The organism is Flagellimonas algarum (assembly GCF_040513375.1).
GTDB classification, from domain to species: Bacteria; Bacteroidota; Bacteroidia; order Flavobacteriales; family Flavobacteriaceae; genus Flagellimonas_B; species Flagellimonas_B algarum.
On record NZ_JBEVTG010000003.1, the window covers coordinates 1 to 56,916 of the forward strand.

The window sequence follows — 56,916 nt, forward strand, 5'->3', positions numbered from 1 at the left end:
GTTAGCTTCGTAATGAGACCTCCCAATCAATGAAAATAACGACCAATGCCGCTTTGGAAGAACGGCTCAATACCTACTCCCATGGCTTGGGTATCCCTCTTGCCCTGATCGGTACCTACATTTTGATTGCGTCCACATCAAATACCGCCTGGACGGTACCCCTTTTGGTGTACGGGCTGACCATCATCATTCTGTTTACCGCTTCGACCCTGTACCATGCCTATAGCGATCCGGTCTTAAAGAGGAAGTTGCGGATTTTCGATCACATCAGTATTTATTATTTGATCGCCGGCACCTATACCCCGGTTTGCCTATTCGTACTCCAAGGATCAAAAGGGACCCTGCTGCTATATGCCGTTTGGGGCATCGCGCTTTTCGGAACACTGTTGAAACTCTTTTTTATTGGGCGTTTCGAAGTCTTTTCATTGGTCTTATACGGTCTCATGGGTTGGTTGGTAGTCATTGATTTGCCCTATCTAAGTACCGTTATGGGCGAACCTGAACTTTTTTACTTGGGGCTAGGTGGTTTTTTCTACACCGTGGGCATTGCATTTTATGCCATCAAGAAGATACCGTACAATCATTTTATCTGGCACTTGTTCGTCTTGGGAGGCGCCTGTGCACATTGGTATATGATGGTGCTGATTAGCATTTCGGCTTAATTGAACAACCAGGCATAAATGGGTATGGCTTCAGTTGAAGTTGCCGGATTTCTTTTGTAAACACTTTCTATTTTCGAACTTGACAAATGGGGCGGTACCGTCGTTCGGATAACATTTTGTAAAAAAGACTCGTAATCAGGGATTCCATCATAACGTTTGATATCGACTTGGTTGACATAAAACGGTTTGTTCAAAAAATCTTCATGGAAATCCCACGCTTTTATTGCCTCGGGAAGTTCCGGTACTTTAAAAGAATCGTTCTCTTGACTATTGATGATCGTATTCCATATATAAGGAACGTAGTTTTCGTCTAGGTTTCCTTGACCCAATTCGATTTCTGCCAAAATATCCCCTTGGCTGGATTTGGTCAACTGGATTTCGCGATCATTTTCCGTCCAATCTACACTCCAATTCAAGGGTTCGAAGCTTTCAATGGGAGCGCCATAGGCGTTCAGTTTATAATTTGGCATTTCTATTTGCGTCCTGAAGTATTGGAATTCTGTATTCAAACTATAGGCCATTCCAACCCCTGCTTCGATTTCCCAAGGCCGATAACTTCGATTATCTATGAGATGGTAAAAGAATCCATTAAATTCTTGGTTAGACAAAAAACCTGATACTTCCATAGCGATACTGTATACGCCATCAGGCAAGTTTAGGGCTTGAACATAGCGTTTTTCAATGCCGTTTTCGGAAAATGTGTTTCTATCAAGTGTAAAATCAGCCGGAACCGGTGAGGCATCGATCCATGCGAATTCATAGGCCTCGGTGTCCGTCTCACGTAGGCTTACATAATATCTATCCGGAGTATAGGACGGGCAAGAAAAGCATCCTAATTCGGTCAAATAAAACTCCTCGACATCCTGAAAATTCAAAAACCCGAAATAGCGTGCACCGTTACTTCGCAATCGATCAAAGTCGGTATCCGAAAAACCGGAGGCCCTATAGGCCAACTGTGGATTTCCTGTAGGCACCGGGCGAAAGTCCAGATTTATTTCAGAAAGGGTAGTAACATCAATGTCCGAAATGGTTTTGAACCTTGCAAAATCACGATTGCCATTTGGTCTGTTCACTGCGAAGGTCAACATCAATTTTCCCAAATCGTTCGGTTCCAACCCTGTGCGCAAGACAAGCTGTTGTTCACTTTGATCGATAACGGCTTCATCGAGCAATAAACCGGATTTAGTCGAAATAAACACTAAGGCTTCCTCATCGTTATCAAAGAACAAACCGGGTACATTGATTTGTAACAAGCGTCTTAAGATAGTAACCGGAATTTCAAGGCTGGTGGTATTCAACAGCGCATCACGGGCAACGATCTCAAACCTACCTGCACCGGTATCGAATTGGGCCGGTTTGAATTCATAGGTTTCGTTATCCGGGTTTTCTACTGCGAAAAGGGCTTGTTCCCTAAAACTGATCGAAAGGGAGAACAAATCCGAGTAGGTGTCTTGGATTTTGGGAGCGATCAAAACGTTTCCATCAATGATTTGGTCGTTGATCAGTCCTTCCAAATCGATTTCGGGCCCGGTATTGTCGGCAACGAACCCTACTTCATAAATCGCTATGTTCTCGGCCAGGTCGGTTGCGGTGATTTTAAAAATGTGTGGTCCATCGGCCAAGTCAGCGGTCATTAGGTTGAACTCCGTTACATCGGATGCAACGGTGCCTACCGCTTGGTTATCGACGAAAAGGGCGATTTCCTGCAAGCCTTGGTTTTCATCGATGCTAAAAGTAATGGGGTTGGTATCCCCGCCCAAAACCGTACCTTCTTCGAGACTGACTGCTCCGATAGACGGTATTTCATTGTCAACGTTGATCTTTTGTGTGGCCGAAACCGTATTTCCGACACTATCGGTCGCATCGATACGCAAGGTGTAGTCTTTGAAATTACCGTTAATCTTTGACTCTAAATCGCTCAAGTCGATGATCAGGGTAAAGGGTGCACTGAGGTCCTCGGCAACTTTAGTGTCGTTGATGAAGCCCTCCACTTTTTCGATTCCACTGGCGTCTTCCGCTGCTACGTTGATTTGGATCTGATTCCCGACAACGATGGCAATAGTACTGTTCAATTCAGGAAAACCGGGAATGGAGATCGAGACCGTTGGTGGTGTCGTATCTATGGCATCGGAACCATCATCATTCGAATCCGAAGAACATCCATAACATAGCACCAGCATGCACAATAGCAAAGACCATTTATCCATAGGAAGATTTTTATTAAAAATACAGAAAATGGAATGCTCGCTTAAAATTTGTGGATACGTAGCACGAAATTTCGATTATCGTTAGGGGCCAATAGGTTACATAAAAAAGGCCAATCCGATACCTAATACGATTACGATCAATTTTCGAAGGTTAAAACCGTGCCCTTGTGAACTTTCGAACAGAATGACGGTGGATACATGCAAAAACACCCCTACCGCCAAAGCTGATAAATAGGGTTTGTAAGTTTCGAAAACGGTCAGTTCGTTCGCTAAATAACTTCCCAATGGCGTCATCAGGGCGAACACCACCATGAACAAGAAAACATAGGCTTTCTTTAAATCCGAACGGATCAGAAAAGTCGAAAGAATGATCGCAATGGGTAATTTATGCACCAAAATCGCATAAAGCATGCCGTTGCCCTCGGCAATGGGAATGCCCTCGACCAGGGCATGGAGACAAATACTGAAAAAGAGCACCTTTGGAAAATCACCCCCATTTATGCTATGATGCACATGCCCGTGCTCGGCACCCATCGAAAAAGATTCCAAAAAGACCTGCAAAAGCACCCCGATCAGAATGAACAGGGCCGCCAACTTGGGTTGTGCGTCTACATAGACCTCGGGCAGGAGTTCGAAAAAAGTCAAAGCCAATAGAAAGGACCCACTGAAGGCCAATAACAATTTGGTGTTTCCCTGTCCTTTGGGGCGCAGCCAACGAACCATCAGATAGCTGATGACCACGACGAGGAACGGCAATAAGTAAATCATGTATCGGTAATGGATTGCCGGGTAAAATTACCCTATTTTTGGGGAATCTAAGACTTTTTTGATGGCAGGAAACTTTCGGATGTTGGCAAAGACCCTCTATGGATTCGAACCCCTTTTGGCGCGTGAATTGCGAAATTTAGGGGCAGGAAACGTCACCGAAGGCGTTCGAAATGTCAGTTTTGACGGTGACTTGGGATTTTTATACAAAGCCAACCTCTGCTTACGCACTGCCTTAAAAGTATATCGACCCATTGCCAAATTCAAGGTCTTCAACGACCGGCAGTTATACCAACAGATTTATGAACTGCCCTGGACCTTGCTTTTCGATGAATCGATGACGTTCGCCTTTGATACGACCATGAATTCGACGGCATTCAAAAATTCGATGTTCGTATCCTTAAAAGCCAAGGATGCTGTGGTCGATAAGTTCCGGGCAGCGCAAAAGAAACGTCCAAATGTGGATTCGGCCAATGCCGCGGTACGTATCAACATCCACCTACAACAGAACGAATGCACGGTGTCGTTGGATAGCTCGGGGAGTTCATTGAACCAAAGGGGGTATCGCTGGGCTACCAATATCGCACCCATCAATGAGGTGTTGGCGGCCGGCCTGCTGTTACACAGTGGATGGGACGGGCGAACTGATTTTATGGACCCGATGTGTGGCAGCGGGACCTTACTCATCGAAGCCGCCATGATCGCTTGCAACATTCCGGCCAATATCAATCGTACCGCCTACGCTTTTCAAAATTGGAAAGACTTCGATGAGGGCTTGTTCGAAAAGATCAAGGAAGCTTCCTTAAACAAGGTACGCGAGTTCCATCACAAGATCATCGGTTACGACAAGGCCCCCTCTGCGGTTCGGAAGGCAGGTGAGAATTGCGAAACGGCAAATTTGGATGGCTATATAACCATCGAACGAAAGGATTTTTTCAGAACCGAAAAAACCACTGAAGGGCCGTTGCATATGGTATTCAATCCGCCCTATGGCGAACGGTTGAACATTGATCCCGAAGTGTTCTATTCGAAAATCGGTACCACTTTAAAACACGGCTACCCGGGAACCAATGCCTGGATGATCAGCTCGAATTTGGAGGCGCTGAAGCATGTGGGACTCAAACCTTCACGGAAGATCAAGGTTTTCAATGCCAAACTAGAATCGCGCTTGGTGCACTATGAGATGTATGAAGGAAGTAAAAAAACGGCGCGGAAAGTTCAAGACGCTTAGCGCTTCCTAAGCCAGGTTTTACTGGTTTTGTGCCTTTTCTTTGGGTTGCTTCTTTTTCTTGTAAAGTGGGAGGAAATAGGAAATCGAATAATTGAATCCCACCCCGAAATTACTGCCGTCGGTAACCCTGTTAAAGCCGGGTATCCATAAATTCCTGAAATTGTCGGGTTCCTTGTTCGTGATCAAAAAGCCCAAACGCGCGCTCATCCCGATATAGATGTTGTGCATCACCTCGGCCTTGATGCCTAAAACGAATTCCAGCCAACTGGCATTGAGACTAGAGAATTCGACCGGGGTATCACTGCCCAAGACAAAATCGTCAGGACTGAAAAGTCGATTACTGTCAAAAAACCGGAAGTTATTCAGGGTTTGGCTAAAACTACTGAAGGCGTAGCGCCCACCAAAACTGATTTGGTTGCGCATGCCGAACCAATTCTGGTAGGTGTTGATATCGACCCCAGCCTTGAGATAACTCCCAGAGGTTTCATATTCATATAAAACCGAGTTGGCCACATTCTCATCTTGGGTGCGTTCTTCGGTACCCAATTCAGCAGCCAAATACAGGTTTTCCGTCAACCGGTAATCCCCTACGATTTCAAAACCGGTATAATCTTCAATGAAAAAGGAAAGCGCCGGTCTGCTTAAATCCACCCCGATCCGAATTCCATAGGCTTCACGGCTATCAGTCGAGTCATTGACTTGTTCGGTAGGGGTACGCTCTTGGGCCTGAAGTACAAAGGTGAGCAATATGAAGAAACAACTAATGGAAAATCTTGACATGAATGGCATTTGAGATTTCAATATCGGTTTCTTGTATGCTGATCCCTTTGATCCAATCGGTGCTATAGACGGTGCGCGTGGTATCGAGCCCATTAAAATTGGCGACGAACCCACAGGCACGGGAAATAAAATTTTCGTTGACCGTATAATCAAAGGTCAGGGTATCAATGGTGCCGGTTTCATTGTTTTCATCATCATCGGCCGAATCGGTGATGAACATGAATTCAGTGGCGTCGGCAGTAATACGCAAGGGAATGGAAATACTGTCAAGCGAGCTGCTTCGGTCAGTAAAGGTATTGACAACGATATTTTCGGAAGTTTCAACGATGCGCAAACTGGGTACGGTTTTGGCCAATGTGGTATCATTGACGTCGAAAAACCCAATGATCAATAAGGGAGTATCCCCTTCGACACAAATGTCATCCTTTTCACAAGAGGAAAAGTAGCAAAGTACCACTATGATCAAAAAAACCGGAACGATTCGCCTCATTCGTTTATCTCCTATCGCTTTTGTAAAAGTACTACATTTTCTACGTGATGGGTCTGCGGAAACATATCGACCGCTTGCGTTTTGACAACTTGGTACGCATGGTCCATAAGCGCGAGATCACGGGCTTGTGTAGCACTGTTGCAACTTACGTAAACAATTTTTTCCGGGGCCACGTTTAACAATTGTTCAACAACTTTTTTGTGCATTCCATCCCTGGGGGGATCGGTGACGATGACGTCGGGCCGCCCATGGGTCTCGATGAACGCGGCATCGAACACCGTTTTCATATCCCCGACATAAAAATCCACATTCCCGATTTCGTTTTCCAAGGCGTTGGCCTTGGCATCGGCGATCGCCTCGGGCACGGCTTCGATCCCGATTACCTTTTTCGCTGATTTGGCGATGAACTGGGCTATGGTACCTGTTCCGGTATAGAGGTCGTAAACCAGTTCTTGACCGGTCAAACCCGCAAAATCGCGAGCGATTTTATACAATGCATAGGCTTGCGCCGAATTGGTCTGATAAAACGACTTGGCATTGATCTTAAAGCGAAGCCCTTCCATTTCTTCCGTTATGAAAGGCTTCCCGTGATAGCAGATAACTTCTTGGTCGTAAATGGTATCGTTCGCCTTGGCATTGACGACGTATTGCAAGGAGGTGATCTCAGGGAACTTTTCCTTTAAATGATCGAGTAGCGCACTCCTGGCTTCCGGGTCGTCCTCAAAAAACTGTACGACGACCATCAACTCCCCGGTCGAGGTGGTTCGCAGCATGACGTTACGCAATAAGCCGGTCTGTTTTTTTGGATTGAAAAACCGGAATCCTTGATCTGTGGCAAAGGTTTTGATGGCAAGGCGGATGGCATTCGAAGGGTCTGCTTGAAGGTGGCATTTTTTGATATCCAAGATTTTGTCCCACATCCCCGGAATATGAAAACCAAGGGCATTTCGATCGGTGATGGTAAGATCGGAGTTGATTTCATCTTCCGAAAGCCAACGTGAATCCGAAAAGGAAAATTCCATTTTGTTCCGATAAAAGTAGACTTGGTCTGCCCCCAGAATGGGTAGGGCATCCGGTAGTTCCAACCCTCCGATGCGTCTTAGGTTGTTATATACCTCCCTTTGTTTGTAATACAATTGGTGCTCGTAGGCCATATGTTGCCATTTGCATCCGCCGCATACGCCGAAGTGTTCACAAACCGCTTCGGTGCGCTTATCGGAATAGCGATGAAAACGGGTCGCCATGCCTTCGTAATAGCCCTTTCTTTTTTTATGTGTCCTGATATCGACCACATCGCCCGGTACGGCATTGTTCAAAAAGACCACCCTGCCATCGGGGGCTTTGGCAACTGCTTTGCCTTTGGCTCCGGCATCGATGACTTCGATTTGTTCGAATACTTGACGACGATTTTTTCGCATTTGGCAAAAATAATGCTTTGCAGCCTGTAAATTGGGAAGATTTTCGATCGATTTGGGAACCTTTCGCGGACATGACCGTCTATTAGGAGCACACATGGTGAAACCAAGTAAAATAGTAGATGCCTTGTTGGTGATTTCATACCAAGCGGGGGATAAAAAATCCTTCGAGTTATTGGTACGCCGTTGGAACAAAAAGCTCTGCCTCCATGCGTACGGATATGTGCGTGACTGGGCTTTGGCCAAAGACATTACCCAAGACACCTGGAGCACGGTTTTGGCCAAAATCCACATGCTTCGTGACAGCAACAGTTTCGGAAGTTGGGCCATGACCATCACCACACGTAAATCGTTGGATGCCGTAGCCAAGCGGAAAAAATGGCAGCACCGTACCGTGGAGTCACTGCCCATTTCGGCGGATGACGAAAACCGGGGCGACATTAAGGAACGACGGATAGCAAGAATGCAACGCGCGATGCAAAACTTGCCTTTCGATCAGCGCATGGTGCTCAAGTTATTTTACCTGGAATCGTATTCCATCAAGGAAATCAGCCGTATTACCAAGGTATCCGCAAGTACTGTAAAGACGCGCTTGTTCCGTGCAAGGGAAAAATTAAAGGAAGTTTTAAAAAATGAATAGTATGAAAACAAAAGAAACCGAACAGTTGGACGCATTGATCAAAGAAACCCTTTCTAAGGAGGAAGCCGCGTTCTATGAGGAATTGGAAGAGAAAAACCTCTTCGGAAAGATATCCGAGGTATACAAAAGCAAAATGGGCTGGTTGGCCATCATCATGAACATCATGCACTTGGTCTTGACCGGGGTCTTGGTGTATTGTATCATTCGATTTTTCGACACCGAATCATTGAAGGCGATGTTGACCTGGTCGTCTGCAGGGTTTTGCTGTCTTGTATTCATGTCGATGATGAAGTTGTACGTCTGGATGCAAATGGATAAAAACGATGTGTTGCGTGAATTGAAACGCGTCGAACTGCAAGTTTCGGTCTTGGCCCATAAAATGGCTGAGAAAGAGACCGACTAGCGTCATAATCGAAATATTTTTAACTTTGTGTCTCTACAAGGATGATTTCTCTCCTACGCTGAATTTTCGATGCCCGTCGAAAGGATAAAGGTGCAGAAGGAATAACTTAAGTCGTATTCTAAATTTTTTAATTATGGCAGCAGTTGATACACTGACTTCGCAAGAAGCCATTGCATTGGAAGATCAGTATGGGGCACACAATTATCATCCTTTACCCGTTGTATTGAGCAGGGGGGGAGGTGTTTACGTTTGGGATGTCGAAGGCAAGAAGTACTTTGATTTCCTATCCGCTTATTCAGCGGTCAATCAGGGGCATTGCCACCCGAAGATCATCAACGCTTTGAAAGACCAGGCCGAGCGATTGACCTTGACCTCAAGGGCGTTCTACAATGACCTATTGGGGCGCTATGAACAATTTGCCACCTCCTTTTTCGGATTTGACAAATTATTGCCCATGAACACCGGGGCAGAAGCCGTTGAGACCGCATTGAAACTGGCCCGTAAATGGGGCTATGAGAAGAAAGGTATTCCAGCGAACCAAGCCAAGATCATTGTTTGTCACAACAATTTCCATGGACGGACTATTTCGATTATTTCAGCGTCGAACGACCCTGTGGCTACCGAAAATTTCGGCCCGTTTACCCCAGGTATCGTTTCGATACCTTACGATGATATTGATGCCTTGAAAGCGGCATTGGAAGAGGACAATGTCGCCGCATTTTTGGTAGAGCCTATTCAAGGGGAAGCTGGGGTTTACGTACCTGGCGAGAATTATATCAGTGAGGCACATGCCTTGTGCAAAGCTAAAAACGTATTGTTCATCGCCGACGAAGTACAGACCGGTATCGCAAGGACCGGTCGTTTACTGGCCAGTTGCGGAAACTGCAGCTGTTCGGATAAGAACTGTTCGGATACCCCGATGGTCAAACCCGATATACTGATTTTAGGCAAGGCGATCTCTGGAGGTGTTTTCCCGGTTTCAGCTGTTTTGGCAAACGATTCGATTATGGAGGTCATCAAGCCTGGCAACCACGGTTCCACCTTTGGGGGCAACCCTTTGGCCTGTGCCGTGGCGATCGCTGCCCTCGAAGTGGTCCGGGATGAGCGTTTGGCTGAAAACGCCGATCGACTGGGTAGGCTTTTCCGCGCTGAAATGGAGAAACTGATCCAAGAAACCGAATTGGTCCGCCTGGTTAGGGGAAAGGGGTTGCTCAATGCAATCGTTATCAACGATACTGAAGAAAGTTCAACCGCTTGGGATATCTGTATGGCCTTGAAGGAAAATGGATTGTTGGCCAAACCCACCCATGGGAACATCATCCGATTCGCGCCGCCTTTGGTCATGACCGAAGAAGAATTGCACGAATGTGTGGCGATCATCAGGAAGACCATTTTGGAATTCAAATAATGAAAAATCCCCGAAAGGGGATTTTTTATTTGGGTAAAGCAGGATACATTACCCCAGATTGTAAGCTTCGTTCGTTCGGAATGGTATTTTTGAAGGTCACCGGAAAAGAGGTGTAAGGCCAATTCGCTCCATAGGTAAATACCACGTGTAGGTGGGGATATCCTGCAAGGCCCGTATTGCCGCTGTACCCGATCAAGCCACCCCGGGGTACCGTTTCCCCGACATTGACCACCGCCCCATTGTTGGTCAAGTGCATGTACCAGGCGTAGGTATCGTCTTGATGTTGCAACAACACGAAGTTGTTCGGAAAACCCCCGTCGATCCCACGTTCTTCAATAGCGATGACCACACCGCTGCGCGAAGCCACGATCCGTTGCCCGATGGGCATATTGACATCGATCGCGAACATATCGGGGAGGCCCGCGCTATGGTAAGATCCATCGCAATGGCCCAGACCGATTACATACGATTCACCGATAGGATAGGGAAGGTAATAGGCCGAACTTTGCCAATCTGGATACTCGGCATCGGCACAATTTTGAATGTTCGGATTCAACCCGATATCCCCGGTTCCGTTCAATTCTTGCTTCCAGCCTTCATCATCTTGCCAACAAGATGATAGGACGACCATGATGGTGAGCATGAAAATTTTTGACTTCATCGTTTTTGTCCAAAGCTAACGCCAGACCCTGCAAAAGGCGTCTCTTTGTATAGGGAAAACAAGAAAAGTATTAGGGCGACGTCCTTCCTGAACCACCTTTTTTGCGGCGGAGCTGCCTTTGGATTTTCCGGATGGCCGATTCGATGGACTTTTCCGGTTCGATGATGTTGTATTCGCCCCAAAAATCAGGGTCCGAAAACCCGACAGCCTCATCACTTAGAATGATCGATTTCCGAATCCGTTCCTTTGATTTCGGATAGTCACCCTTGATATTTTTCTTCCAATCGGTAACGGCCATTTCAGCGGACATGCTATAGACCGAGTTGAATAATTTGTCTTTCCAATCGACCTTGAATTCGAGCAATACATTGCTGTAACCATAGTACCATCTATCGTCTTTATTGCGATAATCGACCCGATACGCCACCTCGGTTGGCCAGACATCGACATTCGAGGGTTTTTTACGGACAAACAAGCGTGCAGCCAGGTTTCGATTCGTGATATTCAGTTTATACACGGCACTGCGCAGCGATTTCTGTTCGACATCGATATACAATTTTCCATAGTACAAGGGTTCGATGATACTTTCATGTTGTTTGAAATCAATGATGTAGATCAAGCGGTCATTGATAAAGGTGCTGCGGTCAAAACTAAATACATATTCGTCGATGGTACCACCGGCGAAAATGTACTCGGGGTATTTCATGATATCGACATATAGGGCATTGAAGGGCCCGCCCTGCAATTTTAATGCAACGGTGTCCAACTTGCTGTAGTCGGTGCTTTTCCTAGCCTTGAACAATTGTACCACATCGCGTTTTGATGAGGCATACGGGGTTTTATAGATGTTGACCACAGCTTCCGATAAGGATACGTTTCGGCGACGTCTTTTGATCGTCTCTCGGTAAAACGCCGTCATTAGGGTAGGGTCTTTGAAATAGTTCTCACCCCGTCTGTTGAGCACCTCGCGAACCAACGAACCTGCATTCTTGGGGGCTTTGATATCGAATTCATCCAATTGCGTCACGGCTATTGAAAGTTCGATCTTGTTCTTGTCTTTTTTTAAAGAACGCAGGGCCAAGGTTTTGCTTGAATGTCCTAAAAATGAAAAAGTAACTTGGCCTTCGGTAATCGAAACAGGTACTTTCAACAGAAATTCACCTTCGGTATTCGATATGGTACTGATGTTGGTTCCTTCAATGGTAATTGTAGCAAATACAAGGGGTTTGCCACTTTGGGCCTCGGTCACTTTCCCTTTGTAAGACGTGAATTCCTGATCCTCTACTTGAATTCCGAAGACCGGTGCCACCAAGAAGGCCAATAAAACTAAAAGAAATCCGTCCTTTCGCATCATCAATACTGGTTTCATAGCGCGCATTTGGTTCGATTTTTTCGTTAACCCTTTCAAGATCACAGGGTTTCCACTAAAATAATCCATATTGGAGTATTGGTTGCCAACTTTTGTAACGCATTACAAGATTTAACACTTCTTTGTCAAGATGCTTTGCGCTGTTTGAGGTATTCGGAAGGATTTTGATTTTCGAACTTTTTGAAGGCTTTATAGAAGGAAGCACGATTGTTGAACCCAACGTCATAGGCAATTTGCGTAATGTTGCTGTCATTGTCGCGCATAGCGACCAAGAGGACCTTGGCGGCATTGATGCGATGTCGGTTTACATAATCGAAAAAGGAAAGGTTGAAATGTTGGTTGATGACCTGCGAGGTATGGTTTCTGGAAAGCTTTAAGAGGTCGGCTACATCGTTCAATCGAAGCGTACTTTGTAGAAAAAGTTGCCGTTCGTCCATCAAGGTTTCCAGTTTCTTTTTCTTTTCCAGTGAAACGGCTTGTGAAAGTCCTGCTTTCCTGTATTTGACAAAAGGGACGATCTCTTTGAGGGGCTTACCCTCGAATACTTCAGGTTGTATAAAACCGAAAAAGGCCAAAGCGCCTATAAAAAGGACGATGACGGTATCGACTAAGTAATCGTAGCCTGGGTCCATCCACCCGAATCGTGTGAAAACGATATAGCTTGAAAACGCCAAGACAAATCCCAAATACGAGCCTAGAAACCATTTGAGCCAGTTGTTTTCACGAAACCCGGAAACACGTGACGGTCCGAATCGCACAAAAGTCAAGACGGCATAGAAAAACATCAAAAATTGGACGACCCAAATACTTCCTTTCGGGATCCAGGTGTGTTCGGCAAAGGTTCCTTGTTGCAGCACATCAAGCTTTTCCATAGTACCCAAGGTGTAGAACGGAAGGTTGAGCACCACAATGGCCACGATAGGTATGAGAAAGAATCCATCGGTTTTGCGAAATCGACCATGTCCATGGATGTGGCGTACATACCAAAATACCAATGGCCCATAAGTAATCCAAATGGGAAAATCGCTAAACGTGAAATGGACGAACTCATGGGTGGTCAAATACCCCGACCAGTACAGACATTTGTAGAGTAGTTCATAGGCAAACAGCAAAGTATACACCCCTAAAAGCCTATTCGCGAAGCGCTGCCCCTTCTTTTTGAAAAAGAACAATACCCCCAAACCAATGCCGGCAAACGCGAAAAATAAAAATACGATGATATGCCAAGCCATATCCGGTGCTTTATACTGTCAAAGATAATAGCACCTAGGCACCGATTGTCTCTTAGTGTAGGGATTTACCTTTGGTCTTGTTTTTAAGGGCTTAGCTTTCATATAATTCAAGGGGTAAATCGTCGGGATCGGCGAAAAACGTAAACCGCTTTTCCGTGATTTCATCGGTACGGATCGGTTCACAAGACACCCCCAGGGCACGTAACCTTTCTACCTCCGCCTCAAGATCATCAACTTGAAAGGCGAGGTGCCGAAGCCCGCAAGCCTCAGGTCTTGAAGTCCTTTTCGGTGGATGGGGAAACGAAAACAATTCGATGGCATATGTGCCGTTGACCGATAGATCCAGTTTATACGAATTTCGTTCGGCACGGAAAGTTTCCTCAATGATGTCGAACCCTAGGATTTCGGTATAGAACTTTTTTGAAACCTGGTAATCGGAACAAATGATGGCAATATGATGTACCCCACGAATCATCTTGTCAATTGAGCATGAACAATGCATTCGCGAAGAACAGCTTGCCATTCTCCCAAAAACCCCGGAACAAGGGGTTGTCGACCATGTAGACCACTTGCCCACCACCATACGACTCTACTGCGTAGACCACGGTCTTCTCGATTTTTTTCTGGGCATTGCTGCCTGCAAAACCGGAAACGGGTGTGGTTCCCTCTTCCAAATAAGCCACATTGCCTTGCGAAAGATAGGAATAGGAGTCGCTACCGAGCTTTAGGGTGAAATAGCTATTGCCATACCCATAGGCCAACGGATGCGTATTGTCGACCTTGGTCTTGAAAATCGCCCCGGTAATCGCATTCTTCATTCGTTCGCGACGGGTTTTGCTGAACGCCATCGGAGTATTATCCTCACTTTGGGCTTCCGACGATTTGGTTTGGATGCCAAAACCATCGTCACCGTCGATTCCACGTATGGCACCGCCCATAGCGATGAGGTTTCCGCCATTGGAGACCCATTCCTTGAGTTCACCAAGCGCATCCGCATCGAAATACCCACCATACCGACCTCCAGGAAGGATCAAGGCGTCATATGAAGAAAGATCGACCCGTTCAAAATACTCGGCATCGATTACGGTTACGGGAAAGCCCAATTGCTGTTCGAAAAAGTGCCAAACCTCCCCAAAACGTAAGGTTGATGTAGGCCCTCCTGATAGGATGGCGACTTTCGGCTTATCGATCATTTGTACAAAAGGAGAACCGAAGTCCTTGCCACTATCTACAAATCCCGTAGTAACGGCGTGCAATTCCTTTTGATGTTCTTTGGCAATACGGTTTAAGGAGGTTAAATAGGATTTGGCCCCCATATTATCCGATTTCGTAATGATCAAACTGCCGCGCTGGTATTGTTTCCCTTCGAGGCTGAAGGGGGCATGTGCCGTTCTCACACGAATTCCTTCCTTCAATAGGGCAGCTAAAAATCGGGCATCGTCCATGCTATTCCAATCACCGACATGGGCAAAGGCCGGCTGTACCCCAAATGACCCTTGCGACCCGTTAGATGCAACCGTGGGCAGCTGTGTGGTCGAGGCAATGGCTTGTAAGCCATAGGCATAGGGTAACGACCAGGCCGTAATATCATAAGTGAGCGAGTCTTGCAACTTGGCATTCGGTTCAAAAAGGACCTTCACCAGAGTCCCTTTCTTTTGGTCGGTTGAAATGATCAAATCGTTGGCATCGGTTCGCATGGTACCGTTACTTCCGGTAGCATAATTGAACCCTTTTGCGGTGCCATTGGCCGCGCGATCGAACTCGATTTCGTGCTTGGCCAATAAAGCCTCCAACATCTTGATCTTATCGGCATTCCCTTTCAATACATAGCTCTTGTATTTAAAAGATCGATCGCTATAGAATTTTTTGAATTCCGAATTCAAGGTGGCCACATTCTGTGAAGCCACTTCAACGGTAGAAAGTCCGGTGGTATGGTGATGGGCAATGCGATCCTTTAAGGTCAGGGTGTCCCCGATTTGGGTCAATATCCCTAGTCCCGCGCGTCCACTACCGCCTTGCTCATAGGTCATCCCAATGGAGCCATTGTACATCGGGTAGGTATCCCCATAACTGGGATAAAAGAGATCAAAGAACTCTTTGGTAAAGTAAAACCATCCCTTGGCGTCGAAATACCGTGCATGGTTTTTTCCTATCGTCACCTGAAAATCGCGCTGGAAATCGGTGATCACTTCGTGATAAGGTTCGGCCGCTGGGGCAAAATAATAGGGGTTGTTGACACCTTGCTCATGAAAATCGACATGGATATGGGGCAACCAGTTGTTAAAATGTTTGATGCGTTGTTGGCTTTCGATCTGCGTCAACCACGCCCAATCCCTATTTAAATCGAACATATAATGGTTACTTCGACCGCTCAGCCACCCTTCATGGTGCTCAATGCTGTTCGGATCGATTTGGTATGGCATATTCTGCTTCTGGTTATACCAATTGACATAGCGGTCCCTTCCGTCAGGATTGATACAGGGATCCATGATCACCACGGTATGCTCCAAATAAGCGCTCTTTTCGGTGAGCAGCTCATAAATGGTCTGCATTGATGCTTCCGAGCTTACACTTTCATTTCCATGAACGTTGTAGCTCAACCATACGATCGCTTTATCCGAATTGCCTTCGGATTCGGTCGATTTTAAATGCGCCTCGCGAATCGCTTCTAGATTGGAGAGATTGCTTGCGGTCGAAACATAGGCGAGTAGGAGGCGACGCCCTTCATTGGTGCGCCCGTATTCTACCAGCTGAACCCGATCCGAGGCCTGTGCTGCCAAGTATTCATAATAATCGACCACTTGGTGGTGTCTTGAAAACAGGGTGCCCAATTCATAGCCCAGAAAGTCCGATGGGGATTTCAGGTCTTGGGCGGTCAATACGAGGGTAAATAAGGATAGGACGAACGGTAAAAATCGCTTCATAGGTGGTGGATTGTGTAAGAATCCAAATCTAAAGAAAATTCGTGGGTATGCAATTAACGAATTTTTAGGAATGGTCAAAAGGAAGAGACTTATCTTTAGGCACCTATTTAAGAGTTGATGCAAGCAGATTACATTGCCTTTCGCGATACCGGATATTTCTCCTCACTTATTTGCGATTATTTGGACGAAGCGGAAGCTTTAGGGCCTTTTTATGGGCATTTTCCTACATTGGATGCCTTCAAAGACCAAATAGCGGCCAAGTCGAAATCATTCCCCAAAGCGAACCGGACGGTATTGAAATCGGCCTTGGAAGCCCAATATGCCCATACCGTCGCATCAAAACGGACCAAGCAGCATATTGCGAGTTTGGAAAAGGATACCACCTTTACCATAGTCACCGGTCATCAATTGAATTTGTTTACCGGTCCGTTGTATTTCCTTTACAAGATCATCTCGACCATACGCTTGACACAAGCCCTTAAAAAGCAGTATCCCAAAAATGATTTCGTCCCGATTTATTGGATGGCCACCGAAGATCATGACTTCGATGAGATCAACTATTTCAATTTCGGAGGACGCAAAGTACAATGGAATAGGGAAGCAGGTGGAGCGGTAGGACGCTTCGATACCGCAGGATTGGACGCCGTGTTGCAAGTCATGAAAACCCAGTTCGGTCAATCGACACATGCCAAGCAGCTGCTTACGCTGTTTGAAGACAGTTACCTGAAGCATAAAACCCTGGCAGCAGCTACCCGATATTTGGCCAACGCTTTGTTCGGGGCCCATGGTTTGGTCATTGTCGATGGTGACGACAAGGTGTTGAAAGAGCTATTGGCACCCCATGCAGCCAAGGATATTTTCGAGCAATTACCCTATCAGGTCGTGGGGGCAACCAATGCGGAATTGACACAACTCGATGACCGGTATTCCATTCAGGTCAATCCCCGAGAAATCAATTATTTCTATCTCAAGGATTCGATCCGAGAACGCATCGTTGCCGTTGAAAACCATTTCGAAGTAATGAATACCGGCCTGCGTTTTACTGAAAAAGAGTTGCGTCGGGAGTTGGACGAGCATCCCGAACGATTCTCACCAAACGTCATCGCAAGACCGCTGTACCAGGAAGTGATATTACCGAATTTGTGTTACATCGGCGGGGGTGGTGAGTTGGCATATTGGCTACAACTAAAAGACTATTTTGAGGCCATGGATGTGGTCTTTCCGATGCTTCTATTGCGGAATTCGGCCTTGATCATATCGGAAAAACAACAGGGAAAACTGGAGAAAATGGGCTTGGAAATCAAAGATCTCTTTCTCGATGCGAACAGCCTGATCAACAAGAAAATCAGGCAAATTTCGAACATCGATATCGATTTCAGCCCGCAGAAGCAACAGTTGCAAACACAATTCAAAGGGCTGTACGACTTGGCCAAGGAAACGGATGCCTCTTTCTTAGGGGCTGTCAAAGCCCAAGAAAGGAAACAAGTGAAAGGTCTTGAAGCGCTTGAAAAGCGGTTGTTAAAAGCCCAAAAACGAAAGTTGAAAGATCAGGTGGCCCGTATCACCTCCTTACAAAACGAACTCTTTCCCAACCGTTCCCTGCAGGAACGCCAGTTGAACTTTTCTGAAGTGTATTTGCAGTACGGAGCGGCTTTGATCGATGATCTTTTTGAAAACCTCGATCCCCTTCGCCCCGAATTCACCCTTTTACGGCACTAATCGGGTCGTTACCCATTCCTTACTGTGTTTCGTAAAGCGCCAACGCTTGTGCTGTATGCGGTCCAATTGAACGATATCGATTACCGTAGGCACCAATTCGACCATGGCGAAATAATGACGGTGCTCCAATTGTTCGATGGGTAGTTCCGAATCGATTTCGGTACCCGGAGCTAAAGCCGTGGTATAATCCCGTGGGTTTTTCATTCCCATCGTTTGCCAATACCGCTCGCATTGTTCGGTATCCGATGAGGCCTTGGCCAGTCCGGTCATTCGGATTTGCAGGCGTTGGTCGGGATCATAGAACAGGGCAGAAGCCTTGGCGTTCGCTTCCAATTCAGTGACCTTTTGTGACCTAAGATCCGTAAAAAAGACCAGGTTGCCCGTGGCATCCACATGGCGCAAGACCACAGTTCGTGAAGCCGGGGCACCGTCGCCCGCAATAGTTGAAAAAACGAAGAAGCGAAAAGGGTCCTTAGCAATTTCGACTCCTTTTTTTATTCTAATAAACACCTCATTTAAAAGCATTTATGATTTTTTTTCGGGTTGTAACAAAAATATTTAAAAAAAATGGTAGGGTTTTATGCCTTAGCGTTGTTTTACTATCAAATTGCTATGAAAAAGGTTTTTACCTTTTAAAATATGAATTAGTTAATTCATGTGTTTAGGTTGGTTTTGATTTTTACCAAAAAGCCCCGGAGTGGTTCCTGGGGCTTTTGTATTTTTTGGGGTCTTACCTCCAATCGAATTTCGCTCCTTATAGCACGTTCCGATTAAAAAAGGGTTTTGAAAAAAGACTTGACTTCGAAAAGAGTGGCCTCCTTCATACTGTCGAAACGAACATCGGCATGACCCACCCGTTCTTCAGGTCCGATACCTACGCTATGGAAGGCCCCGGCTTTTGCAGCGTCGATCCCGGCTTCCGCATCTTCGAATACCACGCACTCTTCAGGTTTCAACTGCAACAACTTGGCTGCCAATAAAAAGATATCCGGCGCGGGTTTGCTGTTGGTAGCCGTATTACCGTCGGATACGGCATCGAAAAAGTCCGTTGCCTTGAGTTGTTGTAATACCATTTGGGCGTTTTTACTCGAGCTTCCCAAGGCGACGCTAAACCCTTCGCGTTTCAAATGGATCAATAATTCCTTCGCCCCCGGCAAATAATCCTCGGGACTCACCGCTTCAAGCGCGGCCACGTAATAGTCGTTTTTTTGGGTCGCCAGTTTGGTCAAGGTGGCATCATCCATCGAAAGCCCGTTGTGTTCGGCGATGATCTTGATCGATGCCAATCGAGAGACACCGCGAAGCTTCTCGTTGACCTCACGATCGAATTTCCATCCTTGCTCTTCGGCGAGTTTTTTCCAAGCTTGGTAGTGTTGTTCGGCGCTGTCGGTGATGACACCGTCCAAATCAAAAATGAACCCTTTGATCATATCATTGCAATTGGAGCCCAAAGAAACGGGTAAAAATCAAGATATGAAACTATTCGACGTGGTATTCCAACCGCATGGTGATCGAAGCGGTCTTGTTCTTTGATGAAGTATTATAGGCACCGCCCCAGCTGTAGTCTTCCCCTGAATTTTGTCCGGTTATTTGAAACACCCCCATGCGGGCCGAAATCAAATCGCCGAGACGACCGCCTGCATTTTCAGCGATTTTTTCAGCGCGGATTCGGGCATCTTCGGTCGCTTTTGAGATCATTTCGATCTTCAAGTCCGCCAATTTCGTGTAGTAATAGCGTGGCGGTGAAGAGTTCAGCTGCACCCCTTTGTTCAGCAACTCGGTGATTTCGCGTGAAACCGCTTCGATACTGGCCACTTGGGTCGATTCTATTTGAACTGTTTGGGAGAGTTCGTAGCCCCGAAACAAACTGCCCACATAGTTGCCGTTTTCATACTTGTTATCGCGTTGTTCAATGGTCTGTACCGAATTGAAGATGATGTTTTCGCTAGCAATACCCTTGGACACCAAATAATCGCGGACGACTTCCTTGTCACGGTTCAAACGTTCAAAAGCCGTTGTCAGGATCGGACTGTAGGCAGAAAAACGGCCTTCCCAAACAATAAGGTCTGAGGTGAAATTTTCGTTGCCAAGACCGGTGACTGAGATCACTTGTGGCGGATTGGCCCTTTTTACATAGGCGTTTCCAAGAAAAAAAGCAGCCAAAATGATGGCCAGGGAAAAAATTACGGCAGTTAAATTCTTCATGGTACAACTTTTCGATAAGCTGTTATAAATATACCCAAAAGATCCTTTTTCAACCCGGTCATTTTGCTATTTTTGCCCATGCATAACCAAGTACTGATCCTCGATTTCGGTTCCCAATATACCCAGTTGATCGCACGTCGCGTCAGGGAGCTGAACATTTATTCCGAAATAAAACCATTCAACAAGATACCGGGCAACCTGGATGATTACCAAGCGGTGATTTTATCGGGTTCACCTTACTCGGTCAGGGCCGAAGACGCCCCGGTGCCCGATTTGACGGGCATCAAGGGGGTAAAACCGCTGTTGGGGATTTGTTATGGGGCCCAGTTCTTGGCCCATGCGCATGGAGGTAATGTAGCCCCATCGACCATTCGCGAATACGGTCGGGCAAATTTGGAAACCGTGCATGCCGAAAGCGTCTTTTTGAAAGGCATCACCCGCGGTGCGCAAGTGTGGATGAGCCATAGCGATACCATCAAGAAATTACCCGAACAGGCACAATTATTGGCAAGTACCGATGATGTCGAAAATGCCGCTTTTCGTTGGAAGGATGAAGATACCTACGGCATCCAATTCCATCCCGAAGTATACCACACCACTGATGGCACCCAATTGCTCAAAAACTTTTTGGTCGATATTGCCGGTTTGCAACAAGATTGGACCCCGGATGCCTTCGTAGAGACTACGGTCAACGAATTGCGCCAAAAAATCAAGGAAGATAAGGTCATCCTCGGGTTGTCAGGAGGTGTCGATTCAAGCGTGGCCGCCATGCTCTTACACCGTGCCATCGGCCCGCAACTGCATTGTATTTTCGTCAATAACGGGCTTTTGCGAAAAAACGAATTCACCAATGTGTTGGACCAATACAAGGGTATGGGTCTGAATGTCAAGGGTGTAGATGCTTCGGCACGTTTTTTGGATGCCCTCAAAGGCGAGTCCGATCCCGAAACCAAACGCAAGATCATCGGAAGGGTCTTCATCGAGGTCTTCGATGATGAGGCCAATAAGGTCGAAAATGCGAAATGGTTGGCCCAAGGCACCATTTATCCTGATCGAATCGAGTCGGTTTCCGCCAGTGGCGGGCCGTCGGCGGTGATAAAAAGCCATCATAATGTCGGCGGATTGCCTGACTATATGAAGTTGAAGATCGTAGAACCTTTGCAGCTCTTGTTCAAAGACGAGGTCAGAAGGGTAGGTCGGAGTATCGGAATGGACGCGTCCATATTGGGAAGGCACCCGTTTCCCGGCCCTGGACTCGGTATCCGGATTTTAGGTGACATTACCGCCGAAAAGGTGTCTATATTACAGGAAGTCGATGCGATTTTTATCGATAGTTTGAAAAAAAATGGGCTTTATGATAAGGTTTGGCAGGCCGGAGCCATGCTTTTGCCCGTAAATAGTGTAGGTGTTATGGGAGATGAACGTACGTATGAGAAGTGTGTCGCCCTCAGGGCGGTCGAAAGTACGGACGGAATGACGGCCGATTGGGTGAATTTGCCCTATCCGTTCTTGCAGAAAGTCTCCAATGACATCATCAATAAAGTCAAAGGTGTAAATCGCGTGGTGTATGATATCAGCTCGAAACCACCCGCAACAATAGAATGGGAATAATGAAATCTTACAGCTCCATATTGCTCGTCGGCTTCGCATGGTTCGTCTTCGGCCTTCAATCCGTTTTCGCCCAAGAAGCCGTTACACATACGGTTCAAGAAGGAGAGACCCTATACGGTATCGCCAAACAATACCGGGTGACACCCTATTCGATACTGCAATTGAACCCCGAAATCAAAAACTCGTCGGAGGTACAGCCGAATACCGTGCTGATCATCAAGAAAGGAGCAGATGAGGCACTTTCGGTCATTGTCCGTGATACTTCCGAAACCACTGATCCCGAACCGCTTCGTTTCGAACGGCACCGGGTCAAAAAAAGGGAAACGCTTTTTGGATTGACACAGCAGTATGGGATTTCCGAAGATCAACTGAAAAAATACAATACCGAATTATATGCCGAACCGTTGCGGAAAGGCATGGTATTGCGCATTCCGGTATATCCGGAGGTCGTCGCGGACGAAGAACGTGACATCGATTTCGAGACCTATGTGGTACTACCCAAGGAAACCCGTTGGAGTATCGCGCATAAGTATGGGATCAGTATGGATAGCCTGCTTTTGTTAAACCCGGAGTTACCCAAGAATTCCTCCATACTTTCCGTAGGGCAGGAGTTGCGTTTGCCCAGACCGAAAGGCGACAGTTTGGAAGGTCAGGAAGTCGCCCTTTTCGAATCGTTCACCGTTCCCAAGTCGATGGGCATTTTCAGGGTGGGCCAATTGTACGGCATACCAACGGATTCGGTCATCAAATTGAATCCTGAGATCGTCGACTTAGGCGGATTGAAGGAAGGTATGGTGCTGCGTTTGCCCAAACGCCTCCCAGAGAACCAACGGGTCAATACCGACAACTTCGTGTTTTATGAAGTAAAACCAAAGCAGAACCTATTTCGATTAACGCGGAACCTCAAGATTTCAAGGGATTCCCTTTTTGCGTTGAACCCGGAATTGGAAAATGGATTAAAGGCCGGTATGGTCCTGAAATTACCCAAGGCGAAAGGTGAACAATTGGAGGTCAAGAATTCCTTGGTTTTAGACCAGATCAACCTCGCCGATAGCATCAATACGGTCAATCGACCCGAGGTATTGTTTTTATTGCCCTTCCGCTTGGATCGGATCGATTTGGGCAATATGGAGCGTACCAAAAAGCAAGTCGAGTCTAGACGCGATATCAAGTATGCCCTAGGATTGTATTCGGGCGCTTTGGTCGCCTTGGATTCCATGAAACGCATGGGCGTGTCGATCAATGCAAGGATCATCGATTCCGAACGTAAGCTTGAACGTGTAAAGGCAGCATTGGCTGCACAACCACTATATGAGATCGATGCCATTGTGGGACCTGTCGACCCTAACCTGCTGGGCGAAGTGGCCGTTCAGGCCGCCACCTATGAAATTCCGGTAATCGCACCTTTTGCGGCCGAGAGTGGGTTGAGCCATAGCAATGTGTTCTACACCGAACCATCGGATGCCATTTTGCGCCAACGGATGCTCGATCATATCGCCAAGATAAGGACCACGGAAAACCTCATCGTCATCGCCGATGAAAACCACCAGGTGGCCAAAGATTCCATCTTGTCCAAATTTCCTATGGCCCGAGTGGCAAAAATGAGTGAAGACGGTTCGCTGCATCTTGAGGATTTTTTGGTGATGTTATCCGAACAAGAAGTCAACTGGGTCTTCGTGGAGACCGACAAACCCAACTTGGCCGCGAGTATCAGTTCGATTTTGAATGCGGCCAACGCCGAGACCGAGACGGGTGAGGTCGTGGTAAAAATGTTCACCACGAATTATAATACGGCCTTTCAAGGTAGTTCGATTTCCAGACCACATTTGTCCCGACTGGAATTCATGTTTCCCTCGTCCTACCGTGAGGTGGGGAGTGATGCATTCGTTAAGGCGTATAGTACAAAATTCGGTCATGCTCCGGATCGCTATGCAGTTCGCGGCTTTGACCTTACCTTTGATATGCTCTTGAAATTGGCCTACAAGAAAAATCTCTTCGAGGTGTCGAAGATGGTCGGTCAGACCGAATATAGCGGGAATCGATTTGATTTTCACGATGATTGGAGTTCTGGGTTTTACAACCACGCCACTTTTTTGATGCAATACGACGACCTACGAATCAAACAATTGGATACCAATGACATCGAAAGTAACCTATACCGGTGAATTGCGCACGACCTGTGTGCACCTGCGCTCAGGTAATGAGTTCATTACCGATGCCCCGGTCGACAATCGCGGGTTGGGAGAGGCCTTTTCACCCACGGATACCGTGGCCACGGGTTTGGCGAGTTGTATGTTGACCGTAATGGGTATCAAGGCCCGTGATATCGGGGTGGCCCTTGAAGGGGCTACTGCCGAAGTGACCAAGCACATGGCATCCGATCCAAGGCGGATTTCCAAAATCGAAGTGACCTTTACCATGCCCAATGGAGTGGGGCTAAAAGAGCGGACGATACTTGAACGTGTCGCCAATAGTTGTCCGATCCATTACAGCCTGCACCCAGACATCGAAAAGATAATTTCCTTCAATTGGTCCGAAGCCTGATCATACTCCTTTTTTTTACCGTCGCTACGATGGCAGTCGCCCAAGACTTGGAATCAGTGAAATGGCGGCCCGATCTGCGGTTACAATGGTCTGATTTCCGTGCCAAGGTACCCCCCAATGTGATGCCGGCGGCCACAACCGCGAGCGGGATCAGTTATCGCTATTCGGCCAATATGCTCCATCACGAAGTCGATTTGGATTTCGAGGTCAACGCCTTCTTTTATCCGACCGAAAGCTGGTATAAACCCGAAGTTTGCAATGATTTGATCCTTAGTCACGAACAATTGCATTTTGATATTTCCGAGTTGTTCGCTCGCAAAATGCGGTTAAAGCTAAAACGTACTTCTTTTTCAAAGGATGTGAAAAAGGAGGTGCGACAGATTTACAAGGAAATCCTGAAAGAGCTTGCTGATTTTCAAGAACGCTATGATTTCGAGACCGATTTCTCCCGAAATCGGGAAAAACAACTGGAATGGAACCAACGTATTAAGGAAGCCCTAGAAACCGTTCCCAGTGGCGAACAGGAGTAATTCAAGCCAATTTTTCCAAAATTCCGTCCAAGGCGGTCACGACCGTATCCACGTTCGCTTTTGAAAAACAAAGCGGCGGCTTGCTCTTCAATACATTGTTATAAGGACCATCCGTACTGATCAGGATGTGTTGTTGCCGTAAGGCGTTCTTGACCTGTTGTGCCAATGCGGTATGGGGTTGTTTCGTGTGGGGAAAAACCAATTCGACCCCTAAGAACAAGCCCTCCCCCCTGACGTCCCCGATAACCGGATGACGGCCTTTAAGTTCGTTCAGGGCCTCTTGATAGTAGGAGCCCACTTTTTTCGCGTTTAATTGCAACCCTTCTTCCTCAATGACATCAAGCACGGCGAGGCCAATTGCACAAGAGACCGGATTGCCCCCAAAAGAGCTGAAGAACTCCACTCCCTTTTCGAAGGAGGCCGCGATGGCCTTGGTGGTGACCACGGCGCCGATGGGGTGGCCGTTGCCCATGGGTTTGCCAAGAATCACGATGTCAGGGACCACGCCATGGGCCTCGAAACCCCAGAACCATGTACCCAATCGCCCAAATCCGGTTTGCACTTCATCACTGATACACAGTCCACCCTGCTCGCGTATTGCCGGGTACATCGTCTGCAAATATCCAGGGGCCAGGGGTACTTGCCCTCCGCAGCCTACGATAGGTTCACTAATAAAAGCGGCGACCTGATCGATGTTCGCTAGTTCATCTTGGGCGTACTTGGGTCCTGCACTATCTTGATCGGTATACCGGCCCTTGTAGGTATCCGGAAGCATGGCTTTGATGATATGCCCTTTTTGACCCTGGCCTTTGGTATTGTTGTATTTGTAGTGGCTGATGTCGATACCGATCTGCGTGTTGCCATGATAGCCGTGTTCCATGACCATTAGGTTTGGTAGTTGGGTATGGGCCATGGCCAATCGAACTGCCAAATCACTGGCGGCACTTCCCGAATTCACGAAGAACACCTTGCATAAGGACTCCGGGAATTTAGACAAGAGCCGTTCCGCGTAGGTGCCCAACAGGTCGTATACATATCGGGTGTTCGTGTTTAAGCGCGCCATTTGCCCCTGTCCGGCTTCAACTACTTTCGGATGGCAGTGTCCCACATGGGGGATGTTGTTGTAGGCATCCAGAAACGCATTCCCTTCGGTATCATACATGTATTGAAAGGCCGCACCTTCCATCGGAATGGGGTTTCGGTAACTCAAGGACAAACTTCGGCTTAATAGATTCGTCCTTTGTTCCAAGGCCGCATCAAAATCCCAAGAGGGTTCAAGAGTATAGCCACAGGCCTGTAGAAACCGGTCTTCGACCGCCTTGGGGTTCAAGGACAGCCAATGTTTCAGTAGCGCCCAGGCTTGTGCTTCACTACTGATCGCATAGTTGTTCTCAGGGTCGACCTTTTTGGCATGGGCAGCGTTGCAAAGGCTGATGCACAGTCGCGCGGCGATCAGCCAATACAAGAGTTTGAGTTCTTTTGCGTCGAGGGGCAATTCGGCATGATAAGCCTTTAAAAATGGAATCGCCTGAGGCAAAGGATCCTTTTCGAACCGATAGAGGATATAGGTCAGGGCAATGGCCACTTCATGGATCAAGGGGGCATAAACGACGTCTCCGAAATCAATAAGTCCACTTACGCCATCGCCTGATACCAGTACGTTCCATTCATTGGCATCGTTATGGATGACCGCTTTTCGCAGCCCCGGCAATTGAGGAGCCACCTCAAGCTCGAACCGATCCATAAAGTATTGGACGACGGCCCGGTCGTGCGGATTTTCGATATCACTTAGAAAGGGTCGGTTGCGTTGCAATTGCGCAAGGTCCCAGTGGTATACCCGCGCTTCCAGGCAATAGTCCTTAAAATCAACTAATGCGGCGTTGGTCTTGGCCAAGAAGGTTCCTAAAGAGGTCAGCTGTTCTTTTGTGGGTGAAAGCTCGCCCAGAAAGGTTCCTTCGACAAAACTGAGCATGCGACAAATACAGTGCTCCCCTGCTATGGTCGATCGTTTCACATAGGAGCCATCGATAAAGGCTACCGGTTTAGGAAAATCACCAATGGATTCGGAGCGTCCAACGAGATGCAAGAGCAGCTCGTTTTCAGCAACGACCAAATCGAACTGCCCACTTTGTTCGGAATAGGTTTTAAAAATAAAGGTGCCGTTTTCAGCGACGACCTTGTAGTTGCAATTGGCGTATCCGTTGATTTTCTTGACCGACAAGACCTTGAGCCCAAAGGCTTCCGAAACGAATGTTTTCATGCTAGGGTCGGCTTAGACATCACACCTTCGGAAGGCGTCTTTCAAGGCGTCGATCTTATTGTCCCAAGTAACGATGAACTCTTGGGCCACATAGCCCGAAAACCCGGTTTCCAGAATAGCTTTCATGATGGCCGGATAATAAAGTTCTTGGGTTTCATCGATTTCATTGCGCCCGGGAACCCCAGCCGTATGATAATGCCCGAAATAAGGATGGTAATTACGTATGCTTCTGATGATGTCCCCTTCCTGGATCTGCATGTGGTAAATATCGAACAGTAGTTTGAAGTGTTCGCTGCCAAGATGCTTGCAGAGCTCTACCCCCCAAAGGGAATTGTCACACATGTAGTCGGGATGGTTGACTTGGTTGAACAGTTCCATTTGGATCACCACGCCGTGTTTTTCGGCTAGAGGGAGGATCTTCGATAGGCCATCGACGCAGTTTTGCAGCCCGACATAATCGTTCATACCCCTGCGGTTGCCACTGAAGCAGATGAGGTTGGTGTAACCGGCCTCGGCCACTTGCGGAATAATGTCGGTATAGTTGGCGATGAGCTGTTCGTGGTATTTTGGGTCGTTCCACCCTTCGGTCAGGCTGATTTCGGCCCCATTGCACATCGAACAATGGATGTCGTGTTCTTTGAGCAACGGCCAATCTTTCGGTCCGATCAAATCGATGGCTTTGATGCCCAATTGATTCAAGACCTTTAAGAAATCGGCCAACGGGATGTCATCGAAACACCATTGGCAGACGCTGTGGTTGATGTTGTGCTTCAAATCGAAATCCTTAGGGCCGTTCGTGGATTGGGCGATACCGTTGGTAGTAACCATCGCTGCAGAACCCACCGCCGCCGTGGCAATAAAATCGCGTCGTTTCATTGGTGTTGTTTTGTTGAAGAAAGATAGTACTTTCGAAACTGAAATGGAAATGCAACCGGATCCAAGGCGATTACTTGAAATGGCCCATTATCGAATGCCCTATGGAAAATACAAAGGCAGGTATTTGGTCGATCTTCCGTTAGCCTACCTGGTCTGGTTCCGTCAAAAAGGATTTCCTTCCGGAAGGTTGGGCGAACACCTTCAGACGATGCTCGATCTGAAGTCGGACGGGCTGGAGCCCATCATTCGAAAATTACAGCAAGATTTTCCCAAACCCTGACTCGGTTTTCCCACCATAATTCGTACCTTTACGCCCCGTAACGACAACTTCAATCATGGCCGAGACCAAGTATATTTTTGTTACGGGAGGCGTAACATCTTCATTAGGAAAAGGGATTATCGCCGCTTCATTGGCAAAATTACTTCAAGCCAGGGGCTACAAGACCACCATTCAAAAATTAGACCCATATATCAATGTGGATCCAGGTACGTTGAATCCTTACGAGCACGGAGAGTGCTATGTGACCGATGATGGGGCCGAAACCGATTTGGATCTCGGGCATTACGAACGGTTTTTGAACGTTCGTACCTCTCAGGCGAACAACGTCACTACGGGCCGAATCTACCAAAGTGTTATCGAAAAAGAACGACGGGGTGAATTTTTGGGTAAGACCGTGCAAGTCGTACCCCATATCACCAATGAGATCAAGGAACGTGTCCAATTGTTGGGTAAAAGTGGCGACTACGATATCGTCATTACGGAGATCGGAGGTACCGTTGGTGATATCGAGTCCTTACCCTATATCGAAGCCGTACGGCAATTGCTGTGGGAATTGGGTGAGAACAACGGTATCGTCATCCACCTGACCTTGGTGCCCTTTTTGTCGGCCGCCGGTGAATTAAAGACCAAACCCACCCAGCACTCGGTAAAGACCCTGATGGAAAGTGGGATCAAAGCCGATATTCTCGTTTGTCGCACCGAACACGATATTTCAAACGATAAACGCGAGAAACTGGCCTTGTTCTGTAATGTAAGCAGGGAAGCCGTAGTGCAATCCATTGACGCGTCAACGATTTATGATGTGCCGATTTTGATGCAGCAGGAGGGCTTGGATACGGTCGCCCTGAAAAAATTGGCCTTGTCGGACGCCATGGATCCCGATCTTTCGCATTGGCGGGAATTTCTAAAGAAACACAAAAACCCCAAGAGCGAAGTGACCATTGGGCTCATCGGAAAGTATGTCGAGCTGCAGGACTCTTATAAATCCATCTTGGAATCCTTCATCCATGCCGGCGCGGCCAATGAAGTGAAGGTCAAGGTGCGATCCATCCATTCCGAACACCTTTCGGAAAGCGATATCGACAAAAAATTGATGGGCTTGGACGGATTGCTGGTTGCCCCGGGCTTCGGGGAGCGGGGTATTGAAGGTAAGATATTGGCCGTGCGTTATGCCCGTGAAAACAACATGCCGTTTTTGGGCATCTGTCTAGGAATGCAAATGGCGGTCATCGAGTTCGCCCGAAACGTGCTGGGCTTGGAGGGTGCCAATTCGACCGAGATGGACGAGCGCACGCCATATCCGGTCATCAACTTGATGGAAGAGCAGAAATCCGTAACCAACAAAGGCGGAACCATGCGTTTAGGGGCTTGGGATTGCGAATTGACCGACGGTTCCTTGGTAAAGGAAGTGTATCAGGGGGAATCGAAAATCGCCGAAAGACACCGCCATCGTTACGAGTTCAACAACGCTTATCGGGAAGAAATGGAAGCGGCCGGCTTGGTCGCATCGGGAATCAATACCGAAACCGATTTGGTCGAGATCGTCGAATTGCCGTCGCACCCATGGTTCGTTGGGGTACAATACCATCCTGAATACAAAAGTACGGTCGCCAATCCGCATCCTTTGTTCGTTGGTTTCGTCAAAGCGGTACTGGCCCAAAAACTACAACAAACTAATGCCAGTTTGGCATAAACTCCACTTTTGGACATATATTTGCGAGCCTTTGGGCACGATACACCTTAGATAAGACACGTTCATGGAAGAAAAGAAGTTGGATGTCAATTCCATTATCGGATTCGTTCTGATTTTCGGAATCCTCATATTCTGGTTTTATATCACCAAACCGACCCCTGAAGAACTCGAGGCCGAAAAGGCAAAACAAGAACAGCTTGATGCCGCCGCCCAGGAAGAGCAAATGACCCCTGAAACACCCGTGGCCGAACCGGTTTTGGATTTACGGGATTCCACTGCGGTAGCCGAATACCAAAGTGCCATTGGGGCCTTCGCTTTCACCAAACCTTCGGAAGGCAATACCATCTTGGAAAATGAAGTGCTCTATCTCGAAATCGCGAACAAAGGGGCGCAGATCGTCGAAGCCAAAATGAAAAGCTTCGTCGATTACGATTCCGTACCTATTTATTTGGTCAAAGATGGGAATGCCAATTTCGACCTTTCGTTTTCAACCACTGATAATCGGGTATTGAGCAGCAACGACCTCTATTTTGAGCCCTCGTTGACCAAGAACGGTGACAACCAAGTACTTTCCATGAAGGCCAAAGTATCGGAGACCCGCTTCTTAGAGTATCGATACGAAATGAAGCCCGACGAGTATTTGGTCGATTTTACCATCCGTACCCAAGACATGGGTTCGGTGTTGAATGCCTCCAAACCGGTCGATCTTCTATGGCAATTGAAAGGGATCCGGCACAATAAAAGCGTGCAATACGAAAACCGGTACACGCGCTTGACCTATAAGCATGACGGGGGCAAAATCAGCAAACTGTCCGAAAATAGTGATCTCGATGAAGAGACCGAGGTCGATATCAATTGGTTGTCGTACCGGCAACACTTTTTCAGTTCGATATTGGCAACAGGAACACACTTCAAAAGCGCTGACTTGACCTCAGAGAACCTGGTCGAGGAAGAAAGTAAAGAGACCAAGTTCACCAAAGCCTACACCACCAAGACCACTTTGGACTATCAGGCCGGAGAACTTTCACAAAACATGCATTGGTACTACGGACCCACCGATGCCCGGGTACTTGATGATTATCAAGATTTGGGCCTTGTGGATTCCATACCGTTCGGTTGGGGTATTTTCGGATGGATCAATCGTTTTGTGTTCACGCCCTTTTACGCCTTTTTAAGTGGTTTTCTACCCTACGGTATCGCGATTATCGTCATGACCATCCTTGTTCGATTGGCCTTATCACCGGTGACCTACAAATCCTACCTTTCACAGGCTAAGATGAAAGTCTTGAAGCCCGAGATTACGGAGCTTAACGAAAAGTACAAGGACAACGCCATGAAGAAGCAACAGGAAACCATGAAGTTGTACAACAAGGCAGGGGTGAGCCCAATGAGTGGGTGTATACCGGCTCTTTTACAATTGCCTATATTCTATGCCTTGTTCATGTTTTTCCCCACCTCGTTCTCTTTACGGCAAAAGTCCTTCTTATGGGCTGAGGATTTGAGTTCGTATGATACCATTTTCAATTTACCTTTTTCGATACCGTTTTATGGCGATCACGTAAGTCTGTTCCCTATTTTGGCATCGATCGCGATTTTCTTTTACATGACCTTGACCACAGGGCAAACGATGCAGATGCAACAACAACCGGGGATGCCGAACATGAAGTTCATCATGTATCTTTCACCCTTGTTGATGTTGTTTTTCTTCAACAATTACGCCAGTGGGTTGAGTTTGTATTACTTCATTTCGAATTTGATCACGATCTTCATCATGTTGGCGATCAAGAACTATATTTTGGATGAGGATAAAATCCACGCCCAGATACAGGAAAACAAAAAGAAGCCCAAAAAGGAAAACCGCTTTCAAAAAAAGATGCGCGAAATGATGGAAGAGGCCGAGGCCCAAAAGCGTTCCGGCAGAAGAAAATAAGGCTCAAGTTAAACCTTTCATGAAAGGTGTGGTCTAAACAAGAAAACACCGAGCTATGAACGTTTTGAAATACCTATTGCCCTTTTTCCTGGCGCTATTGTTCCTTCCCATCGAAGCCGAAAGCCAAGTAGTGCGCCGCAAGCGTACGGTGGTGGTCACCAAGAAAGGCAACAAACGCATTACCCGAAGACAAGTCAGGCACGTTAATCGCCGCAACAGGTATCGTACGGTACGACGCCTACCGGCAGGTACCCGAACCATCGTGTATCGCAATGTAAGTTACCGTCCCGTACGTGGGGTCTACTTCGTACGTAGGGGAGGGGTGTATGTAAGGACCCGTCCACCCTTGGGTTTTCGGATCGCGAGGTTGACCGGCGCGATGCTCCGCCTATCAGTGAGGGGAGTGCCCTATGCCTATTCGGAAGGGGTGTTTTACCAAGAATCCGATGAGGGTTTCGAAGTGGTTGCCCCACCAAAAGGTGCGGTCATCGATACACTTCCCGAAGGGGCCGAAAGCATGTTGTTGGAAGACATGACCGCCTACGAACTCTACGAAACCTTATATCAGGAAACGGATGCGGGCTATGAGGTCATCGGTACCTTAGACGACTTCGAATAAAGAACGGTTCGTTCCGATTACATTAATTTCAGGTTTTTCAACGATGAACGGTTACGGTTCATCCAATTCGCGGCTTACTCTCAAAAAATAATAGTGTGCCTTGTTTGGTTTGTGGCTACCCAAACATGGATTTCCTATGCCTATGGTATCAACTTAAAATAGGATACTATGCAAGAAACAATGACACTAAAAAGAAAGCCGGCTTTTCGAATTGATCGAAACCAACGAGCACCCTTCCTTTGGGTTTTCCTTATCTGTTGCCTACAGACCCTATGGGCACAGCATCAAGAAATGCCAGGTGTACTGGCCGTCTGTTCGGGATCGGACATCGATTATTGTGATGCCTCTGACGACATCGATTATAACTTTTATTGGCAAGAGATGTGGGGGGTCAATGGATCTCCTTTCTTTTCAGGGGCTTCCCATGGCGGGTTTAGCTTGACGGAGTATGAAGACGGTACGGCTTTGATCCAAGGAACCACCGTTCAAGGCAGCTGCACCTTAACGGTGCATATCGTTTTAAAAGACCGTAAGGATTGGGAGGCCTGGTCCGCAAACGGAGGTGGATTCAAAAACCAAGGATGTTCCAATCCCGATAAGACCGAATTGACCTATTACATCATCGATGCTGCCCAAAGTTTCGTAGAAGCCACAGGTGGGGACTGTTTGGAAGAAGGGACCTTTATCGTGAGCCAGCGGCCTGATCCCAATACGGACACCACCGCGATTTACGGAACCCAAAAAGGAGTGGGTGCCGCTTTATTCGACACCGACACCCAGGCAGTTGGAATTTCAGGTTGGGGTTTTATGGGGCCGGAAGATGATAAAAAGCGCTGGAACATCGACTTCAACTTTTTGCTGGCGTGTTCCGATCAATGTACCGATGATACGCAAGAACAGGTGGTCATTTGCCCAGGTGCCGATTATTTTTGGGAACGTACCGGCAGCTCCTACACCTTGGCCGATAGCCCGGTGACGGTTACCCTTCAAGATGACAATGGATGCGATTACTCGGCTACCTTGATCATTGAGGAACATCCTGAACACGAACCGGTTCAAGAAGAAGTCGTGCTCTGTGCGAATACGGAATACCAATGGGCATTGACCGGCGAGACGTATAACCCCGCCGATAGCCCGGTCATAGTGACCCTACAGGATGCGAATGGATGTGATTACCAGGCAACGCTGGTCATCAACACCTATCCTGAAACGCAAGCTGTGGAGGACCAAGTGACCATTTGCCCGGACACGGATTATTTTTGGGAACGCAGCGGTAGTACATACACGCTCGCAGATAGCCCGGTGACGATTAGCTTACAGGATGACAATGGCTGCCCGTATACGGCGACCTTGGTCCTTAACGCGTATGGGTCTGAAGATGCTGACGACAAACCCATAGATGCCGCTTGTTTGGAAGACGATGTACTTATTTTGCCCTATTTTGGCGACGACACCCAAGTTAGGATTACCTTTTTAAACAAGTTGGTCGATGATCAAGGCAATGGACTGGGGTATAAATTCCGCTTACGGAACGGTACGGAGACCGCGGTAACGAATGTTGAAGTGCGTGTAGGCGCAGCTGCCCCGATTTACAGTATCGAAACGATTCCGGCACGTACGGAAGTGTTTTTCATCCATGATGCCCCCATTGCCGGATTGACCATGTTCTGGGATGGTGGTAGCAAAGGTACCGCCTCGACGAACGAGACCAATACAAAGACCTCTTGCGGAACGTTTGAGGATCATCAAGGGAAATGTCCTGGTGATGAGGAGATGCCACCGCCAACGGAAAAGGCAGGTGAAGGCATTGCAATGACGGTTTACCAACAACCGTTCTCAGGAGCGATATCGATGGAATTGGAAATGCCCTACGCCAGCGAGGTGTTGGTCGAGTTTATGGATTTAGGTGGAAGAATGGTAAAAAAGGAACCGATGAAAGCCTATTCCCCAGGAACGCATAGTGCACAATTCGATGTGCGTCACCTGGCCACCGAAGTCCATCTATTACGGATAACGACCCAGCGGGAAACCATTACCAGAAAAGTAATCATTAGGAGGTAAAAAAAAACTTCCCCGCCTGGGCGGGGAAGCTTCTACCACTATAGGTATCGTTTGGAAAGATTCGGGATTTCAAAGATGGCACCGAATTCGTTCCTAAAAAATTAATAGTTGTCAATTGCCCCATTTTAGATGGTAAAAAGAACCTCTTTTGATGTGTCATCGACGAACGGTAAAGGCCTGTAAAAACAGGAGCTCCCAAATCATCGATGAAATGCACTATTTAACAAGAAAAATCTTTCGAAAAAAGAAAAGGCCTCCACGTTGGAGGCCTTTTTAATTTGAATTGGTACGGTCTAATTTTCCGTATCAGGAAGCATCACCTGGTTCAACACATGGATGACCCCATTGTTCGCTTGAACATCGACAGCGATAATTCCGATACCCATATTTCCGGCTCCATCGGTAACATCGGCGATATTCGGATCGGTACCTGGCAAGTTGATCGTAATGGCATCACCTTCCAAGGTGGCAGGTGAAATTCCATCGGTCAAATCCCCAGAACGCACATTACCGGAAACCACGTGGTGGTTCAAAACGGCAGTTAAGGTCGCTTCATCAATATCGGTAACCATTTCTACGGACAGGGCGGTCAACAAATTACTGAACGCCATATCGGTCGGAGCGAAAACGGTAAATGGTCCGGCCCCGCTCAATACACTGACGAAATCGGTTGCAGGGGTGCCCTCGGTCAATGCAGTGACCAATGGAGCGAATGTGGGATCGGCAACGGCGAAGGTAACAACGCTTGGCAAATCGATAACGGCATCGACCGCATGAACGACACCATTGGTAGCGACCACGTCGGCAATCACGACATTACTAGACCCGTTAATGGTGACCCCATCGTCTACATTGATATACTGGCTTAAGAAATCACCATCGGCATTAGTGCCTAAGGTATTCACATAGCTGTTTGATAGTCCATCGGAAAAGGCGGCAACTCCTGAAATGACGTGATTCGAAAGCACGTTATTGATATCGTTCCCGTTCGGGTTAGTAAAGGCGGTAAAGGCATCATTGACCGGAGCGAATACGGTAAAATCGGTCAACGGACTTGACAACAACGAGGTAAAGGTGGTGTTGCCTCCATCAGTAAGTGCACCTACCAAAGAAGAAAGCGCTGGATTGGCCAAGGCATGGTCAACAATGGTTGGCAAGCCGATAACGCCGTTGACGATATGAACGACTCCGTTGTCGGCAGTAACATCCGCCGTTGAAACGGTAGCCACCCCATTGATTTCAACACCGCTTGTCGTATCTACGAACAAGCTCAAGTTACGTCCGGAAACTCCCGAAGTCGAAAGGCTTGAAATATATCCGGTGCTCAGGTCGCCAGAGGTGTTCGTGCCGCTGACCACATGGTTCAACAACACCTGGGTCAATACGTCGGTCGGAATGTCATCTAAAGAAGCGAAGCCGTTGGTTGTCAAGAACGCCGTGAATGCCTCATTGGTAGGGGCAAAAACGGTAAAAGGTCCATCGCCTTGTAAGGTTTCGACCAAATTGGCAGCGGTCAATGCTTCGACTAAAATGCTAAGGTCATTGGTAGCCAATGCGAGGTCGACAATAGTAGTGGTGTCCATCGGAGTGTCGTCCGGATTCGAATCATCGTCATCGGAACATGAGGTGAACAAGATTACGGCCGCCATAAGTGACCATCCCATAATTTTTGAAAATCGTTTCATACAATCGTTTTTAAATAAGTGTTGTTTAACAAAAATGTTTAATGTTTTATCAAATGGTTTGTCTGGAAATCAACGAGTTAGCTTGATTAATAACATAAGTAATTGAAATACAGTTTCATATGAAAAACATCATAAAGATATTTTGTTTAATAAAAGGTTGCTTTGGTTAAACAAAAATTAATAAATGTTTAACAATTGGTTTGAAAGATTGAACAGGATAGTGACTTGATTGTGTGTGCTTTGCGGCCAAAGACCCCAATGGTGTTGCGAAATGGAATTTGTATTTTTGCAGTGATTTTTAATGCTATGGGAGAAAAAGTAGTAGTTGGACTTTCGGGAGGTGTTGATTCCAGTGTGGCAGCTTATTTACTGAAAGAAGCGGGCTATGAGGTCATCGGTCTTTTCATGAAGAATTGGCATGATGATTCCGTGACCATTTCCGAAGAATGTCCTTGGCTCGAAGATAGCAACGACGCATTGATCGTAGCCGAAAAGCTGGGCATACCCTTTCAAACCATCGATTTGAGTAAAGAGTATAAAGAGCGTATCGTTGACTATATGTTCAATGAATATGAAATGGGGCGCACCCCAAATCCAGATGTACTTTGCAACCGTGAGATCAAATTCGATGTGTTTTTGAACATCGCATTGCAATTGGGTGCCGACTACGTGGCGACAGGTCATTATTGTCGCAAGGATACCGTGACCGATGCGGAAGGTAACCCGGTACACCGTCTTTTAGCCGGGCGTGATGGAAACAAAGACCAATCCTACTTTTTATGCCAACTCTCACAAGGGCAACTTGCCAAAACCTTGTTTCCGATCGGGGAGCTGACCAAACCCCAAGTGCGTGAAATCGCCGCGGCCAATGGATTGATAACGGCAGATAAAAAAGATTCGCAAGGCCTGTGTTTTATCGGAAAGGTACGCCTGCCCGAATTCTTACAACAAAAATTGAAACCGAAGAAAGGTGTAATCGTAGAGATTCCTTCCGACGCCGAACAGTTCCAAGCGGTGCGTAACGAGTTTGAAACGAAATTGGACGAATTGAGTTATCATGCCGAGAAACCGCGGTACTTGGTGACCGATGGTCGGGTCGTAGGTGAGCACCAAGGGGCGCATTACTTTACCAAGGGACAGCGAAAAGGATTGGACGTCGGCGGAACCAAGGAACCGCTTTTCGTTCTGGAAACCGATGTCAACGAAAATGTTATTTACACAGGACAGGGCAAATCGCATCCCGGATTGTACCGACGTACCCTTTTTGTCAAGGATGCCGAGTTGCATTGGGTACGCGAAGATATGCGACTTCCATTGGATGGGATTATGAAAGTCAAAGCACGGATCCGCTACCGACAAGAATTGCAAGAGGCCACTTTATACAAGGTTTCCGGAGGAATGTATGTCGATTTTGAAAAGCGACAATCAGCCATTACGGAAGGACAATTCGTCGCGTGGTATCAGGAAGATGAATTGATCGGTTCTGGGGTAATTGCGTAAGAATGGAACAAAATAGGATAACCCGACTTTTTAATATCCAACATCCGATCATCCAAGCTGGGATGATTTGGGCTAGTGGATGGAAATTGGCATCCGCAGTCTCTAATGCCGGAGGTTTAGGCCTTTTGGGGGCGGGAAGTATGTACCCTGAAGTACTCTTGGAGCATATCAAAAAATGCAAGGAGGCTACAACCAAGCCTTTTGGGGTCAACGTACCCATGTTGTACCCTGACATCGACCGCTTGATGCAGATCATCGTTGATGAAAATGTAAAGATCGTCTTTACTTCGGCGGGAAATCCGAAGACATGGACCCCATTCCTTAAAAAAAAGGGCATCACCGTAGTTCATGTGGTCAGCAGTGTCAAATTTGCCCAAAAAGCCGAGGCCGCTGGCGTAGATGCTATTGTCGCTGAAGGTTTCGAGGCCGGCGGTCACAATGGAAGGGATGAGACCACGACCTTTGTTTTATTGCCCGCTGTTCGCGAGGCCGTCCGATTGCCTCTGATCGCCGCTGGAGGTATCGCGACAGGAAAACAGGTGTTGGCGGCCATGGTGCTGGGTGCCGATGGGGTACAGGTCGGCAGTCGATTCGTGGCCAGTGAAGAAGCCTCTTCCCATCTCGCTTTTAAAAATGCCGTTATAGAAGCCGGTGAAGGAGCGACCCAATTGACCCTTAAAGAGCTGGCCCCTGTCCGCCTTTTGAAGAACAAGTTTTACGAGCAGGTCATGGCGGCCTATGATCGCGGTGCCTCGACCGATGAACTGAAAGCGGTTTTGGGGCGTGCAAGGGCCAAAAAAGGCATGTTCGAAGGAGACTTGGAAGAAGGTGAACTGGAAATCGGACAGGTAGCCGCCCTAATCCATAAGATCAAGCCGGCCGCTACTATTATTGACGAGTTAATGGCGGGCTATTACCAAGCGATCGATGAACTGCACTGATCGTACTTGCACCTTTCTCCAGGTTTTTTACATTTGTCGGTAATGAAAAAACGGGTCCTCACTTTGGTTTTTTTGCTGTGCATGCAAGGAATGATCGCCCAGATCGAACGCGACAAGATGTTGCATTTCGTCGGGGGCAATCTTTATGGACTGGCAGGGGCCGGAATTGCCAAACAAATTTCGGACGGCAATCGGTTCTGGACCTTCGCCGGTGCTGTTGGGGGCAGCTTGCTGATCGGTTTGGGCAAGGAAGCCGTGGATTCCAGCCAACGACCCGGTGGCTGGGACAACGATGACCTATTGGCCACGGTATTGGGGGGTACGACCGTAGGATTTACCATCGATATCTTCACCAATCATAAGAGAAACAAACAAAGACGGGTAGCCAAATCCCAGGACGGGCAATTACGATGGTATACCGGAGCGTTGGCGACGACATCCCTACCCATGGAATGGCGGTATCAGCGATTACCGGCATTGAACACCTTGTCTTTATCGAAGCAGCTAACGGAGTAGGAAACCCAATCGGCGATTATGTTTTATTTCGCAGTTGATATTTTAGGCACCATCGCTTTCGCCATATCAGGGGTTTTGGTCGCCATGGAAAAACGTCTTGATCCTTTCGGCGTGCTCATCATCGCCTTTGTCACTGCAATCGGTGGGGGAACCCTCAGGGATATGTTGATCGGGAATACCCCGGTGGTTTGGATGCAAGATCTGACCTACGTAGTGACTATTGTGGCCACTGTCGTATTCGGGGTCCTGTTTGCGAAACAACTGGCGTATCTGCGCACCTCCTTGTTTCTTTTTGATACCATAGGTATCGGACTCTATACCCTTGTGGGGATCGAAAAAGGGATCGATGCCGGCTTGTTACCGGTAATGTGCATTGTGTTGGGAACCATTACAGCCAGTTTCGGAGGGGTGATCCGTGATATTCTTTGCAATGAAATCCCTGTAATTTTCCGAAAGGAAATTTATGCCACGGCCTGTATCCTTGGGGGCAGTAGTTATTTCTTGTTCCTGAAGTTGCCGATTGAGCAACCGATCGCCTATGCGTTAGGTATCGCAATGGTCATCGGCCTGCGTTTGGTTGCCGTTCGTTTTGGGATCAAACTCCCCAATATCTATCGGAAGTCCTAGGTGCTACAACACTTCCGCTTTTAGGATATACACGTTTTGCATGGGCCATTCACCCTGATCGACCGGTACTTGATTGATGCGGTCGACAACGTCCATACCGTCGATGACCCGGCCGAAAGGAGTGTAATCACCATCCAAGTGGTATGATCCCGGTTGGGTAACAACGATAAAGAACTCATAGGGTGAGGCCAATTTATGCGGATTGTCCCTTTCACTGCTCGGCATTGAAATCGTACCCCTATGGTGTTTGTGGCCTTTGCGGGTGTCGGGCGGAAGGAGATAGCGTCCTATCTTCCTGCGCTTCGAAGCCGTTTCGGTATTATCGGCATTGCCCCCTTGAATGATAAAATCCTTGACCACCCGGTGGAACATGGTGTTGTCGAAATACCCCGCTTTGGCCAAATAAATGAAATTCGCCTTGTGATACGGAACGTTTTGGTAGAGTTCTATGGTAAAACTGCCCATGCTGGTGGTCAATTTTACCCGATTTTCCTTGGTGTTTTTGGCATAATCGAAAAAGAAGTCGATGGCATTCGCTTCGGTCAGTTGAAAAGCCTCTTCGATCGGTTCTTGGGTGACTGCGGTGTCCGTCCGTTTTTCAATCGTATCTTTGGCCTCTGTTTCGGCGACCTGATCCGCTGTTTTTGCCGTTTTACGGTCTGAGCAGGACGAAAAGGCCACACAGATGATGACGATAAGTAAATAGGGTTTTCTAAACATGAAGTTCGACGAATTTAGCAAACAGGTCTTAAAAGTAAAAAATCTGCCATTGCCGGGTGAGGAATCGCATTATAAAATGGAGCCCGAAATCCGTAAGGCGTGGCGTGAGAAGCGGTCAAAGCCGTCACACCGACCCAAAGAAGCCGCGGTTATGGCGGTTTGCTATGCCGATTCGAATGGGTTCACGAATTTGCTCTTGATTTTAAGAAAGACCTATCAAGGGGTCCATTCGAATCAGATCGGCTTCCCAGGGGGTAAGGTTGAAAACGAAGATCGGGATCTGATGCATACCGCTTTGCGCGAAACCCATGAAGAGGTCGGTATCGCCCCAGAGCGATTGACCGTTCTTAAATCATTGACCCAAGTATACATCCCACCGAGTAATTTTTTGGTCCAGCCCTTCTTGGCCATAGCCGAAGGCCCCATGACTTTTGTCAAACAGCAAGAGGAGGTCGAGGCCTTGGTCGAGGTTCCTTTGGTCGACATCATGGATGATACCAATCGCATCGCACAACAACTTTCTACATCCTATGCCCAAAATATTTCGGTACCGGCCTTTAAATTAAATGGTTACGTGGTTTGGGGAGCTACGGCCATGATGTTGAATGAAATCAGGGATTTATTTAAGAAGTCGCTTTAAACCTGATTTTGTATTTTAGGATATTCAAAACAGCACATGGGGATTTTCAAGACCAACCCGTTCGGGCATAACCTATTCCTAAAGAAATGGTTGATTCGTGTCATGGGCATGATGACGCACCAACGCTATAAACAGTTCAATAAACTCGAGATCATGGGGTCCGAAGTGATACGGAACCTCCCCGACAAGAAGGTGTTGTTCGTTAGCAACCATCAGACCTATTTTGCGGATGTAGTCGCCATGTTCCATGTATTCAATGCCAGTTTAAGTGGGAGGGAAGACAACATCAAGAACCTAGGCTACCTGTGGTCTCCGAAACTCAACATTTACTATGTAGCGGCAAAGGAGACCATGAAAAAAAGTTTACTCACCAAACTGTTGGCCTATGCCGGTTCGATCAGTATCGAACGCACTTGGAGGGCCGATGGTAAGGATGTGAACCGTCAGGTCAAAATGAGTGATATCACCAGTATTGGAACGGCCCTTGACGATGGTTGGGTCATCACGTTTCCCCAAGGAACGACCAAACCCTGGAAACCCCTTCGAAAAGGAACGGCCCATATCATCAAGCGCTATAAACCCGTAGTAGTACCGGTGGTCATAGACGGCTTTCGGCGATCATTCGATAAGAAAGGGCTCTACATCAAGAAAAAAGGGATCTTACAATCCATGCATATCAAAGAACCGCTCGACATTGATTACGATGAAGAATCGATCGACCAGATCATGGAAAAATTAGAGTATGCCATAGAACAGCACCCTTCTTTTTTGAAAGTGATCCCGCAAGAAGATCTGTTGGCCTATGAAGAGGAAAACAGGCAGCGGCAATGGCGCTACTAAACTTCCAACTTTTTCAATTCATTGTAGTTGTCATTCAATCGCTTGAGCAGGATACCGTAAATCAGTCGATAGAACAACCAAAGGAGAAAGGCGAAAAATAAGATGCCTCCAAGAAGCAAGGCCCCTACGACGAACCAAACCCCTATGGTCTGATCGGCTTGGGCGATACGGCTGGCCAATTCCTCATCCGGATTGAAAATGACGATCTCAAAGAAGACCACGATCATCATTACCGAGAATAAGATCAAATTGAACCAGACATACTGCATCACCGTTTTACGAGTAACGATGATTTTTTTCATCAGGTTGCGTGCCGAATCGGTGACCGTAATCTGTTTGTAATTTTGATAGAACTTGAATATGAAATAGATGATGATCAGATAACTTAAAATCTCCAAGGAAAGTTCGACCCCTCTCATCAGTTCGGCCCCATTGCCGGTCAATTGCTCGCTGGTACGTGGTAGAAACGCCATCGCGATCCAAAACAGGAATTCGGCCACACTGATATAGAATATCCATTTGACCATAGAAGATGATTTTTTCCAAATCATCTTATAAATCTCTTCATAGCTGAGCTTTGGAAGCTGGGCTTCCTGCTTTTGCCAATCTTTCTTTAAGAGTTCCAGTTCGTCCATCATAGTTTATGGATTTAGAATGGTTCTTAGTTTGTTTTTAATTCGATTCATCTTGACCCGGGCATTCACTTCAGTAATACCTAAGGTCTCGGCGATTTCCGAATAGTCTTTGTCTTCCAAATAAAGAAAAACCAAGGCTTTGTCGATATCCCCTAGTTGTTTGACCGCGTTATACATCAATTTCAATTGACGTTCTTGGGTGTCATCGTATTCGTCGGCCTTGATTTTGAAAATTACCGATTCATAATCTTGGGTTTGAATGCGCTTTTTTGATTTACGATACAACGTAATAGCCGTATTCAAAGCGACCCGGTACATCCAGGTGCTGAATTTCGAATCACCCCGAAACTTCGGATAGGCCTTCCAAAGTTGAATGGTAATTTCCTGGAACAGGTCCTTATGTGAATCCCTATCATTGGTATAGAGACTACAAACCTTGTGAACAATGTTTTGATTGTTCTCAAGTTCGGTCACGAATTGGTGTTCCAGTTCTTTGTTCACAAACAGGGTTGGTAGTTTATGGATTAGTAGTCAAAAGTGTGGTTTTGTTACAACTTTTATTTGCGATAATCCAATGGCGGTGGTCGGTCGCCGAGTAGGGGTTGATACACGAAATCGGCCCCACGTCGTTCATCGAATTCGATTTTGGCTTGCTGGATCAAGGAGTCGTCCTGAAAAAGATCCATGGCCGTGGCGACAAGGGTCTTGGCCGCGACCATCATGCCTTTGGTACCGATACTGGTACCTCCCGCCGCAACCGCCTGCCAACTGTGTGCCGGGGTTCCCGGTACCCAGGTGGCGGTTCCAAAACCTACGGTAGGTACGACGAAACTCACATCGCCCACATCGGTCGATCCGTAGGCCCTAGCCTGTTCTTTGTAGGGCTGTACCACCAAGGCACGTTGCTCATTGAGTCCGGGTTGCCCTAAGGTCTTGGCGATTTTATTCCCGAATTCCCGTTCCTCGTCCGTATAGGAAATGCCCCCGATTTCGGAGAGGTTGTCATGCACCAACTTTTGGAGCACCAGGTTCGGAAGCAGTTCGTGTACCCCATTGACCAATTCATATTCCATAGTGGTCCCAGTACCTAGGGCGGCCCCTTCACCGGCTTTTACGATGCGTTCGAAAATACCGCGCAACACATCACGACGGTTGTGTCGGGCATAGTAATACACTTCGGCGAAATCAGGCACCACGTTCGGGGCCTTACCCCCATCGGTAATGACGTAGTGTATGCGGGCTTCCTGGGGGATATGTTCGCGCATCATATTGACCATGGCGTTCATGGCTTCAACCCCGTCCAGTGAGGAGCGCCCCATATGGGGAGCGCCTGCGGCGTGGGCTGAAACGCCGTGGAACCGGAACTTCGCACTCATATTGGCCAGGGCAGCCGCCGCACTTGCGGCGTTTGCCGAACTCGGGTGCCAATGCAAGGCTACATCCACATCATCAAAAAGCCCTTCTCGGGCCATATAAACCTTGGCACCACCGCCTTCTTCGGCAGGGCAACCGTAAAAACGGATGGTACCCGCTATGGTATTGGTTTTCATCCAGTCTTTCAGCGCAATGGCCGCTGCGGCCGAAGCGGTCCCGAAGAGATGGTGGCCACAAGCATGTCCTGCCGGTCCTCCGGCCGATTGTTTTTCAGGAACGGCATTTTGCGAGAGGCCCGGCAAGGCATCGAATTCCCCTAAAATGGCGATGACCGGATACCCGGTCCCATAAGATGCCGTGAACGCCGTCGGCATGTCAGCTACCCCGCTGTCGATTTGGAAACCGGCATCGGCCAAGGTGCGTTGTAAGAGTGCCGAACTTTTTTCCTCTTGATAACCCATTTCGGCCAATTCCCATATTTGTAGGGCGATCTCACCATATTTGGCGTGTTGGTCCCCAAGTTTCTGCAAGACCTCCGTCTTGTTGTTTTGGGCCGTTGAAGGGCCTGCTATTAAGCAAAAAACGAAAAGGGTGGAAAGTATGCGGTACATAAGGTTGATTTTGGTCTTTGATAAAGATACTAAAATCAGCTTCCGTTGGCTGTGATGCTAGCTGGCATATCGTTAAATTTGCTTTTTCACTCATCTATGAATATTCCGCAATCAAGTTTCCCTAGGGTCATCATTATCGGTGGTGGTTTCGGTGGGATTTCCTTGGCTAAAAAGTTAAGCCGACAAGAATTCCAGGTCGTTCTGATCGACAAGCACAATTACCACACTTTCCAACCGCTGTTATATCAAGTCTCCACAGGGGGCTTGGAGCCCGATTCGATCGCCTATCCGATACGCAAGGTATTGCAAGGCTATCCGAACTTCTTTTTTCGGTTGACCGAAGTATTGGATGTCGATACGGCTGCGAACGAAGTCCATACCACCATCGGGAATTTAAAGTTCGATTACTTGGTCGTGGCTACCGGTTCGAAGACCAATTATTTCGGAAATGAAGGCATCGCTAAAAACAGCATGGCGATGAAGACCATCCCGCAATCGTTGAACTTACGAAGCCTAATCCTGGAAAACTTCGAGCAAGCCCTATTGACCGATGACCTGCACGAACGTGAGGCCTTGATGAATTTCGTCATCGTGGGGGGTGGCCCCACGGGGGTTGAGCTGGCAGGGGCCCTGGCCGAGATCAAAAAGGGGATTTTACCCAAAGACTATCCGGATCTCGATACCCGGCGTGCCCAAATCAACTTGGTACAGGGCGGGGACCGTATTCTACCGGCGATGAGCGAGATCGCTTCCAAAAAAGCGGAAGATTTCCTCGAAGGTCTGGGGGTCAATGTGTGGAAGGAAATCCGAGTCACGGATTATGACGGCAAAACGGTGACCACGAATACCGACACCCGTTTTGAAACGGCCACCATGGTGTGGGCAGCAGGGGTAGAAGCGGTTAGTATAAAAGGGCTTGATGCCAAGGAAATCTTAAGTCGGGGTAAACGACTGAAAGTGAATGAATTCCATCAAGTGGAAGGATTTGAACACATCTTCGCCATCGGGGATGTAGCAGAAATGACCTCAGAAGCTTATCCGTACGGTCACCCGATGATGGCCCAGCCTGCCATGCAGCAAGGGGATAACCTGGGGAGCAATTTGGTGCGGATGTTGAATGGAAAACCCATGAAACCCTTCAAATACAATGATAAAGGAAGTATGGCCACGGTGGGGCGCAACAAGGCGGTCGCCGATCTACCCAAATTCAAATTCCAAGGAATTTTCGCTTGGTTCGTCTGGATGTTCGTTCACCTTTACTTCTTGATCGGTTTTCGAAATCGGGTGGTGGTCTTTATCAATTGGGTCTACAATTACATCAAGTTCGATCGCGAAGCCCGACTGATCATCAGACCCTATAAAAAACGGGCTTAGGTCATTTTTGTTTGAACACGGCGGCCTGGTAGGGGAGCAGTTGGATCCGATCTTCCGATAAACAAGGATTTGGGTCGTTAGATACGAGCAGTTCCCAACCCTGCTCCGAAATACCCTCAAGGGTGAAAGCCTTTTCTTGCGTTGCGAAATTCAAGGTCACCAAATACCGCCCATCCCCATGGTTTCGGTAATACGCATATATGGCTTCGTCGTCTTCCATGAGCAATTCATAGGCTCCATAGACTAATCCTAAATGTGATTTCCGTAACCGAACCATTTTTTTGAAATAGGACAAGACCGAATCGGGATCCCCCTCTTGGTCGGCCACGTTCACTCCTTTACGATGGTTGGTGTTGAGCGAAATCCAAGGTTCTGAAGCACTAAATCCTGCATTCTGGCCCGAATCCCACTGCATCGGGGTACGCGCGTTATCCCTAGAGGCTTCTTTTTCGTTGGCTATGAAATCTTCAAGGGCGATACCCTCTTGTTGTAACAATTCGAAACGGTTCAAGGTATTGATGTCACGGTATTGATCGATATGATCGAAGCGCACGTTGGTCATACCGATTTCATCACCAAAATAGATATAGGGCGTACCTCGCATCGTCAACAAAAAGGTCTGCAATAACGTCGCCGAACGATGCCAAAATGCCTCGGAGTCATTGCCCCATCGACTCACGCTGCGCGGAAAATCATGGTTGCTGAGGTACATACTGCCCCATCCTTTTTCGGCGAAAACGGTATCCCAAGACGAATGGACGTTTTTGAACTCGGTCAGTTTCCAACGATCTTTACGCATCCAAAAAACCTCGTCCCCATCCCGATCGAGGGCCATCAGATCAAAATGAAAGAACATGTTGAGTTCTTCCCGATCTTCATCCACAAAATCGAGCGCTTGATCGAGGTCTACCCCTGGGGCTTCCCCAACGGTCATCGCATCGTACTTGCTGATCACTTCGCGATTCATTTCATGCAAGAATTCGTGTAATCGGGGTCCGTTGGCGTAAAAAGGAACGAAATTGCCCCCAAAATGTTCGGGAAGTTCAGGATAGGCAATATCTTTTGAGATAAACGGAATCACATCCATCCGAAAGCCATCGACCCCTTTTTGGAACCAAAAATGGAGAATATCGTGGATTTCTTGGCGAACTTTAGGGTTTTCCCATTTGAGGTCGGGTTGTTTGGTCGAGAAGTAATGAAGGTAATAGGCATCGGTTTGGGCGTCGTATTTCCATGCATCGCCGTCAACATCGAAATAACTCCATCGTTTCGGGGGCGTTCCTTTTTCAGCGGGCCACCAATGGTAATAATTACGATAGGGGTTTTCCCTTGACTTTTTCGATTCTTGGAACCAATAATGCTCATCGCTGGTATGGTTGGCCACGAGATCCATGACCAATTTCAATCCTCTTTCTTTCATACCCGCCAAAAGCGCATCAAAATCGTCCATGGTACCGAATTCGGGCATAATGCTTCGATAATCACTGATATCATAGCCGTTGTCGTCGTTCGGAGAGGCATAGATGGGGCAAAGCCAAACGATATCGACCCCAAGGCTTTGGATGTAATCCAATCGATTGATAATACCGCGAAGGTCGCCTACCCCGTTGCCGGAACTGTCTTGAAAACTTCTGGGGTATATTTGATAGACAACCCCTTCTTTCCACCATGATCGTTTTGTTCGGTCCATTCAAGAATTTTGAAAACCAAAGATATTCGATTAGGTCGGAATTCAAGAGGACAAAATGGGCTCAATTCCGGTTTCTAGGATGGTAGCGTTGCAAGGCGTCGGCCAAATGGGTACGATCTACATGCATGTACACTTCGGTGGTCGTAATACTCTCATGTCCCAGCATTTGTTGAATGGCCCTAAGGTCGGCACCTCCTTCGAGCAAATGGGTCGCGAACGAATGCCTAAAGGTATGTGGACTGACCGTTTTCTTAATGCCACTTGCCTCGGTCAAGCGCCGTACAATGGTAAAGATCATAGCACGCGTCAATTGTTTGCCGCGCCTGTTCAAAAATAGGATGTCTTCATGACCGGCCACAATGGTTTGGTGCGACCGCACCAAATTCCGATAGGTGGTAATATAGGCCATACAACTTCTATTGATCGGTACGAAACGTTGTTTGGACCCTTTACCGGTTACCTTGATGAACCCCTCTTCAAAGTAGAGGTCCGATAGTTTAAGTTGTATTAATTCCGACACGCGTAGGCCACAACCATAAAGGGTCTCAATGATCGCCCGGTTGCGTTCACCTTCCGGTTTCGATAGGTCAATGGCCCCAATTAGGGTATCGATTTCTTCGGTACTAAGGGTATCGGGAAGTTTGCGGCCGATTTTCGGCGATTCGATCAGGTCCATTGGATTGTCGGTGCGGTATCCTTCAAAAACCAAAAACGTAAAAAAGCCCTTTAGGGCGGAAATGATGCGCGATTGGGATCTTGGGTTGAGTTCTTTGGCCACTTCATAAATGAAGCGTTGCAAAACGTCTTTTCCAATCGCCAGTGGCCCGATGTTGATTTGATGCGCTTCTAAAAACCCAAGCAATTTGCGCAGATCCAACCCATAATTCTGCAAGGTGTTCTTCGAAAGCCCACGTTCGATTTGCAGGTATTGTTGATAGTCGGCAAGGGCTTGGTTCCATTTCACCCTTTAAAAATAGCAAAACGGAGTGTGAACCGAAGGTATATCAAACGTACAATGCAGCGCCCTATTTTACGTTATTGGTTAGAACACTTTGAAAACGAACCATTTAACCAAACCAAATTATGAAGTATTGCTATTTATTCCTAATCGTCTTTATGTGTTCGATCTCAACGATGACCGCACAGGTCGATCGTGATCTATTCCGTGTCGGTTTCAATGCCGGCCTACCCGTTGGCGATGCCGCCGATATCGCCAATATCAGTATCGGGGTCGATGTCATGTACCATCTTGGTGTTTCGAAGACCGTTGACCTCGGTGTGGCCACCGGTTTTACCAATGCCTTTGGAAAAACCGAAACCGTTTCGGGTGGTGGAATCACCATTGAGAACGAGTTCGATAACATCCAGCACATTCCTTTGGCCGGTTCGTTCCGTTTTTACCCGGCCCACGGGTTCAAACTTGGCGGTGATGTCGGTTATGCATTAGGGCTCAATGCCGGAAATGAAGGTGGTTTGTATTACCGCCCCATGTTGGGAATCGAGATCAACGGCACGACCGAATTGAACCTTTCATACACCGGTATCGAGGGTGATGGGGCGAATTTTACTACTGCGGTACTGGCCGTTTTGTTTCTTTTTTAATAAGCGACTGAAAAAGAGTAAGCTAGCTTTTGTAAGGTAATTTTTTCATGTTTATACATCATTTTCGTAAGATATAGTGCTAACTTTTGGTTACTAATTAAAATCGAAAAACATGAAGAAAATCGTAATGATCCTTTGTCTGGCCATAGCCCCGGCATTGGGTATGGCCCAAACCTCCAAAGGGGATATCTTTTTGGAAGCCAACACCGGAAACCTTGCAACGGGTAACACGTCGTTTGCCTTGAACGCCAGTGATGGCAACACCGCCTGGTCCATCGGTATCGATGGCGGGGTGTTTATTATGGACGATCTCGCCATTAAAGCCGGTATCGGATATTCGGATCTCGGTGATTTCGTTGATGGCAATTTGGTCTATAAATTGGGGGCCAAGTATTATTTGAACGGAACCATTCCACTCGGGGCGGATCTCACCGGAATAACAAGTGACGGAAACGGTGCGAGCTGGTTCGGCCTGCAAGGCGGATATGCCATTTTCTTGGGCGATAATGTGGCCATCGAGCCTGCCCTTCGATATAACATAACCCTTGATGAAGCCGACGCCGATAGTATCTTTCAAGCCTTGGTCGGGTTCGTTATCTTTTTATGACCCCAGACCTTTAAACGGTATTTGTAAAAGGAAGCTTCGGCTTCCTTTTTTCGTAGCTGTAATTTATGAGTACATTTAGGGCATGAAAATCATGATCATCAATGGTCCGAATTTGAACCTATTGGGCAAAAGGGAGCCTGAAGTTTATGGCAGCACCACCTTTGAAGCCTATTTAGAGGAACTTAAGGGCAGCTTTCCGGAAGTCGAATTGCATTATTTCCAATCGAATATCGAAGGGGAATTGATCGCCAAGCTACAGGAAGTCGGCTTTTCTTATGACGGTGTCGTTTTAAACGCGGCCTCTTACACCCATACCTCGGTGGGTATAGGGGATGCCGTAAAAGCCATTGAGACCCCGGTGGTGGAGGTCCATATTTCGAATACCCATCAGCGGGAATCGTTTCGTCATGTATCTTATATCGCAGACGGGGCCAAGGGGGTCATTTTGGGCTTCGGCCTACAAAGTTATGCGCTCGCGATCGAAAGTTTTCTCCGGTAAACGAGACTACTAGTGTGAAGGTTACATCCGATTTCCTTCTTTTTTACGTACGTATACAAAGTCCCCAACACTATGAAACACTACGTTGCAATCCCTCTGGTTTGTCTATTCTTCCTCGTATCGGGATGTGGTGATGATGATCCACAACGAACCATCGTTCTTGACGACACTCCCGTTACTGAGTTTACCGTATCGATTACCAATGCTTTCCCGAATTTGACATTCGATCGGCCGGTCGATTTTCAGAGCCCCGATGATGGCACCGATCGGGTGTTCGTCGTCGAACAGGGCGGATTGATTAAAGTATTCGATAACGATCCCGAGGTGGTCGGAACGACGATTTTCCTCGATTTGCGGGACCGGATTTCCACCAATGCCAATGAACAAGGGCTTTTAGGGCTCGCTTTTCATCCGGATTATGCCAATAATGGCCTTTTTTATGTCAATTATACGCCTGACGCCGGCCTGTCGGTAACTTCATCCTTCATGCGATCTTCCGATGCCAGTGTGGCCGATAGTTCAAGCGAGATTCTGCTTTTGGAGATTCCACAGCCCTTTACCAACCACAATGGCGGGCAATTGGCTTTTGGCCCCGATGGCTATCTGTACATCGCTTCCGGTGATGGGGGGTCGGCTGGTGACCCGGGCAACAATGCTCAAAACACCGCCAATCTGTTAGGGGCGATTTTGCGGATCGACATCGATAACCTTGCGAATGGGCTCCCCTATGCGATTCCCAATGGCAATCCGTTTTTCGGAAGTACTACGGACCGGCAGGAGATTTATGCCTATGGCCTTCGGAATCCTTGGCGAATGAGCTTCGATACCCAGACCAACACACTGTGGGCCGGTGATGTGGGGCAAGACGCCATTGAGGAAATCGACCTTATCGAAGCCGGGGGCAATTATGGCTGGAAATTATTCGAAGGGAATACTTGTTTTTCAGGGGATTGCGATGCATCGGGATTGATTCCGCCGCTATTCGAATACGATCAGACCGAAGGGGATCGTTCCGTAACCGGAGGTTTTGTGTACCGGGGTAGCGACATCCCAGAACTTCAAGGCAAATACGTTTACGGCGATTTTATCAGTGGTAAGATCTGGTCATTGAACACTGACGGTACCGACAATACCTTGCTGGTGGGTAGCGGATTGAATATCGCTTCCTTTGGTACCGATGGTCAAAACGAACTTTACCTCTGTGCTTTCGACGGTAGGATCTACCGCCTGCAAAAAGATTAGTCGATGTTCCTTAAATACTTCTTGTCGGCATAAAAGGTGCCAAAGGGCAGTATGGATGCCAGAAAGAGAACCAAAAAGCGTTTGAGTCCCCAGCGATTTTGCCAGCTAAATAGTGCGGAAAGTAAGATAAACAGGATAAAAAGTACACCATGGGCCATGCCGATGACCTTGTTCGGTTGCCCGATATCGGCCCAATACTTCAAGGGCATGGTCAATCCGATGATCAACACATAGGTGATGCCTTCTAAAATCGCCACAGCTCGGAAAAGTTGCGTCATGGTGTGGTTTTATAGATGGATGACCTCGTCATAGGCATCGGCAACCGCTTCCATGACCGCTTCGCTCATGGTTGGGTGCGGGTGTACCGCCTTGAGGACTTCATGACCTGTCGTTTCCAATTTTCGGGCGACCACGGCTTCGGCGATCATATCGGTCACTCCGGCACCGATCATATGGCAACCGAGCCATTCTCCGTATTTGGCATCGAAAATCACCTTGACGAAACCATCGGAATTCCCCGAGGCTTTTGCCTTTCCACTTGCGGAAAAAGGAAACTTCCCTACTTTGATCTCATATCCTTGCTCTTTCGCTTGTTTTTCGGTCAGACCGACAGAAGCGATTTCGGGCATACAGTACGTACAACCTGGGATATTGCCGTAGTCCAGGGGTTCTACATGCATTCCTGCGATTTTTTCAACGCAAAGGATGCCTTCGGCAGAGGCAACGTGGGCCAAGGCTTGACCTGGTGTGACGTCTCCGATGGCATAATAACCCGGTATGTTGGTTTGGTAGTAATCGTTGACCAAGATCTTATCGCGGTCCGTAGCGATTCCGACCTCTTCCAGGCCTATGTTTTCGATATTGGTTTTGATGCCGACGGCCGAGAGCACGATGTCGGCTTCCAAGACTTCTTCCCCTTTGCTGGTCTTGACCGTAGCCTTGACCCCGTCACCTGAAGTATCCACTTGGGTCACTTCAGCGGATGTCTTGATTTTTATCCCTGATTTTTTAAAGGTGCGTTCGAGTTGTTTCGATACGTCTTCGTCTTCAACGGGCACGATGTGCGGTAAATATTCCACAACCGTTACCTCGGTACCCATGCTGTTATAGAAATAAGCGAATTCGATTCCGATTGCGCCACTTCCGACAACGATCATTTTTTCGGGCTGCTTTTCCAAAGTCATGGCCTCACGATACCCGATGACTTTCTTTCCATCTTGGGGAAGGCTCGGCAATTCACGGCTGCGGGCACCTGTGGCGATGACGATGTGCTCGGCACTGTATTCGGTAGTGGTTCCGTCGGTTGCCGTAACATCGATTTTCTTTCCAGGTTTCAATTTTCCGAATCCGTTCAAGACTTCGATCTTGTTCTTTTTCATCAAGAACTGTACACCTTTGCTCATACCATCGGCAACCCCGCGGCTTCTTTTGACCACGGCATCGAAATCATGTTCTACTTTTTTGGCACTAAGGCCGTAATCCTCGGCATGCTTGAGGTATTCAAATACTTGAGCGGATTTTAGCAATGCCTTTGTCGGGATACAGCCCCAATTCAAACAAACACCTCCCAAACTTTCTTTTTCGACGATCGCCGTCTTCATACCGAGTTGTGACGCACGAATGGCCGTTACATACCCGCCAGGGCCGCTTCCTAAAACAATAACATCAAAATTGCTCATTGTAGATATTTTTTTAAGGATTTGAATTTTACTTACCGAGGAGTAAGCAGGTGCAAAAATACGGATTTAACCCTCGAACGACCAAGGGAACAAATGACTAAATGGTGAAATTCAAGGGTCAGCTGCCTTTCGAACCGAACAGCCGCTGGTTAAAGGCTTTGGAACCGCCTTTCAGCACCGATAACGATTGCCATGCATCGCCTTTCAGTTGTTTCCCTAAAATCACGATTTGACCCACATGGTTGGCATAATGTGCAATTTGCCTGTTGATTGCGGCCACGATGCTGTGCGGCTCGTTGCGGATGTAAACCGTCGTGTCGAAATTCGATTCGTCTAGCTCCGATAGGGCGGAAAAAAGGCAGTCCCATCCTTTTTCCCAAAGTGCGATCACTTCAGGTTTGTTCTGGGGTGGATGTTCGAATTCAGTATCGCGATGGCGCCAAGGCTTTTCCCCGTCCGAATGCAAAAAATCCGTCCAGCGACTCAGCATGTTGCCGGCCATATGCTTCACGATCTGTGCGATGCTATTGTCACCTTCGTTTCGTCGATGGAGCAATTGGTCGTCGTCAAGTTGTTCAAAGGTTTTGTCTCCTAGGGTTTTATAGCGCTTGAACTCGAACCGCGCACTTTCCAAATAGGTGTCGACCATACTCATTCCGTACCGGACTCAAAATCGATACTGCCCGAGTTGATGCAATAGCGCTGTCCTGTGGTTTCTTTTGGTCCGTCATTGAAAACATGGCCTAAATGCCCCCCGCAATTCGCACAAACGGTCTCGGTACGGATCATGCCGTGCGAAGTGTCGCGGATGTATTCGATCGCTCCCTCAATGGCTTGATCGAATGAGGGCCAACCGCAACCGCTCTCGAATTTGTTGTTGCTTTCGAACAATTTGGCATTGCACGCCTTACAATGGTAGGCGCCTTCTTCGAAATGTAGGTTGTACTTTCCCGTAAAGGGTCGTTCGGTCCCTTTTTGTCTCAGGATGTAATAGGATTCCGGGGAAAGGTCTTTTTTCCATTCCGCTTCGGATTTCGCAACGTTGTATTTTTTATTCTTCGACATCAGCTATGAAATTAAGTGCGGCCCCATTGATGCAGTGCCTTTTTCCCGTAGTGTTTGCCGGGCCGTCATCGAAGACATGGCCCAGATGGCCGCCACAGGTCGCACAATGCTCTTCCGTTCTCGGGTAGCCGATCTTGTAGTCGACATCATAGGCTACGTTGCCATCTATCTCGCGGTCGAAACTTGGCCATCCGGTACCCGAATTGAATTTGTGTTCGCTCCGAAAAAGTCCGGTTCCACATCCGGCACAGACGTACGTGCCCTGTTCTTTATTGGCCAACAATTCACTGGAAAATGGATTTTCGGTGGCTGCCTTACGCAACACGTAATACTCCATATCGGTCAATTGCGCCCGCCATTCGGCATCCGTTTTTTGTACCGCATAGGCGATTTTAGCATCTTTTTTAGACGTCTTTTTATCTTTTTCTTCCTGTGAGATGCCTTTGCAGCCGAAAAAGGCGATTAAGGCGATCAGCGCAATGTTTTTTCCCATCTTTTTTTTTAATATGACGGTCATGGGGTGGTTTCCTTTCAAAGTTACGGTATTTTGAAAACAGCCCTAAAACAAGAAACCCATTCCGAACGGAATGGGTTCTTTCTTTGTTGTCATCCAATCAATCGATCGAATGTTTTTCAATGCTGTTGAGATCGAATTGCAAAGCACCCATCACTTCGTCGAGGTTGGAGGTGTCGATTCCCGAATCCGTTCCGAATTCAGCAGGTAAAATCGCGATTCGGAACACTTGGTTATCGGTATCACCGGGTAAGAGGGTTCCCAGGTCGAAATCCGACTCCAAGAATATGGATACATCGAAGAAGGTGTGATCGAAATTGTATTGTAGTAAGCCCTGGTCCAAAATCCGGGTTTGGGGCAAAAGGCGCCAAACGTCGATTGGATCGCCCCCATCGGGGTCATCGACCTGATCGAACAGGATATAGACCAATACCACATCGGATTCAAAAACCTCGACCGTGGTCGGGAATTCGAAGAAAATGGAATAGTCGTTGTCGGTAGTGAAGGTGCCTTCTATTTCCAAGACCGTACCCAAAATATTGACCCCGTCTTGCCCATCAAGGCCATTGAGGCCGTCAAGGCCATCGAATCCGGGAGGGCCTGCAGGGCCTTCACAGGATATGAAGAACATGCTGGCGACTAGGGTTAAAAGTGTAAAAATCCTTTTCATTTGATTTGATTTAAGGTTATGATATTTCTCGATTTCGTTTCGTTTGTTGGATGAAATCAAAAAGCGTTCCAAAAAATTTATTGGATGGTTTTATGGCTTTGCGAAATATGTGAATCGCGGCAATTGGATAATGCCTAGTTTTTCCTATTTTTAACTGAAACCAAACAGACCGACCTATGTTGCGACAACAACGTGTTGTAATCGAAAAAGTAACGCCCCAACTGCATTCAGGGGCATTTTTTATCAAAAGGGTAGTAGGGGAACGTGTTCATGTCCATGCCGATGTGCTCGGCGATGGCCATGACATCGTGCAAGGGGAATTGAGCTATCGCCACGAGGGTTCGAAAAAGTTCGAGACGGTTCGTATGGAACACCAAGGAAACGATGCGTTTTATGCTTCCTTTCAAGTCGAAAAGCAAGGCTATTACGAATATAAGGTAGGGGGTTGGGTCGACTATGCCTTGAATTGGCAACATGGTATCGAGGCCAAGTTGAAAGACGGTCAGCATGTCATCAGTGAGTTGCTCGATGGGGTCCAGTATTTGAAGTACCTGGCCAAAAAAGGCAGCAAGACGGAGAAAGCGTATGCCAAAGACCTTATCGCGGCCTTCGAAGACGAGGCCCAATATGATAAAGCCGTTTCCGCGGCCGTTTCCGAAACACTCCATGGACTGTTTTTAAAGTTTCCGTCCCGGATTTTGGAAAACCAAAGTCTGACCTTAAAGGTATACGTGGATCGTAAAAAGGCGAATTTCAGTACCTGGTACGAGTTCTTTCCGAGGTCATCAGCTTCGGAGCCCGGCCAACACGGCACCTTCAAGGATTGCGAACGATTGTTGCCGAAAATTGCCAAAATGGGGTTCGACACCCTATACTTTCCGCCGATCCATCCGATCGGGGAAGTCAATAGAAAAGGGCGCAACAATACCGTAAATGCCCAAGAAGGTGATTCTGGGGTTCCTTGGGCCATAGGATCCAAATTGGGCGGCCACAAAGCCATCCACCCCGAATTGGGTAGCGAACAAGATTTCAAAACTTTGGTCGACAAGGCCCTCGATCTGGGTATCGAAGTAGCTATGGATATCGCTTTCCAGGCCGCACCCGACCATCCGTACCTCAGCGCGAACCCGCAGTGGTTCAGAAAGCGCCCCGACGGTACGATCCAATATGCCGAGAACCCACCGAAGAAGTACCAAGATATCGTCAATTTCCATTTTGAAACCGAGGATTACGAAAACCTTTGGAATGAACTATTGGGCATCGTATTGCATTGGGTACATCTGGGTATCAAGGTATTTCGGGTCGATAACCCACATACCAAACCCTATTACTTTTGGAACTGGTTGATCGAGCAGGTCAAAAAGGACCAT

The 56,916-nt window shown here is 47.5% G+C and carries 55 protein-coding genes (1 of these 55 only partly in view); 27 read left to right on the plus strand and 28 right to left on the minus strand.

Going from position 1 to position 56,916, the window contains the following annotated elements:
- Positions 1 to 29: 29 nt before the first annotated feature.
- Positions 30 to 662, plus strand: a complete 633-nt coding sequence (gene trhA, locus ABV409_RS13685) for a PAQR family membrane homeostasis protein TrhA (RefSeq protein ID WP_353878181.1) — start codon at positions 30 to 32, stop codon at positions 660 to 662.
- Here trhA and ABV409_RS13690 read toward each other — a convergent pair.
- Together ABV409_RS13690 and ABV409_RS13695 are read right to left on the minus strand one after the other, a co-directional pair.
- Entirely contained in the window at positions 659 to 2,869 is a 2,211-nt protein-coding gene (locus tag ABV409_RS13690) for an Ig-like domain-containing protein (RefSeq protein WP_353878182.1), read from the minus strand. The genes trhA and ABV409_RS13690 overlap by 4 nt on opposite strands.
- A gap of 96 nt (positions 2,870 to 2,965) precedes the next feature.
- Positions 2,966 to 3,637, minus strand: coding sequence for a ZIP family metal transporter (locus ABV409_RS13695; protein WP_353878183.1), 672 nt, complete (start codon positions 3,635 to 3,637; stop codon positions 2,966 to 2,968).
- 61 nt (positions 3,638 to 3,698) lie between these two features.
- On the opposite strand from ABV409_RS13695, the gene ABV409_RS13700 reads away from it, so the two are divergent.
- Positions 3,699 to 4,865 carry a THUMP domain-containing class I SAM-dependent RNA methyltransferase gene (locus tag ABV409_RS13700; protein WP_353878184.1) on the plus strand — a complete coding sequence of 389 codons (1,167 nt, stop codon included), beginning with the start codon at positions 3,699 to 3,701 and terminating at the stop codon, positions 4,863 to 4,865.
- An 18-nt stretch (positions 4,866 to 4,883) separates the two neighbouring features.
- On the opposite strand, the gene ABV409_RS13705 is transcribed toward ABV409_RS13700, so the two are convergent.
- Genes ABV409_RS13705 through rlmD form a run of 3 tightly spaced genes read right to left on the minus strand, consistent with a single transcriptional unit; the run spans position 4,884 to position 7,553 of the window.
- Positions 4,884 to 5,645: a DUF6048 family protein gene (locus ABV409_RS13705; protein ID WP_353878185.1), complete on the minus strand. Its 762-nt coding sequence runs from the start codon at positions 5,643 to 5,645 to the stop codon at positions 4,884 to 4,886.
- Positions 5,626 to 6,135, minus strand: a complete 510-nt coding sequence (locus tag ABV409_RS13710; protein ID WP_353878186.1) for a DUF6452 family protein — start codon at positions 6,133 to 6,135, stop codon at positions 5,626 to 5,628. Before ABV409_RS13710 ends, ABV409_RS13705 begins: the two co-directional genes overlap by 20 nt.
- Before the next feature lie 11 nt (positions 6,136 to 6,146).
- The gene (gene rlmD / locus ABV409_RS13715) at positions 6,147 to 7,553 is read right to left on the minus strand and encodes a 23S rRNA (uracil(1939)-C(5))-methyltransferase RlmD (protein WP_353878187.1); all 1,407 of its coding nucleotides are present in this window, start codon (positions 7,551 to 7,553) and stop codon (positions 6,147 to 6,149) included.
- Between the two features lie 94 nt (positions 7,554 to 7,647).
- Here rlmD and ABV409_RS13720 point away from each other — a divergent pair, with 94 nt between their 5' ends.
- The 3 genes from ABV409_RS13720 (at position 7,648) to rocD (ending at position 10,001) form a co-directional block, all read left to right on the plus strand.
- On the plus strand, positions 7,648 to 8,190 hold the full coding sequence (locus tag ABV409_RS13720) for an RNA polymerase sigma factor (protein ID WP_353878188.1): 543 nt from the start codon (positions 7,648 to 7,650) through the stop codon (positions 8,188 to 8,190).
- Between the two features lies 1 nt (position 8,191).
- A complete protein-coding gene (locus ABV409_RS13725; protein ID WP_353878189.1) occupies positions 8,192 to 8,593 on the plus strand; it encodes a DUF6768 family protein in 402 nt (133 codons plus the stop codon).
- A 133-nt stretch (positions 8,594 to 8,726) separates the two neighbouring features.
- Positions 8,727 to 10,001 carry an ornithine--oxo-acid transaminase gene (gene rocD, locus ABV409_RS13730; RefSeq protein WP_353878190.1) on the plus strand — a complete coding sequence of 425 codons (1,275 nt, stop codon included), beginning with the start codon at positions 8,727 to 8,729 and terminating at the stop codon, positions 9,999 to 10,001.
- A 25-nt stretch (positions 10,002 to 10,026) separates the two neighbouring features.
- Here the strand turns inward: rocD and ABV409_RS13735 are convergent, their stop codons facing one another.
- The 5 genes from ABV409_RS13735 to ABV409_RS13755 form a co-directional block, all read right to left on the minus strand.
- Entirely contained in the window at positions 10,027 to 10,662 is a 636-nt protein-coding gene (locus ABV409_RS13735; RefSeq protein WP_353878191.1) for a M23 family metallopeptidase, read from the minus strand.
- A 70-nt stretch (positions 10,663 to 10,732) separates the two neighbouring features.
- Complete coding sequence (locus ABV409_RS13740; RefSeq protein ID WP_353878192.1) at positions 10,733 to 12,031, minus strand: carboxypeptidase-like regulatory domain-containing protein; 1,299 nt, start codon at positions 12,029 to 12,031, stop codon at positions 10,733 to 10,735.
- A gap of 125 nt (positions 12,032 to 12,156) precedes the next feature.
- Positions 12,157 to 13,263 (minus strand): helix-turn-helix domain-containing protein, encoded by a 1,107-nt coding sequence (locus ABV409_RS13745; protein WP_353878193.1) that lies wholly within the window; start codon positions 13,261 to 13,263, stop codon positions 12,157 to 12,159.
- 91 nt (positions 13,264 to 13,354) lie between these two features.
- Positions 13,355 to 13,738, minus strand: a complete 384-nt coding sequence (gene gloA2, locus ABV409_RS13750) for an SMU1112c/YaeR family gloxylase I-like metalloprotein (RefSeq protein WP_353878194.1) — start codon at positions 13,736 to 13,738, stop codon at positions 13,355 to 13,357.
- 4 nt (positions 13,739 to 13,742) lie between these two features.
- On the minus strand, positions 13,743 to 16,187 hold the full coding sequence (locus ABV409_RS13755) for a M14 family metallopeptidase (RefSeq protein WP_353878195.1): 2,445 nt from the start codon (positions 16,185 to 16,187) through the stop codon (positions 13,743 to 13,745).
- Between the two features lie 117 nt (positions 16,188 to 16,304).
- On the opposite strand from ABV409_RS13755, the gene bshC reads away from it, so the two are divergent.
- On the plus strand, positions 16,305 to 17,906 hold the full coding sequence (bshC, locus tag ABV409_RS13760; protein WP_353878196.1) for a bacillithiol biosynthesis cysteine-adding enzyme BshC: 1,602 nt from the start codon (positions 16,305 to 16,307) through the stop codon (positions 17,904 to 17,906).
- Here bshC and ABV409_RS13765 read toward each other — a convergent pair.
- The 3 genes from ABV409_RS13765 to ABV409_RS13775 form a co-directional block, all read right to left on the minus strand.
- On the minus strand, positions 17,895 to 18,431 hold the full coding sequence (locus ABV409_RS13765; protein ID WP_353878197.1) for a pyridoxamine 5'-phosphate oxidase family protein: 537 nt from the start codon (positions 18,429 to 18,431) through the stop codon (positions 17,895 to 17,897). The genes bshC and ABV409_RS13765 overlap by 12 nt on opposite strands.
- 245 nt (positions 18,432 to 18,676) lie before the next feature.
- Positions 18,677 to 19,336, minus strand: coding sequence for a beta-phosphoglucomutase (gene pgmB / locus ABV409_RS13770; protein ID WP_353878198.1), 660 nt, complete (start codon positions 19,334 to 19,336; stop codon positions 18,677 to 18,679).
- Positions 19,337 to 19,385: 49 nt separating this feature from the next.
- Complete coding sequence (locus ABV409_RS13775; RefSeq protein WP_353878199.1) at positions 19,386 to 20,111, minus strand: SIMPL domain-containing protein; 726 nt, start codon at positions 20,109 to 20,111, stop codon at positions 19,386 to 19,388.
- 78 nt (positions 20,112 to 20,189) lie between these two features.
- Between ABV409_RS13775 and guaA the strand changes: the two genes are divergently transcribed.
- The 4 genes from guaA to ABV409_RS13795 are packed head-to-tail and all read left to right on the plus strand — an operon-like array spanning position 20,190 to position 24,796.
- Positions 20,190 to 21,722 (plus strand): glutamine-hydrolyzing GMP synthase, encoded by a 1,533-nt coding sequence (guaA, locus tag ABV409_RS13780; RefSeq protein ID WP_353878200.1) that lies wholly within the window; start codon positions 20,190 to 20,192, stop codon positions 21,720 to 21,722.
- Entirely contained in the window at positions 21,722 to 23,887 is a 2,166-nt protein-coding gene (locus tag ABV409_RS13785) for an amino acid ABC transporter substrate-binding protein (protein WP_353878201.1), read from the plus strand. Before guaA ends, ABV409_RS13785 begins: the two co-directional genes overlap by 1 nt.
- On the plus strand, positions 23,859 to 24,266 hold the full coding sequence (locus ABV409_RS13790) for an OsmC family protein (RefSeq protein ID WP_353878202.1): 408 nt from the start codon (positions 23,859 to 23,861) through the stop codon (positions 24,264 to 24,266). The genes ABV409_RS13785 and ABV409_RS13790 overlap by 29 nt, the downstream gene beginning before the upstream one ends.
- Positions 24,267 to 24,295: 29 nt before the next feature.
- The gene (locus tag ABV409_RS13795; protein ID WP_353878203.1) at positions 24,296 to 24,796 is read left to right on the plus strand and encodes a DUF922 domain-containing protein; all 501 of its coding nucleotides are present in this window, start codon (positions 24,296 to 24,298) and stop codon (positions 24,794 to 24,796) included.
- Position 24,797: 1 nt separating this feature from the next.
- Here the strand turns inward: ABV409_RS13795 and ABV409_RS13800 are convergent, their stop codons facing one another.
- Positions 24,798 to 27,056, minus strand: a complete 2,259-nt coding sequence (locus ABV409_RS13800; RefSeq protein WP_353878204.1) for an aminotransferase class III-fold pyridoxal phosphate-dependent enzyme — start codon at positions 27,054 to 27,056, stop codon at positions 24,798 to 24,800.
- A 12-nt stretch (positions 27,057 to 27,068) separates the two neighbouring features.
- Positions 27,069 to 27,932 carry a hydroxypyruvate isomerase family protein gene (locus ABV409_RS13805; RefSeq protein WP_353878205.1) on the minus strand — a complete coding sequence of 288 codons (864 nt, stop codon included), beginning with the start codon at positions 27,930 to 27,932 and terminating at the stop codon, positions 27,069 to 27,071.
- Positions 27,933 to 27,975: 43 nt separating this feature from the next.
- On the opposite strand from ABV409_RS13805, the gene ABV409_RS13810 reads away from it, so the two are divergent.
- The 5 genes from ABV409_RS13810 to ABV409_RS13830 all read left to right on the plus strand — a co-directional run bounded on the left by ABV409_RS13810 (position 27,976) and on the right by ABV409_RS13830 (position 34,515).
- Positions 27,976 to 28,212 (plus strand): DUF3820 family protein, encoded by a 237-nt coding sequence (locus ABV409_RS13810; RefSeq protein WP_353878206.1) that lies wholly within the window; start codon positions 27,976 to 27,978, stop codon positions 28,210 to 28,212.
- A gap of 55 nt (positions 28,213 to 28,267) precedes the next feature.
- The gene (gene pyrG, locus ABV409_RS13815) at positions 28,268 to 29,905 is read left to right on the plus strand and encodes a CTP synthase (protein ID WP_353878207.1); all 1,638 of its coding nucleotides are present in this window, start codon (positions 28,268 to 28,270) and stop codon (positions 29,903 to 29,905) included.
- A gap of 64 nt (positions 29,906 to 29,969) precedes the next feature.
- On the plus strand, positions 29,970 to 31,835 hold the full coding sequence (gene yidC / locus ABV409_RS13820) for a membrane protein insertase YidC (protein WP_353878208.1): 1,866 nt from the start codon (positions 29,970 to 29,972) through the stop codon (positions 31,833 to 31,835).
- Between the two features lie 55 nt (positions 31,836 to 31,890).
- The gene (locus ABV409_RS13825; protein WP_353878209.1) at positions 31,891 to 32,454 is read left to right on the plus strand and encodes a DUF6515 family protein; all 564 of its coding nucleotides are present in this window, start codon (positions 31,891 to 31,893) and stop codon (positions 32,452 to 32,454) included.
- Between the two features lie 168 nt (positions 32,455 to 32,622).
- Positions 32,623 to 34,515, plus strand: a complete 1,893-nt coding sequence (locus ABV409_RS13830) for an SP85-like N-terminal domain-containing protein (protein WP_353878211.1) — start codon at positions 32,623 to 32,625, stop codon at positions 34,513 to 34,515.
- Positions 34,516 to 34,808: 293 nt separating this feature from the next.
- Here the strand turns inward: ABV409_RS13830 and ABV409_RS13835 are convergent, their stop codons facing one another.
- Positions 34,809 to 36,200, minus strand: a complete 1,392-nt coding sequence (locus tag ABV409_RS13835; RefSeq protein ID WP_353878212.1) for a fasciclin domain-containing protein — start codon at positions 36,198 to 36,200, stop codon at positions 34,809 to 34,811.
- A gap of 306 nt (positions 36,201 to 36,506) precedes the next feature.
- Here ABV409_RS13835 and mnmA point away from each other — a divergent pair, with 306 nt between their 5' ends.
- The 4 genes from mnmA to ABV409_RS13855 are packed head-to-tail and all read left to right on the plus strand — an operon-like array spanning position 36,507 to position 39,784.
- Entirely contained in the window at positions 36,507 to 37,700 is a 1,194-nt protein-coding gene (mnmA, locus tag ABV409_RS13840; protein WP_353878213.1) for a tRNA 2-thiouridine(34) synthase MnmA, read from the plus strand.
- A gap of 2 nt (positions 37,701 to 37,702) precedes the next feature.
- Entirely contained in the window at positions 37,703 to 38,641 is a 939-nt protein-coding gene (locus tag ABV409_RS13845; protein ID WP_353878214.1) for an NAD(P)H-dependent flavin oxidoreductase, read from the plus strand.
- Between the two features lie 42 nt (positions 38,642 to 38,683).
- A complete protein-coding gene (locus tag ABV409_RS13850) occupies positions 38,684 to 39,157 on the plus strand; it encodes a hypothetical protein (RefSeq protein ID WP_353878215.1) in 474 nt (157 codons plus the stop codon).
- Positions 39,158 to 39,175: 18 nt separating this feature from the next.
- Positions 39,176 to 39,784 (plus strand): trimeric intracellular cation channel family protein, encoded by a 609-nt coding sequence (locus ABV409_RS13855; protein WP_353878216.1) that lies wholly within the window; start codon positions 39,176 to 39,178, stop codon positions 39,782 to 39,784.
- Positions 39,785 to 39,787: 3 nt separating this feature from the next.
- Here the strand turns inward: ABV409_RS13855 and ABV409_RS13860 are convergent, their stop codons facing one another.
- Complete coding sequence (locus ABV409_RS13860) at positions 39,788 to 40,504, minus strand: peptidylprolyl isomerase (RefSeq protein ID WP_353878217.1); 717 nt, start codon at positions 40,502 to 40,504, stop codon at positions 39,788 to 39,790.
- On the opposite strand from ABV409_RS13860, the gene ABV409_RS13865 reads away from it, so the two are divergent.
- Together ABV409_RS13865 and ABV409_RS13870 are read left to right on the plus strand one after the other, a co-directional pair.
- A complete protein-coding gene (locus ABV409_RS13865; RefSeq protein WP_353878218.1) occupies positions 40,503 to 41,144 on the plus strand; it encodes an NUDIX hydrolase in 642 nt (213 codons plus the stop codon). The two genes, ABV409_RS13860 and ABV409_RS13865, sit on opposite strands and share 2 nt — an antisense overlap.
- Before the next feature lie 36 nt (positions 41,145 to 41,180).
- Positions 41,181 to 41,984 (plus strand): lysophospholipid acyltransferase family protein, encoded by an 804-nt coding sequence (locus ABV409_RS13870; protein ID WP_353878219.1) that lies wholly within the window; start codon positions 41,181 to 41,183, stop codon positions 41,982 to 41,984.
- Here ABV409_RS13870 and ABV409_RS13875 read toward each other — a convergent pair.
- The 3 genes from ABV409_RS13875 to ABV409_RS13885 are packed head-to-tail and all read right to left on the minus strand — an operon-like array spanning position 41,981 to position 44,604.
- The gene (locus tag ABV409_RS13875) at positions 41,981 to 42,619 is read right to left on the minus strand and encodes a DUF8845 family protein (RefSeq protein ID WP_425590010.1); all 639 of its coding nucleotides are present in this window, start codon (positions 42,617 to 42,619) and stop codon (positions 41,981 to 41,983) included. The genes ABV409_RS13870 and ABV409_RS13875 overlap by 4 nt on opposite strands.
- A gap of 6 nt (positions 42,620 to 42,625) precedes the next feature.
- On the minus strand, positions 42,626 to 43,120 hold the full coding sequence (locus ABV409_RS13880) for an RNA polymerase sigma factor (RefSeq protein ID WP_353878221.1): 495 nt from the start codon (positions 43,118 to 43,120) through the stop codon (positions 42,626 to 42,628).
- Between the two features lie 56 nt (positions 43,121 to 43,176).
- Entirely contained in the window at positions 43,177 to 44,604 is a 1,428-nt protein-coding gene (locus ABV409_RS13885; RefSeq protein WP_353878222.1) for an amidohydrolase, read from the minus strand.
- A 96-nt stretch (positions 44,605 to 44,700) separates the two neighbouring features.
- On the opposite strand from ABV409_RS13885, the gene ABV409_RS13890 reads away from it, so the two are divergent.
- Positions 44,701 to 45,978, plus strand: coding sequence for an NAD(P)/FAD-dependent oxidoreductase (locus ABV409_RS13890; RefSeq protein WP_353878223.1), 1,278 nt, complete (start codon positions 44,701 to 44,703; stop codon positions 45,976 to 45,978).
- A gap of 1 nt (position 45,979) precedes the next feature.
- Here ABV409_RS13890 and ABV409_RS13895 read toward each other — a convergent pair whose 3' ends face one another.
- Both ABV409_RS13895 and xerD read right to left on the minus strand, forming a co-directional pair.
- Positions 45,980 to 47,668, minus strand: coding sequence for a glycoside hydrolase family 13 protein (locus tag ABV409_RS13895; RefSeq protein ID WP_353878224.1), 1,689 nt, complete (start codon positions 47,666 to 47,668; stop codon positions 45,980 to 45,982).
- 61 nt (positions 47,669 to 47,729) lie between these two features.
- Positions 47,730 to 48,632, minus strand: coding sequence for a site-specific tyrosine recombinase XerD (gene xerD / locus ABV409_RS13900; RefSeq protein ID WP_353878225.1), 903 nt, complete (start codon positions 48,630 to 48,632; stop codon positions 47,730 to 47,732).
- Between the two features lie 119 nt (positions 48,633 to 48,751).
- Here xerD and ABV409_RS13905 point away from each other — a divergent pair, with 119 nt between their 5' ends.
- From ABV409_RS13905 to ABV409_RS13920, 4 genes are all read left to right on the plus strand, one after another.
- A complete protein-coding gene (locus tag ABV409_RS13905) occupies positions 48,752 to 49,270 on the plus strand; it encodes a hypothetical protein (protein ID WP_353878226.1) in 519 nt (172 codons plus the stop codon).
- 112 nt (positions 49,271 to 49,382) lie between these two features.
- A complete protein-coding gene (locus ABV409_RS13910) occupies positions 49,383 to 49,877 on the plus strand; it encodes a hypothetical protein (protein ID WP_353878227.1) in 495 nt (164 codons plus the stop codon).
- An 82-nt stretch (positions 49,878 to 49,959) separates the two neighbouring features.
- Complete coding sequence (aroQ, locus tag ABV409_RS13915; protein ID WP_353878228.1) at positions 49,960 to 50,376, plus strand: type II 3-dehydroquinate dehydratase; 417 nt, start codon at positions 49,960 to 49,962, stop codon at positions 50,374 to 50,376.
- Between the two features lie 72 nt (positions 50,377 to 50,448).
- Positions 50,449 to 51,618, plus strand: a complete 1,170-nt coding sequence (locus ABV409_RS13920) for a PQQ-dependent sugar dehydrogenase (protein ID WP_353878229.1) — start codon at positions 50,449 to 50,451, stop codon at positions 51,616 to 51,618.
- Here the strand turns inward: ABV409_RS13920 and ABV409_RS13925 are convergent.
- The 6 genes from ABV409_RS13925 to ABV409_RS13950 form a co-directional block, all read right to left on the minus strand.
- Complete coding sequence (locus ABV409_RS13925) at positions 51,615 to 51,896, minus strand: DUF3817 domain-containing protein (protein WP_353878230.1); 282 nt, start codon at positions 51,894 to 51,896, stop codon at positions 51,615 to 51,617. The two genes, ABV409_RS13920 and ABV409_RS13925, sit on opposite strands and share 4 nt — an antisense overlap.
- 9 nt (positions 51,897 to 51,905) lie before the next feature.
- The gene (lpdA, locus tag ABV409_RS13930) at positions 51,906 to 53,297 is read right to left on the minus strand and encodes a dihydrolipoyl dehydrogenase (protein ID WP_353878231.1); all 1,392 of its coding nucleotides are present in this window, start codon (positions 53,295 to 53,297) and stop codon (positions 51,906 to 51,908) included.
- Between the two features lie 118 nt (positions 53,298 to 53,415).
- The gene (locus ABV409_RS13935) at positions 53,416 to 53,952 is read right to left on the minus strand and encodes a DUF1572 family protein (protein WP_353878232.1); all 537 of its coding nucleotides are present in this window, start codon (positions 53,950 to 53,952) and stop codon (positions 53,416 to 53,418) included.
- The gene (gene msrB, locus ABV409_RS13940; protein ID WP_353878233.1) at positions 53,949 to 54,362 is read right to left on the minus strand and encodes a peptide-methionine (R)-S-oxide reductase MsrB; all 414 of its coding nucleotides are present in this window, start codon (positions 54,360 to 54,362) and stop codon (positions 53,949 to 53,951) included. The genes ABV409_RS13935 and msrB (ABV409_RS13940) overlap by 4 nt, the downstream gene beginning before the upstream one ends.
- Positions 54,349 to 54,855: a peptide-methionine (R)-S-oxide reductase MsrB gene (gene msrB, locus ABV409_RS13945; protein ID WP_353878234.1), complete on the minus strand. Its 507-nt coding sequence runs from the start codon at positions 54,853 to 54,855 to the stop codon at positions 54,349 to 54,351. Before msrB (ABV409_RS13945) ends, msrB (ABV409_RS13940) begins: the two co-directional genes overlap by 14 nt.
- A 121-nt stretch (positions 54,856 to 54,976) precedes the next feature.
- Complete coding sequence (locus tag ABV409_RS13950) at positions 54,977 to 55,546, minus strand: collagen-like triple helix repeat-containing protein (RefSeq protein WP_353878235.1); 570 nt, start codon at positions 55,544 to 55,546, stop codon at positions 54,977 to 54,979.
- Between the two features lie 176 nt (positions 55,547 to 55,722).
- On the opposite strand from ABV409_RS13950, the gene ABV409_RS13955 reads away from it, so the two are divergent.
- Positions 55,723 to 56,916, plus strand: the 5' portion of a protein-coding gene (locus ABV409_RS13955) for an alpha-1,4-glucan--maltose-1-phosphate maltosyltransferase (protein WP_353878236.1). 744 nt of this gene lie beyond the right edge of the window; the window shows 1,194 of its 1,938 coding nt (coding positions 1–1,194); its start codon is at positions 55,723 to 55,725; its stop codon lies off the right edge, out of view.

What these genes read in the sequence shown, in the direction of transcription:
- trhA (WP_353878181.1), top strand. Translation starts at nt 30, where the DNA reads ATGAAAATAACGACCAATGCCGCTTTGGAAGAACGGCTCAATACCTAC.
- ABV409_RS13690 (WP_353878182.1), bottom strand. Translation starts at nt 2,869, where the DNA reads ATGGATAAATGGTCTTTGCTATTGTGCATGCTGGTGCTATGTTATGGA.
- ABV409_RS13695 (WP_353878183.1), bottom strand. Translation starts at nt 3,637, where the DNA reads ATGATTTACTTATTGCCGTTCCTCGTCGTGGTCATCAGCTATCTGATG.
- ABV409_RS13700 (WP_353878184.1), top strand. Translation starts at nt 3,699, where the DNA reads ATGGCAGGAAACTTTCGGATGTTGGCAAAGACCCTCTATGGATTCGAA.
- ABV409_RS13705 (WP_353878185.1), bottom strand. Translation starts at nt 5,645, where the DNA reads ATGTCAAGATTTTCCATTAGTTGTTTCTTCATATTGCTCACCTTTGTA.
- ABV409_RS13710 (WP_353878186.1), bottom strand. Translation starts at nt 6,135, where the DNA reads ATGAGGCGAATCGTTCCGGTTTTTTTGATCATAGTGGTACTTTGCTAC.
- rlmD (WP_353878187.1), bottom strand. Translation starts at nt 7,553, where the DNA reads ATGCGAAAAAATCGTCGTCAAGTATTCGAACAAATCGAAGTCATCGAT.
- ABV409_RS13720 (WP_353878188.1), top strand. Translation starts at nt 7,648, where the DNA reads ATGGTGAAACCAAGTAAAATAGTAGATGCCTTGTTGGTGATTTCATAC.
- ABV409_RS13725 (WP_353878189.1), top strand. Translation starts at nt 8,192, where the DNA reads ATGAAAACAAAAGAAACCGAACAGTTGGACGCATTGATCAAAGAAACC.
- rocD (WP_353878190.1), top strand. Translation starts at nt 8,727, where the DNA reads ATGGCAGCAGTTGATACACTGACTTCGCAAGAAGCCATTGCATTGGAA.
- ABV409_RS13735 (WP_353878191.1), bottom strand. Translation starts at nt 10,662, where the DNA reads ATGAAGTCAAAAATTTTCATGCTCACCATCATGGTCGTCCTATCATCT.
- ABV409_RS13740 (WP_353878192.1), bottom strand. Translation starts at nt 12,031, where the DNA reads ATGAAACCAGTATTGATGATGCGAAAGGACGGATTTCTTTTAGTTTTA.
- ABV409_RS13745 (WP_353878193.1), bottom strand. Translation starts at nt 13,263, where the DNA reads ATGGCTTGGCATATCATCGTATTTTTATTTTTCGCGTTTGCCGGCATT.
- gloA2 (WP_353878194.1), bottom strand. Translation starts at nt 13,738, where the DNA reads ATGATTCGTGGGGTACATCATATTGCCATCATTTGTTCCGATTACCAG.
- ABV409_RS13755 (WP_353878195.1), bottom strand. Translation starts at nt 16,187, where the DNA reads ATGAAGCGATTTTTACCGTTCGTCCTATCCTTATTTACCCTCGTATTG.
- bshC (WP_353878196.1), top strand. Translation starts at nt 16,305, where the DNA reads ATGCAAGCAGATTACATTGCCTTTCGCGATACCGGATATTTCTCCTCA.
- ABV409_RS13765 (WP_353878197.1), bottom strand. Translation starts at nt 18,431, where the DNA reads ATGCTTTTAAATGAGGTGTTTATTAGAATAAAAAAAGGAGTCGAAATT.
- pgmB (WP_353878198.1), bottom strand. Translation starts at nt 19,336, where the DNA reads ATGATCAAAGGGTTCATTTTTGATTTGGACGGTGTCATCACCGACAGC.
- ABV409_RS13775 (WP_353878199.1), bottom strand. Translation starts at nt 20,111, where the DNA reads ATGAAGAATTTAACTGCCGTAATTTTTTCCCTGGCCATCATTTTGGCT.
- guaA (WP_353878200.1), top strand. Translation starts at nt 20,190, where the DNA reads ATGCATAACCAAGTACTGATCCTCGATTTCGGTTCCCAATATACCCAG.
- ABV409_RS13785 (WP_353878201.1), top strand. Translation starts at nt 21,722, where the DNA reads ATGAAATCTTACAGCTCCATATTGCTCGTCGGCTTCGCATGGTTCGTC.
- ABV409_RS13790 (WP_353878202.1), top strand. Translation starts at nt 23,859, where the DNA reads ATGACATCGAAAGTAACCTATACCGGTGAATTGCGCACGACCTGTGTG.
- ABV409_RS13795 (WP_353878203.1), top strand. Translation starts at nt 24,296, where the DNA reads ATGGCAGTCGCCCAAGACTTGGAATCAGTGAAATGGCGGCCCGATCTG.
- ABV409_RS13800 (WP_353878204.1), bottom strand. Translation starts at nt 27,056, where the DNA reads ATGAAAACATTCGTTTCGGAAGCCTTTGGGCTCAAGGTCTTGTCGGTC.
- ABV409_RS13805 (WP_353878205.1), bottom strand. Translation starts at nt 27,932, where the DNA reads ATGAAACGACGCGATTTTATTGCCACGGCGGCGGTGGGTTCTGCAGCG.
- ABV409_RS13810 (WP_353878206.1), top strand. Translation starts at nt 27,976, where the DNA reads ATGGAAATGCAACCGGATCCAAGGCGATTACTTGAAATGGCCCATTAT.
- pyrG (WP_353878207.1), top strand. Translation starts at nt 28,268, where the DNA reads ATGGCCGAGACCAAGTATATTTTTGTTACGGGAGGCGTAACATCTTCA.
- yidC (WP_353878208.1), top strand. Translation starts at nt 29,970, where the DNA reads ATGGAAGAAAAGAAGTTGGATGTCAATTCCATTATCGGATTCGTTCTG.
- ABV409_RS13825 (WP_353878209.1), top strand. Translation starts at nt 31,891, where the DNA reads ATGAACGTTTTGAAATACCTATTGCCCTTTTTCCTGGCGCTATTGTTC.
- ABV409_RS13830 (WP_353878211.1), top strand. Translation starts at nt 32,623, where the DNA reads ATGCAAGAAACAATGACACTAAAAAGAAAGCCGGCTTTTCGAATTGAT.
- ABV409_RS13835 (WP_353878212.1), bottom strand. Translation starts at nt 36,200, where the DNA reads ATGAAACGATTTTCAAAAATTATGGGATGGTCACTTATGGCGGCCGTA.
- mnmA (WP_353878213.1), top strand. Translation starts at nt 36,507, where the DNA reads ATGGGAGAAAAAGTAGTAGTTGGACTTTCGGGAGGTGTTGATTCCAGT.
- ABV409_RS13845 (WP_353878214.1), top strand. Translation starts at nt 37,703, where the DNA reads ATGGAACAAAATAGGATAACCCGACTTTTTAATATCCAACATCCGATC.
- ABV409_RS13850 (WP_353878215.1), top strand. Translation starts at nt 38,684, where the DNA reads ATGAAAAAACGGGTCCTCACTTTGGTTTTTTTGCTGTGCATGCAAGGA.
- ABV409_RS13855 (WP_353878216.1), top strand. Translation starts at nt 39,176, where the DNA reads ATGTTTTATTTCGCAGTTGATATTTTAGGCACCATCGCTTTCGCCATA.
- ABV409_RS13865 (WP_353878218.1), top strand. Translation starts at nt 40,503, where the DNA reads ATGAAGTTCGACGAATTTAGCAAACAGGTCTTAAAAGTAAAAAATCTG.
- ABV409_RS13860 (WP_353878217.1), bottom strand. Translation starts at nt 40,504, where the DNA reads ATGTTTAGAAAACCCTATTTACTTATCGTCATCATCTGTGTGGCCTTT.
- ABV409_RS13870 (WP_353878219.1), top strand. Translation starts at nt 41,181, where the DNA reads ATGGGGATTTTCAAGACCAACCCGTTCGGGCATAACCTATTCCTAAAG.
- ABV409_RS13875 (WP_425590010.1), bottom strand. Translation starts at nt 42,619, where the DNA reads ATGGACGAACTGGAACTCTTAAAGAAAGATTGGCAAAAGCAGGAAGCC.
- ABV409_RS13885 (WP_353878222.1), bottom strand. Translation starts at nt 44,604, where the DNA reads ATGTACCGCATACTTTCCACCCTTTTCGTTTTTTGCTTAATAGCAGGC.
- ABV409_RS13890 (WP_353878223.1), top strand. Translation starts at nt 44,701, where the DNA reads ATGAATATTCCGCAATCAAGTTTCCCTAGGGTCATCATTATCGGTGGT.
- ABV409_RS13895 (WP_353878224.1), bottom strand. Translation starts at nt 47,668, where the DNA reads ATGGACCGAACAAAACGATCATGGTGGAAAGAAGGGGTTGTCTATCAA.
- ABV409_RS13905 (WP_353878226.1), top strand. Translation starts at nt 48,752, where the DNA reads ATGAAGTATTGCTATTTATTCCTAATCGTCTTTATGTGTTCGATCTCA.
- ABV409_RS13910 (WP_353878227.1), top strand. Translation starts at nt 49,383, where the DNA reads ATGAAGAAAATCGTAATGATCCTTTGTCTGGCCATAGCCCCGGCATTG.
- aroQ (WP_353878228.1), top strand. Translation starts at nt 49,960, where the DNA reads ATGAAAATCATGATCATCAATGGTCCGAATTTGAACCTATTGGGCAAA.
- ABV409_RS13920 (WP_353878229.1), top strand. Translation starts at nt 50,449, where the DNA reads ATGAAACACTACGTTGCAATCCCTCTGGTTTGTCTATTCTTCCTCGTA.
- ABV409_RS13925 (WP_353878230.1), bottom strand. Translation starts at nt 51,896, where the DNA reads ATGACGCAACTTTTCCGAGCTGTGGCGATTTTAGAAGGCATCACCTAT.
- lpdA (WP_353878231.1), bottom strand. Translation starts at nt 53,297, where the DNA reads ATGAGCAATTTTGATGTTATTGTTTTAGGAAGCGGCCCTGGCGGGTAT.
- ABV409_RS13935 (WP_353878232.1), bottom strand. Translation starts at nt 53,952, where the DNA reads ATGAGTATGGTCGACACCTATTTGGAAAGTGCGCGGTTCGAGTTCAAG.
- msrB (WP_353878233.1), bottom strand. Translation starts at nt 54,362, where the DNA reads ATGTCGAAGAATAAAAAATACAACGTTGCGAAATCCGAAGCGGAATGG.
- msrB (WP_353878234.1), bottom strand. Translation starts at nt 54,855, where the DNA reads ATGGGAAAAAACATTGCGCTGATCGCCTTAATCGCCTTTTTCGGCTGC.
- ABV409_RS13950 (WP_353878235.1), bottom strand. Translation starts at nt 55,546, where the DNA reads ATGAAAAGGATTTTTACACTTTTAACCCTAGTCGCCAGCATGTTCTTC.